This window comes from Curtobacterium sp. PhB78 (assembly GCF_003751685.1).
Lineage (GTDB): Bacteria > Actinomycetota > Actinomycetes > Actinomycetales > Microbacteriaceae > Curtobacterium.
In genome coordinates this window covers 57,672-114,250 of the sequence record NZ_RKIA01000009.1, presented here as the reverse complement: position 1 = coordinate 114,250, position 56,579 = coordinate 57,672, and the positions used below count along the sequence as shown (strand labels likewise).

At 70.9% G+C, this 56,579-nt stretch carries 56 protein-coding genes and 2 tRNA genes (2 of these 58 cut by a window edge); 46 read left to right on the top strand and 12 right to left on the bottom strand.

Annotated elements, in window-relative coordinates:
- From EDF53_RS18085 to EDF53_RS19475, 3 genes are all read right to left on the bottom strand, one after another.
- Window positions 1-556: the 5' end (the start) of a lipopolysaccharide biosynthesis protein gene (locus EDF53_RS18085; protein WP_123294825.1), read on the bottom strand. It extends 989 nt beyond the left edge of the window; the window shows 556 of its 1,545 coding nt (coding positions 1-556); its start codon is at window positions 554-556; its stop codon lies off the left edge, out of view.
- Window positions 553-1,467 carry a beta-1,6-N-acetylglucosaminyltransferase gene (locus tag EDF53_RS18080; RefSeq protein WP_111086034.1) on the bottom strand — a complete coding sequence of 305 codons (915 nt, stop codon included), beginning with the start codon at window positions 1,465-1,467 and terminating at the stop codon, window positions 553-555. The genes EDF53_RS18085 and EDF53_RS18080 overlap by 4 nt, the downstream gene beginning before the upstream one ends.
- Before the next feature lie 142 nt (window positions 1,468-1,609).
- Window positions 1,610-1,834 (bottom strand): hypothetical protein, encoded by a 225-nt coding sequence (locus EDF53_RS19475; RefSeq protein ID WP_133937168.1) that lies wholly within the window; start codon window positions 1,832-1,834, stop codon window positions 1,610-1,612.
- A gap of 182 nt (window positions 1,835-2,016) precedes the next feature.
- Here EDF53_RS19475 and EDF53_RS18075 point away from each other — a divergent pair, with 182 nt between their 5' ends.
- On the top strand, window positions 2,017-3,309 hold the full coding sequence (locus EDF53_RS18075) for a glycosyltransferase family 2 protein (protein WP_123294823.1): 1,293 nt from the start codon (window positions 2,017-2,019) through the stop codon (window positions 3,307-3,309).
- 161 nt (window positions 3,310-3,470) lie between these two features.
- Here the strand turns inward: EDF53_RS18075 and EDF53_RS18070 are convergent, their stop codons facing one another.
- Entirely contained in the window at window positions 3,471-4,790 is a 1,320-nt protein-coding gene (locus tag EDF53_RS18070; protein WP_123294822.1) for a glycosyltransferase, read from the bottom strand.
- 295 nt (window positions 4,791-5,085) lie between these two features.
- Here EDF53_RS18070 and EDF53_RS18065 point away from each other — a divergent pair, with 295 nt between their 5' ends.
- The 12 genes from EDF53_RS18065 (at window position 5,086) to EDF53_RS18010 (ending at window position 13,352) form a co-directional block, all read left to right on the top strand.
- Window positions 5,086-6,369, top strand: coding sequence for an ABC transporter substrate-binding protein (locus EDF53_RS18065; RefSeq protein WP_123294821.1), 1,284 nt, complete (start codon window positions 5,086-5,088; stop codon window positions 6,367-6,369).
- Window positions 6,370-6,525: 156 nt separating this feature from the next.
- Window positions 6,526-7,503: a carbohydrate ABC transporter permease gene (locus EDF53_RS18060; RefSeq protein ID WP_123294820.1), complete on the top strand. Its 978-nt coding sequence runs from the start codon at window positions 6,526-6,528 to the stop codon at window positions 7,501-7,503.
- 95 nt (window positions 7,504-7,598) lie between these two features.
- Window positions 7,599-8,411, top strand: a complete 813-nt coding sequence (locus tag EDF53_RS18055) for a carbohydrate ABC transporter permease (protein WP_248705126.1) — start codon at window positions 7,599-7,601, stop codon at window positions 8,409-8,411.
- A 5-nt stretch (window positions 8,412-8,416) separates the two neighbouring features.
- Complete coding sequence (locus tag EDF53_RS19470) at window positions 8,417-8,887, top strand: hypothetical protein (protein ID WP_185021104.1); 471 nt, start codon at window positions 8,417-8,419, stop codon at window positions 8,885-8,887.
- Between the two features lie 21 nt (window positions 8,888-8,908).
- Window positions 8,909-9,937: a LacI family DNA-binding transcriptional regulator gene (locus EDF53_RS18045; RefSeq protein WP_123294818.1), complete on the top strand. Its 1,029-nt coding sequence runs from the start codon at window positions 8,909-8,911 to the stop codon at window positions 9,935-9,937.
- Window positions 9,938-10,066: 129 nt separating this feature from the next.
- The gene (locus tag EDF53_RS18040; protein WP_123294817.1) at window positions 10,067-10,702 is read left to right on the top strand and encodes an MBL fold metallo-hydrolase; all 636 of its coding nucleotides are present in this window, start codon (window positions 10,067-10,069) and stop codon (window positions 10,700-10,702) included.
- Between the two features lie 422 nt (window positions 10,703-11,124).
- Window positions 11,125-11,200, top strand: a tRNA-Glu gene (locus EDF53_RS18035).
- A 33-nt stretch (window positions 11,201-11,233) separates the two neighbouring features.
- Window positions 11,234-11,309: transfer RNA gene (locus EDF53_RS18030), tRNA-Glu, on the top strand.
- Window positions 11,310-11,376: 67 nt separating this feature from the next.
- The gene (locus tag EDF53_RS18025) at window positions 11,377-11,784 is read left to right on the top strand and encodes a RidA family protein (protein ID WP_123294816.1); all 408 of its coding nucleotides are present in this window, start codon (window positions 11,377-11,379) and stop codon (window positions 11,782-11,784) included.
- A 136-nt stretch (window positions 11,785-11,920) separates the two neighbouring features.
- Entirely contained in the window at window positions 11,921-12,364 is a 444-nt protein-coding gene (locus EDF53_RS18020) for a CrcB family protein (protein ID WP_123294815.1), read from the top strand.
- Window positions 12,361-12,750, top strand: a complete 390-nt coding sequence (gene crcB, locus EDF53_RS18015) for a fluoride efflux transporter CrcB (RefSeq protein ID WP_123294814.1) — start codon at window positions 12,361-12,363, stop codon at window positions 12,748-12,750. Before EDF53_RS18020 ends, crcB begins: the two co-directional genes overlap by 4 nt.
- Entirely contained in the window at window positions 12,747-13,352 is a 606-nt protein-coding gene (locus EDF53_RS18010; protein WP_123294813.1) for a histidine phosphatase family protein, read from the top strand. Before crcB ends, EDF53_RS18010 begins: the two co-directional genes overlap by 4 nt.
- Window positions 13,353-13,537: 185 nt before the next feature.
- Here the strand turns inward: EDF53_RS18010 and EDF53_RS18005 are convergent, their stop codons facing one another.
- Window positions 13,538-14,605, bottom strand: coding sequence for an FUSC family protein (locus EDF53_RS18005; RefSeq protein WP_123294812.1), 1,068 nt, complete (start codon window positions 14,603-14,605; stop codon window positions 13,538-13,540).
- 167 nt (window positions 14,606-14,772) lie between these two features.
- Between EDF53_RS18005 and leuC the strand changes: the two genes are divergently transcribed.
- The 6 genes from leuC to EDF53_RS17975 all read left to right on the top strand — a co-directional run bounded on the left by leuC (window position 14,773) and on the right by EDF53_RS17975 (window position 21,303).
- The gene (gene leuC, locus EDF53_RS18000) at window positions 14,773-16,233 is read left to right on the top strand and encodes a 3-isopropylmalate dehydratase large subunit (protein ID WP_111086048.1); all 1,461 of its coding nucleotides are present in this window, start codon (window positions 14,773-14,775) and stop codon (window positions 16,231-16,233) included.
- The gene (gene leuD / locus EDF53_RS17995; protein WP_111086049.1) at window positions 16,233-16,829 is read left to right on the top strand and encodes a 3-isopropylmalate dehydratase small subunit; all 597 of its coding nucleotides are present in this window, start codon (window positions 16,233-16,235) and stop codon (window positions 16,827-16,829) included. The genes leuC and leuD overlap by 1 nt, the downstream gene beginning before the upstream one ends.
- Complete coding sequence (murA, locus tag EDF53_RS17990; protein WP_123294811.1) at window positions 16,829-18,196, top strand: UDP-N-acetylglucosamine 1-carboxyvinyltransferase; 1,368 nt, start codon at window positions 16,829-16,831, stop codon at window positions 18,194-18,196. The genes leuD and murA overlap by 1 nt, the downstream gene beginning before the upstream one ends.
- 5 nt (window positions 18,197-18,201) lie before the next feature.
- Window positions 18,202-19,068 (top strand): 1-acyl-sn-glycerol-3-phosphate acyltransferase, encoded by an 867-nt coding sequence (locus EDF53_RS17985; protein WP_260216086.1) that lies wholly within the window; start codon window positions 18,202-18,204, stop codon window positions 19,066-19,068.
- A gap of 79 nt (window positions 19,069-19,147) precedes the next feature.
- Window positions 19,148-20,161 (top strand): NAD(P)H-dependent glycerol-3-phosphate dehydrogenase, encoded by a 1,014-nt coding sequence (locus tag EDF53_RS17980; protein ID WP_111086095.1) that lies wholly within the window; start codon window positions 19,148-19,150, stop codon window positions 20,159-20,161.
- A gap of 32 nt (window positions 20,162-20,193) precedes the next feature.
- On the top strand, window positions 20,194-21,303 hold the full coding sequence (locus tag EDF53_RS17975; RefSeq protein ID WP_311316845.1) for a D-alanine--D-alanine ligase family protein: 1,110 nt from the start codon (window positions 20,194-20,196) through the stop codon (window positions 21,301-21,303).
- Window positions 21,304-21,325: 22 nt separating this feature from the next.
- Here EDF53_RS17975 and EDF53_RS17970 read toward each other — a convergent pair whose 3' ends face one another.
- Window positions 21,326-21,811, bottom strand: a complete 486-nt coding sequence (locus tag EDF53_RS17970) for a DUF3515 family protein (protein ID WP_123294810.1) — start codon at window positions 21,809-21,811, stop codon at window positions 21,326-21,328.
- Window positions 21,812-21,844: 33 nt separating this feature from the next.
- Here EDF53_RS17970 and thiL point away from each other — a divergent pair, with 33 nt between their 5' ends.
- A complete protein-coding gene (thiL, locus tag EDF53_RS17965) occupies window positions 21,845-22,831 on the top strand; it encodes a thiamine-phosphate kinase (protein WP_123294846.1) in 987 nt (328 codons plus the stop codon).
- A 217-nt stretch (window positions 22,832-23,048) separates the two neighbouring features.
- On the opposite strand, the gene EDF53_RS17960 is transcribed toward thiL, so the two are convergent.
- Window positions 23,049-23,612: an RsmD family RNA methyltransferase gene (locus EDF53_RS17960; RefSeq protein ID WP_123294845.1), complete on the bottom strand. Its 564-nt coding sequence runs from the start codon at window positions 23,610-23,612 to the stop codon at window positions 23,049-23,051.
- 86 nt (window positions 23,613-23,698) lie between these two features.
- Here EDF53_RS17960 and EDF53_RS17955 point away from each other — a divergent pair, with 86 nt between their 5' ends.
- The 7 genes from EDF53_RS17955 (at window position 23,699) to EDF53_RS17925 (ending at window position 33,071) form a co-directional block, all read left to right on the top strand.
- Complete coding sequence (locus EDF53_RS17955) at window positions 23,699-25,927, top strand: ATP-dependent DNA helicase RecG (protein ID WP_123294844.1); 2,229 nt, start codon at window positions 23,699-23,701, stop codon at window positions 25,925-25,927.
- A gap of 43 nt (window positions 25,928-25,970) precedes the next feature.
- Entirely contained in the window at window positions 25,971-26,456 is a 486-nt protein-coding gene (coaD, locus tag EDF53_RS17950) for a pantetheine-phosphate adenylyltransferase (protein WP_111086053.1), read from the top strand.
- A gap of 130 nt (window positions 26,457-26,586) precedes the next feature.
- The gene (locus tag EDF53_RS17945) at window positions 26,587-27,168 is read left to right on the top strand and encodes a DUF177 domain-containing protein (RefSeq protein ID WP_123294809.1); all 582 of its coding nucleotides are present in this window, start codon (window positions 26,587-26,589) and stop codon (window positions 27,166-27,168) included.
- 55 nt (window positions 27,169-27,223) lie between these two features.
- Window positions 27,224-27,427, top strand: a complete 204-nt coding sequence (gene rpmF / locus EDF53_RS17940) for a 50S ribosomal protein L32 (RefSeq protein ID WP_017888273.1) — start codon at window positions 27,224-27,226, stop codon at window positions 27,425-27,427.
- Window positions 27,428-27,440: 13 nt separating this feature from the next.
- Complete coding sequence (gene rnc, locus EDF53_RS17935) at window positions 27,441-28,166, top strand: ribonuclease III (protein ID WP_228506018.1); 726 nt, start codon at window positions 27,441-27,443, stop codon at window positions 28,164-28,166.
- Window positions 28,167-28,170: 4 nt separating this feature from the next.
- Window positions 28,171-29,142 (top strand): bifunctional DNA-formamidopyrimidine glycosylase/DNA-(apurinic or apyrimidinic site) lyase, encoded by a 972-nt coding sequence (gene mutM / locus EDF53_RS17930; RefSeq protein WP_123294808.1) that lies wholly within the window; start codon window positions 28,171-28,173, stop codon window positions 29,140-29,142.
- A gap of 68 nt (window positions 29,143-29,210) precedes the next feature.
- Window positions 29,211-33,071 carry an AAA family ATPase gene (locus EDF53_RS17925; protein ID WP_123294807.1) on the top strand — a complete coding sequence of 1,287 codons (3,861 nt, stop codon included), beginning with the start codon at window positions 29,211-29,213 and terminating at the stop codon, window positions 33,069-33,071.
- Between the two features lie 215 nt (window positions 33,072-33,286).
- Here the strand turns inward: EDF53_RS17925 and EDF53_RS17920 are convergent, their stop codons facing one another.
- A complete protein-coding gene (locus EDF53_RS17920) occupies window positions 33,287-34,315 on the bottom strand; it encodes a TerC family protein (protein WP_111086101.1) in 1,029 nt (342 codons plus the stop codon).
- A gap of 217 nt (window positions 34,316-34,532) precedes the next feature.
- On the opposite strand from EDF53_RS17920, the gene ftsY reads away from it, so the two are divergent.
- Together ftsY and EDF53_RS19080 are read left to right on the top strand one after the other, a co-directional pair.
- Window positions 34,533-35,402: a signal recognition particle-docking protein FtsY gene (gene ftsY / locus EDF53_RS17915; protein ID WP_111086057.1), complete on the top strand. Its 870-nt coding sequence runs from the start codon at window positions 34,533-34,535 to the stop codon at window positions 35,400-35,402.
- A 59-nt stretch (window positions 35,403-35,461) separates the two neighbouring features.
- A complete protein-coding gene (locus EDF53_RS19080) occupies window positions 35,462-35,620 on the top strand; it encodes a DUF4175 domain-containing protein (protein ID WP_139199230.1) in 159 nt (52 codons plus the stop codon).
- Between the two features lie 162 nt (window positions 35,621-35,782).
- Here the strand turns inward: EDF53_RS19080 and lipA are convergent, their stop codons facing one another.
- Window positions 35,783-36,766 (bottom strand): lipoyl synthase, encoded by a 984-nt coding sequence (gene lipA, locus EDF53_RS17910; protein ID WP_111086058.1) that lies wholly within the window; start codon window positions 36,764-36,766, stop codon window positions 35,783-35,785.
- Window positions 36,763-37,509, bottom strand: coding sequence for a lipoyl(octanoyl) transferase LipB (gene lipB, locus EDF53_RS17905; protein WP_123294806.1), 747 nt, complete (start codon window positions 37,507-37,509; stop codon window positions 36,763-36,765). The genes lipA and lipB overlap by 4 nt, the downstream gene beginning before the upstream one ends.
- Before the next feature lie 89 nt (window positions 37,510-37,598).
- On the opposite strand from lipB, the gene EDF53_RS17900 reads away from it, so the two are divergent.
- The gene (locus tag EDF53_RS17900; RefSeq protein WP_148058386.1) at window positions 37,599-38,282 is read left to right on the top strand and encodes a hypothetical protein; all 684 of its coding nucleotides are present in this window, start codon (window positions 37,599-37,601) and stop codon (window positions 38,280-38,282) included.
- Between the two features lie 43 nt (window positions 38,283-38,325).
- Window positions 38,326-39,879 (top strand): signal recognition particle protein, encoded by a 1,554-nt coding sequence (gene ffh / locus EDF53_RS17895; RefSeq protein ID WP_123294804.1) that lies wholly within the window; start codon window positions 38,326-38,328, stop codon window positions 39,877-39,879.
- 472 nt (window positions 39,880-40,351) lie between these two features.
- On the opposite strand, the gene EDF53_RS17890 is transcribed toward ffh, so the two are convergent.
- Window positions 40,352-41,491, bottom strand: a complete 1,140-nt coding sequence (locus tag EDF53_RS17890; RefSeq protein ID WP_185021103.1) for a glutamate--cysteine ligase — start codon at window positions 41,489-41,491, stop codon at window positions 40,352-40,354.
- A gap of 119 nt (window positions 41,492-41,610) precedes the next feature.
- Here EDF53_RS17890 and aroA point away from each other — a divergent pair, with 119 nt between their 5' ends.
- From aroA to trmD, 8 genes are all read left to right on the top strand, one after another.
- Entirely contained in the window at window positions 41,611-44,904 is a 3,294-nt protein-coding gene (gene aroA / locus EDF53_RS17885; RefSeq protein ID WP_123294802.1) for a 3-phosphoshikimate 1-carboxyvinyltransferase, read from the top strand.
- Window positions 44,901-46,070, top strand: a complete 1,170-nt coding sequence (locus EDF53_RS17880; RefSeq protein WP_123294801.1) for an acyl-CoA dehydrogenase family protein — start codon at window positions 44,901-44,903, stop codon at window positions 46,068-46,070. The genes aroA and EDF53_RS17880 overlap by 4 nt, the downstream gene beginning before the upstream one ends.
- An 82-nt stretch (window positions 46,071-46,152) precedes the next feature.
- A complete protein-coding gene (locus EDF53_RS17875) occupies window positions 46,153-46,998 on the top strand; it encodes an SDR family oxidoreductase (protein ID WP_123294800.1) in 846 nt (281 codons plus the stop codon).
- Between the two features lie 4 nt (window positions 46,999-47,002).
- Window positions 47,003-49,123, top strand: coding sequence for an FAD-dependent oxidoreductase (locus tag EDF53_RS17870; protein WP_221181235.1), 2,121 nt, complete (start codon window positions 47,003-47,005; stop codon window positions 49,121-49,123).
- Between the two features lie 164 nt (window positions 49,124-49,287).
- Window positions 49,288-49,701 carry a 30S ribosomal protein S16 gene (gene rpsP / locus EDF53_RS17865; protein ID WP_111086066.1) on the top strand — a complete coding sequence of 138 codons (414 nt, stop codon included), beginning with the start codon at window positions 49,288-49,290 and terminating at the stop codon, window positions 49,699-49,701.
- Window positions 49,702-49,704: 3 nt separating this feature from the next.
- Entirely contained in the window at window positions 49,705-49,941 is a 237-nt protein-coding gene (locus EDF53_RS17860) for an RNA-binding protein (RefSeq protein ID WP_111086067.1), read from the top strand.
- Window positions 49,942-49,960: 19 nt separating this feature from the next.
- Window positions 49,961-50,506, top strand: coding sequence for a ribosome maturation factor RimM (gene rimM / locus EDF53_RS17855; protein ID WP_123294799.1), 546 nt, complete (start codon window positions 49,961-49,963; stop codon window positions 50,504-50,506).
- A gap of 5 nt (window positions 50,507-50,511) precedes the next feature.
- Window positions 50,512-51,204, top strand: coding sequence for a tRNA (guanosine(37)-N1)-methyltransferase TrmD (trmD, locus tag EDF53_RS17850; RefSeq protein ID WP_123294798.1), 693 nt, complete (start codon window positions 50,512-50,514; stop codon window positions 51,202-51,204).
- Between the two features lie 258 nt (window positions 51,205-51,462).
- Here trmD and map read toward each other — a convergent pair whose 3' ends face one another.
- The gene (map, locus tag EDF53_RS17845; RefSeq protein WP_123294797.1) at window positions 51,463-52,254 is read right to left on the bottom strand and encodes a type I methionyl aminopeptidase; all 792 of its coding nucleotides are present in this window, start codon (window positions 52,252-52,254) and stop codon (window positions 51,463-51,465) included.
- A 167-nt stretch (window positions 52,255-52,421) separates the two neighbouring features.
- Between map and rplS the strand changes: the two genes are divergently transcribed.
- From rplS to EDF53_RS17810, 7 genes are all read left to right on the top strand, one after another.
- Window positions 52,422-52,778 carry a 50S ribosomal protein L19 gene (gene rplS / locus EDF53_RS17840; protein WP_123294796.1) on the top strand — a complete coding sequence of 119 codons (357 nt, stop codon included), beginning with the start codon at window positions 52,422-52,424 and terminating at the stop codon, window positions 52,776-52,778.
- Between the two features lie 133 nt (window positions 52,779-52,911).
- Window positions 52,912-53,655: a signal peptidase I gene (lepB, locus tag EDF53_RS17835; protein WP_123294795.1), complete on the top strand. Its 744-nt coding sequence runs from the start codon at window positions 52,912-52,914 to the stop codon at window positions 53,653-53,655.
- Window positions 53,652-54,350, top strand: coding sequence for a ribonuclease HII (locus tag EDF53_RS17830; RefSeq protein ID WP_123294794.1), 699 nt, complete (start codon window positions 53,652-53,654; stop codon window positions 54,348-54,350). Before lepB ends, EDF53_RS17830 begins: the two co-directional genes overlap by 4 nt.
- A 262-nt stretch (window positions 54,351-54,612) precedes the next feature.
- Complete coding sequence (locus EDF53_RS17825; protein ID WP_111086072.1) at window positions 54,613-54,936, top strand: DUF2469 family protein; 324 nt, start codon at window positions 54,613-54,615, stop codon at window positions 54,934-54,936.
- A 105-nt stretch (window positions 54,937-55,041) separates the two neighbouring features.
- Complete coding sequence (locus EDF53_RS17820) at window positions 55,042-55,389, top strand: Lsr2 family protein (RefSeq protein WP_111086073.1); 348 nt, start codon at window positions 55,042-55,044, stop codon at window positions 55,387-55,389.
- Between the two features lie 152 nt (window positions 55,390-55,541).
- Window positions 55,542-55,931, top strand: a complete 390-nt coding sequence (locus EDF53_RS17815; protein ID WP_123294793.1) for a YraN family protein — start codon at window positions 55,542-55,544, stop codon at window positions 55,929-55,931.
- Window positions 55,928-56,579, top strand: the start of a protein-coding gene (locus EDF53_RS17810) for a YifB family Mg chelatase-like AAA ATPase (protein ID WP_123294792.1). It continues 872 nt past the right edge of the window; only the first 652 of its 1,524 coding nucleotides appear in the window; it begins with the start codon at window positions 55,928-55,930; the stop codon falls past the right edge of the window. Before EDF53_RS17815 ends, EDF53_RS17810 begins: the two co-directional genes overlap by 4 nt.

Below are 56,579 nucleotides of genomic sequence, written 5' to 3'. Positions count from 1 at the left end.
CGAGCAACGCGAGGGACAGCTGCACGATCGCGGCGGGCCCGGTCCAGAGCACGGCGACCAGCAGCAGGGGGTGCTGGTCGACGAAGCCCGCGGCGTCGCCCCAGAGCGGGATCGACACCAGGGCGAACACGGTGACGGTGACCGCGGTGACCATGCCGACGAACATCAGGCCGCGGGCACGCCGGTCGTCGCCGTCCTCGGCGCGCTGCAGCACCGACGCCTGGTCGATGCCGCAGACGGCCACGACCACCAGGGCCTGGTACAGCGCGATCGCCGACGCCAGGACGCCGAACTCGGCCGGTGGCATCAGGTGCGCGAGCACGGGGGAGATCAGCGAGCTCACGACGAGCTGCATCGACCAGACGACCACGTACAGCAGGCCCCGGCCGAACAGGACGGACGAGCCGCGTGCGACGGCGATCGAGTCCGTGTCGGTGGACAGCGCGCCGGGGGCCGCAGGCTGCACGGACGCCTCGAGCTCGTCGTCGTCGGGCTGTGCCGCCAGCGCAGCCGCCTCGGCCGCACGCGCCTCGCGTCGGGTCTGGGGGACGGTCACTGTGCCACCACCACCGGCTGGTCGTCGGCGGACGTGCGGAGCCCGAAGGTCGCGTCGACCACGTCGAGCAGGTCGGTGCTCCGGGACGTCGAGAACTTCCGGGCGAACACGTACGGGGTCGACTGGTCAGCCGCGGTACGACGCTCCAGCACCCGGCCGGCGTCCTCGATCCCGAGCCACGGCGGGCTCTTCTGCTTCGTGCCGTCCCACCCGATCCACCAGAGCGGCTGCACCGCGTGGGCGTCCGCGAAGTCCGGGGTGAACGCCGGGGTCAGCAGGACCGACGGCACGAAGGTCTCGTCGCCGATCCACACCCGCTCCCAGAACGCCACCAGGTCGGGGCGCCCGTCGAACACGTCGACGACCCCCTGCGCGTGGTGGCGGGCCAGGACCTTGAGCTGCGAGCCACCGCCGAACACGACGTCCCGCGGGACCCGACGGGGGACCGGCAGACGCAGCATGTGCTTCCGCCACGCCCAGTGCCGGAACCGCACGCGCGACCGACCGCCGTCGCGACCCCACGCGGGGTGCGGGAGCGGCTTCGCCTCGACGAACGACCGCCCGGGGTTCGCGGTCAGGAGCGCCGAGATCTCGTCGGCGTCGGCCAGCGGGTAGTCGCTGCCGGTCAGCAGCGCCACGTGCGTGGCGTCCGTCTGCGCCAGGGCAGCACGGTAGCCGGCGACCTCGGCCGCGACGTTCTCCCACTTCGCCCACCCGGTGCGCATCCGCGGCAGCACGTGCACCCGTTCGGGCAGGCCGGCGGTCATCGCCTCGAAGACGTCGTCGTCGGTGCTCGCGTCGCAGTGCAGGAACACCGGGAACGGGTCGAGCGCCGCCACGAGCCGACGGACGTGCGTCGGGTCCTCGTGGGCGAGGACGATGCACGCGAGTGGCGTGGGAGTGATGGCCATGTCCGCGACGCTAAGCGGGCCCGGCAGCACCGACAAGGGAGGTCGGGACCACCTGCGGGGGAACGGCGGTTTCCCGCAGGCGCCCCCTGATCGAGGGGGTCGCGAGGGGGATCGCGCGAGGGGGATCTCGTCGGGGAACGCCTCAGCGGGCGCGGCGGAACTTCGGGCAGTCGCAGAGCGCGCAGTCCGTGCCCGGACGGTAGTGCTCGTGTGCCGCCTGGGCGTGCCCGCACGTGCCGCACGCGGCGTCGTCGGCATCGAGGTGCACCACGACGAGGTCGGACGCTTCGGGGTCAGGAACCAGGTGCAACGTCGGGCGTGGACGCCTGGTCAGGCCGAGCCGGTCCATCGTTCGGGCCAGCGGCATGCGTCCTCCTCGTGTCCGGCGGGGACCGGGGTCGCACCGGCGGGTCGACCGGCGTCTCCCGCGAGTCTAGTGGCGGCAAACCGCAGCCTCCCCGCATCCTCCGAGCATCGCGGTTGACCCCCTGTCGACGCGCGCGGAGCATTGCCACGTCCACCCGACCAGACCGGCCCGACGGGACGAAGATGACCGACCACACCACCACCGCGGAACGAGCCCTCACGCTCGACCCCGCGATGCCCTCGCCCGACGCCCCCACCTGGGTCGGAGCTGCCTGGGTCGGCGCCGTCGACCGGTCCGCAGCGCTCGCCGCCGACACCGTGCACCTCGCCGGCGCCGACGGCTTCCGCCGCGCCCGCCTCATGGTGCGCGACGGCCGCGACGTCGCCGGGTTCGTCGACGTGCGCGTCGACGACCGCGGGGCGGTGGACCCGGCCGAGCTGGGACCGGCCGTGCGTCGGTTGCCGGCCCCGGGCCTCCCGGTCGACGCCCCCGCGGACGGCGCGCGCGTCTCCGTCGTCATCGGTACCCGCGAACGCCCCGTGGCGCTCGCCCGCGCCGTGCGCTCCGTCCTCGACTCCGCGTACGACGACTTCGAGCTGTTCGTCGTCGACAACGCCCCCGTCACCAGCGGCACCCGCGACGTCGTGGCCGCCGTCGACGACCCGCGCGTGCACTACGTCCTCGAGGCACGTGCCGGCGTCTCCCGGGCCCGCAACGCCGGACTCGCCCGCGCCACCGGCGGCATCGTCGCGTTCATCGACGACGACGTCGTCGTCGACCGCCACTGGATGGCCGCCATCGCCGCCGCCTACGAGCGCGACGCCGACGTCTGGTGCGTCACCGGACTCGTCCCCAGCGGCGAGCTCCGCACCCCCACACAGCGCTTCTTCGACGAGCGGGTGACCTGGGCGCGGAACCTCGAGCGCCGGGTGTACCGCACGTCCGCCCCGCCCGTCGACGAGCCCCTGTTCCCCTTCACCGTCGGCGCGTTCGGCACGGGCGCGAACATGTCCGTGCGCCGCGACGCCGTCCGCCAGCTCGGCGGCTTCGACGTCGCCCTCGGCCCCGGCACCCGCGCCCGAGCCGGTGAGGACCCCGACCTGTTCACCCGCGTCCTGCTCGCCGGTGGGGCGCTCGCCGTGGAGCCCTCGGCCGTCGTCTGGCACGAGCACCGCAAGGACCGCGCCGCGTTGCGCTCGCAGGCGATCGGCTACGGCACCGGGCTCGGCGCCTGGGTGACGAAGCTCGTGCTGCGGCCCTCGACGGCGTTCGCGGTGCTGCGGCGTGCGGCCGGCGCGCTCCGGCGGCTCGGTGCGCTCGGGCAGGGTGCCGACGAGCGCCCCGTCGACGCGAGCGGCGGCTGGCCCGTCGACGCCGATTTCACCGAGGCGACGCGCGGGCTCAAGCGCGCCGAGCTGACGGCCGCGCTGGGCGGGCCGTGGCGGTACGTGGCCGGGCGGCTGACCGCGCGCTGAGGCGCGGGCGCCGGGCGCGGCTGGCCGGCACGCCGGCACCGGCTTTGCGACAGAGCACGCGTCGATCGACGCGTGCTCTGTCGCGTTCCGCGTGCGCGGCAGGGCGGACGGGAGGCCCGTGGCGACACTGCCACGGGCCTCCCGTCCGTCATGCTGCGCGACTACGGCCGGAAGCGGCCGGCCTCGACGTCGCGCCAGCGGCGTCGGCTGCGGAACCAGGCGGCCGGGCCGGCGGGGAACCCGCGCAGCTCGTGGTACGCCAGGGTCTTCGGGATGCGCGTGGTCGAGGCGTCGTTGGTGACCTCGGTCGCGGCGTCCCGGCGTCCGGCCAGGCGGGAGAGCATCTGCTTCGACTTGACCTTCGCGGCGAGCGGCATCAGGCGGGCGAGGACGGCGACGTGCCGCTTGTCCTTCGCGGCGAGCGCGAACATCAGCGCGGTGAAGCCGACGCCGTTGCCGTGCAGCTGCTTGTGCAGGTCCTCGATGGTCTGGCGGTGCCGGTGGTGCACGACCGCGCGGGGCTCGAAGCCGATCTTCCCGCCGCGCCACAGCGTCTCGATGAACATCGCCAGGTCCTCGCCACCACGGGCGGGGGAGCCGGCGCCGAGGGTGTGGTCGAAGCCGCCGACGGCCTCGATCAGGGTGCGACGGTAGGCCATGTTCGCGCCGGCGCCGTACGCGCCGATGCCGTAGACGGCGAAGTGCTTGAGGACCTCGCCGGACGGGGTGACCGCCGAGACGCGGGCGTGCCGCATGGTGCCCTGCACGTCGTCCGGGACGATCGTCACGGGCGAGAAGGTGCGCTCGGCGCTGAACCCGCCGTAGTACGCCTCGTACCAGATCTGGGCGGGGGTGGTGAGCTCGCTCGGCAGGATGACGCCGGTGACGGCGTCCAGGCCGGGCTCGCTGACGAACCGGGACCCGATGGCGCGGAGCCACTGCGGGTCGACGCGCACGTCGTCGTCGGTGAAGGCGATGACGTCGCCGGTCGCGGCGGCGACACCGGCGTTCCGTCCGGCGGACAGACCGGGGCGGCGTTCCTCGACGAGGCGGACGTTCCGCCCGGCGAGCATCGCGGGCAGTGCGTCGCCGGCGGGGACGCGGACGCGGTTGTCGACGAGGATGACCTCGTGCCGCGGGTAGTCGAGGTGCTCGAGGACGTCGAGCAGCTTGCCGAGGTCCTCGACGCGGTCGACGATCGTGGACACGACGACCGAGATGGTCGGCAGGTCGTCGTCGGACACCGCAGGGACGTCGGCCAGGACGGTCTCCTGCAGCGCCTCGAGGGCGCGGGCCGCGTCTGCGGGGTCGTCGGTGAGCAGCACGTCGAGGGTGCCGGTGGGGTGGCCGCCGCGGTAGCCGATCACCATGGCGGACTCGCCGGTCTCGTCGGCGACGAGACGGGGGAGCGGGGCGTCGAGGTCGACGCCGATGACACGGCGCGGTGCGGGCACGGTGTCGGCGGTGTGGAGGGTGGCCATGTCGTGGACGCTACGTGGGGCCGTGGGTGCGGACAACGGCGCGGGACCCCAGTGGCGGTGTTCATGCGGAGTTCCGCAGTGGCGCGCAGGGGTCCCTCGAACGAGGGTGAGCGCTCACCCAGGAAGTCTCCGGGACTTCCAAGGTCACGCTCAGGTCACGGAACCGATGCAACCGGTTGCGGAACCCCTGCGGCGGGCGTAGCTTCCTCCACCAGCAGGCAGCGGCGCCTGCTCCAGGGCAGTGTCGTCGAACCCGATCGATGCCCCCTGGTGATCTCAATGAGGAGACAACGCTGTGAAGACAACACGCTCCAGGGTGCGGTTCGCATCCGTTGCCGGGGTCGCCGTCATCGGCCTCGTGCTCACCGGCTGCTCGAGCGGGAGCTCCGGCGCCGGTTCGGACGACGCCAAGAGCGGCCAGGACAGCCGCGGACCCATCACGTACGTGCAGGGCAAGGACAACTCGAACGTCGTCCGCCCGCTGATCGCGAAGTGGAACAAGGCCCACCCCGACGAGAAGGTCACCTTCAAGGAGCAGTCCGACCAGGCCGACCAGCAGCACGACGACCTCGTGCAGCACTTCCAGGCCAAGGACGCCAACTACGACGTCGTCGACGTGGACGTCGTCTGGACCGCCGAGTTCGCCGCGAAGAGCTGGCTGACGCCGCTGACCGGTGACATGAAGATCGACACTTCGAAGCTGCTGCCGGCCACGGTGAAGACCGCGACCTACAACGACACCCTCTACGCCGCCCCGCAGACCTCGGACGGCGCGCTGCTCTACTACCGCAAGGACCTCGTCAAGACTCCTCCGACCACGTGGAAGGAGATGATGGCCGACTGCCAGATCGCGAAGGACAAGGGCATCGGCTGCTACGCCGGGCAGTTCGCGAAGTACGAGGGCCTGACGGTGAACGCCTCCGAGGCGATCAACGGCTCCGGTGGTTCGGTGCTCAGCAAGAGCGGGGACCCGGACGTCGACACCTCGGACGCCAAGGCCGGCCTGCAGAACCTGGTCGACGCGTTCAAGGACGGGAACATCCCGGCCGAGGCGATCACGTACCAGGAGGAGCAGGGCCGCACGGCGTTCGAAGCCGGCAAGCTGCTGTTCCTGCGCAACTGGCCGTACGTCTACAACCTGGCGAAGACCGACGGTTCGAGCAAGGTCAAGGACACGTTCGGCATCGCGCCCATCCCGGGTGCGGACGGCACCGGCGCCTCGACGCTCGGCGGCCACAACGCCGCGATCAGCGTGTACTCGAAGCACAAGGCAACGGCGCACGACTTCCTCGAGTTCCTCATCTCGAACGACACGCAGAAGTTCTTCGCGACGCAGGGGTCGCTCGCCCCGGTCGTCGGTGACCTCTACACCGACTCCGAGCTGACGGCGAAGCTGCCGTACCTGCCGACGCTGCTCAAGTCGATCGAGTCGGCCGAGCCGCGCCCGGTCACGCCGTTCTACCCGGCGGTGACGAAGGCGATCCAGGACAACACCTACGCGGCGCTCAAGGGATCGAAGTCGGTCGACGAAGCCATGAAGGACATGCAGGACGCCCTCAAGGCGGCGACCAGCAGCTAGCGACACGCGGCTCACGCCGCATCGGACTGGAGGCACGGTGCCATCCCGGCACGTGCCTCCAGTCCGCCCCTACTTGCGTTCCGACACCCCCGGCAAGGAGGCCGACACGTGTCAGCAGCAACCGAGATCCCCGCAGCCATCCCCAACCCGACGGGCATGGAACCGAAGCGCCAACGGCGCAAGGGCGGACTCAACGCCGAGCACGGCCGGTGGGCCGTGTACCTCATCGGCCCGACGATCCTGCTCCTCGCGATCGTCATCGGCTACCCGGTCGTCAGCGCGATCATCCAGTCGTTCCAGCTCGACCAGGGCCTCGACAAGGCCACCGGCCTGTTCGTGCAGGGCGGCTTCGCCGGCGTCACGAACTACGTGCACTGGCTCGGGCAACGATGCGGGAACACCGCGTGCCCTCCGGGCAGCCTCGGGTCCCAGTTCTGGGTGGCCTTCGGCAACACGTTCTTCTTCACCGCGGTGACCGTCGTCCTCGAGACCGTCATCGGGCTCTGGATGGCGATCATCATGAACCGCAACTTCAAGGGCCGCGCGCTCGTCCGTGCCGCGATCCTGGTGCCGTGGGCGATCCCCACCGCCGTCACCGCGAAGCTCTGGTACTTCATCTTCGACGCGAACGGCGTCCTGAACCACGTCATCGGCCACCAGGTCCTCTGGTTCTCCGACGAGTGGGCATCGCGGTTCGCGATCATCATCGCGGACACCTGGAAGACCACGCCGTTCATGGCACTGCTCATCCTGGCGGGGCTGCAGTTGATCCCCGAGGACGTCTACGAGGCCGGCAAGATGGACGGCGCCTCGACGTTCCAACGCTTCGTGCTCATCACGCTGCCGCTCGTGCGGCCCGCCCTGATGGTCGCCGTGCTGTTCCGCGTGCTCGACGCGCTCCGCATCTACGACCTGATCGCGATCATGACCGGTGGCGGCGGTGGTTCCGGCAACGCCACGGTCTCGTTGTCGGTGCTCGTCGTCGACCAGATCCGGCAAGGGTTCAACGCCGCATCGGCACTCTCCACCATCACCTTCCTCATCGTGTTCATCGTGGCGTTCGTCTTCGTCCGGTTCCTCGGAGCCAACGTCGTCCAGACGCAGGCCGCCCAGCAGAAGGGTGAACTCAAGTGACCCTCGCAGCAGACCGCCCCCGGTCAGTGCCAGTCCCCGGCGAACGTGCTAGCGCACGCGCCGAAGTCCGGGTCCGCCGCGACACCGGCCCCCGGATCCGCACGGCCGTGCAGGCGATCGTCATCGCCGTGTGGTGCCTCCTGCCGTTCTACTGGATGGTCGTCACGAGCTTCCGCGACGTCGGGTTCACCTTCGACCCGACGCCGTGGTTCACGCACGTGACGCTCGACAACTACGCGACGGCGTTCTCCACGTCGCTCGGCAACCACCTCGGCCGGGCGCTGCTGAACAGCGTCTTCATCGGTGTGGCCGTGACGATCATCGCCCTGCTCGTCGGCACCACGGCGGCGTACGCCCTCGCCCGCCTCGAGTTCGGCGGCAAGTCGCTCATCGCCGGCGCGATCCTGGCGGCGTCGATGTTCCCGGGGGTCGCGCTCATCTCCCCGCTGTTCCAGCTCTTCACGGACATCGGGTGGATGGGGACCTACCAGGCGCTCATCCTGCCGAGCATCTCGTTCGTGCTGCCGCTGACGGTCTACACGCTCGCGTCGTTCTTCCGCGAGATGCCGTGGGACCTCGAGGAAGCAGCGCGCATCGACGGCTGCACCCGCGTGCAGGCGTTCCGGCGGATCATCCTGCCGCTCGCCGCCCCCGCGGTGTTCACGACAGCGATCCTGGCGTTCATCTCCAGCTGGAACGAGTACCTGATCTCCTCGCAGCTCTCGAGCGACGCGACGCAGCCGGTGACCGTGGCGATCGCCTCGTTCGCCGGGTCGCAGCCGCACCAGGAGCCGTACACGGCGGTCATGGCCGCGGGCACGATCGTCACGATCCCGCTCGTCATCCTGGTCCTCATCTTCCAGCGACGCATCGTGGCCGGCCTCACCGCCGGTGGCGTGAAGGGTTGACGACCATGGCACAGCGCGGACCCACCCGGCCCACGGCCCGGATCGAAGAGGCGATCGGCTTCGTCGGCATGTTCGGCATCCTGTTCCTCGGCGCCACGGTGTTCTGCGAGGTCACCGGTCGACCGGCACTCGGCTGGGCACTCACCCTGCTGGTGTGCGTGCTCGGGGTCGTGGCGCTCGACCGGTGGCGGGTGCGGGTACTCCGCCGCCACGCGGTCGTCGACGGGGCCACCGACGGCATCGGTGCCGCTCCTGCCGTCGCCCCCGTCCGCACCGCTCGCGGCGACGACACCCGTCGTCAGCCACGGCCCTCGGCGGACGGGCGGGTGCACCAGCACAGCGGGTGGGACGAGCTCGCACCAGCGGGTCGTCGTGCACCGCACCGAGCGCACCGGACCGCAGCGGCCGTCGCGCAAGCAGTCCCCGGCACTGCAGCCGACCGTCCGGCGGGCGTGACACACGGTACGGACGGCTGACGGGCCTCCCGGGTCGCATCGATGGGGATCCAGGAGATCGCGACCGTCACGGGACTGTCGAAGTCCACGGTGTCGCGAGCGCTGCGCGGCATGGAGAACGTGGCGGAGACCACGATCGACGAGGTCCGACGGGTCGCCGACGAGCTCGGGTACGTCCCGAGCTCGGCGGCGGCCGGCCTCGCCACCGGGCGGCAGCGCGCCGTCGGCGTCGTCGTCCCGGTGATCGACCGGTGGTTCTACGTCAAGGCGCTCGGCGGCGTCGACGCAGAACTCCGGCGGGCCGGGTACGACCTCGTGCTCTACAACCTGGGCGGGCCGGGCGGCGACCGCGACCGGGCGTTCCGGCGTTCGATGCTGCGGCACCGTGTGGACGCTCTGGTCCTGCTGTCCCTGGTGCTGGACGCGACCGAGCGTGCCGAGCTCGAACTCACCCGGCACCCGATGATCGTCATCGGCGGACCCGCACCGGGCCTGCGGAACATCGGGGTCGACGACCGAGCCGTCACCCGGATCGCGGTCGACCACCTGTGCGGACTCGGACACCGACGGGTCGCCTACGTCGGCGGGCAGGACGAGGCCGGCATGAACGTGGCGGTGCCGCACCTGCGGCGGGACGGGTTCGTCGACGCGATGCGGGCCGCCGGACACGCGGTGCCGGACCGGTGGCTGCTCGACGGACGGTTCTCGTTCGCCGGTGGGCTGGCGGCGGGGAGCGCGCTGTTCGGCGGGGGTGCCGGTGCCGGTGCTGGGGCCGGGCCCGATCGCCCGACTGCCGTCTTGTGCGCATCGGACGAGATGGCGCTCGGGGTGCTCCTCGCCGCTGGGCAGGCCGGGCTGTCGGTGCCGGGGGACGTCTCCGTCATCGGGATCGACGGCCACGAGTACGGCGCCACCGTGGGCCTGACGACCGTGGCGCAGGACCCGGAGGCGCAGGGGCGGGCAGCGGCGCGGGCAGTGCTGGCCGAGGTCGACGGCGGCGCTGCCGGAGCGATCGTCGCGGCGCCGGCGCACCTGGTGGTGCGCGGGACGACGGGGCCGCCGCCGGGGTGAGGATGTGGGGTGGTGCGTGGGCGGGATCGACTCGGAACGACGATCCCGATGTCGCACGACAACAGGAACGTCGTTCCGAGTCGGCCCCCGCCCGAGCCCGCCCGGCCCGCCGCGGGTAGCGTCGCCCGCATGGAGGTCACGAAGCTCGAACACGCCTGCCAGATCCTGTCGGACGGCGACGCACGCCTGGTGCTCGACCCGGGCGACTTCACCCGCCCCGTCGACGCGACCGGGGTCGTCGCGGTCGTCGTCACCCACGAACACCCCGACCACGTCACGCCCGAGCAACTGCACCGGATCCTCGCCACCAACCCCGACGCCGTCGTGCTCGGACCCGAGGGCGTCCGCGCGGCGCTCGCCGACTCCGGCATCGCGGTCGAGGTCGTCACCGACGGCGACCACCGCACCGTCGGCCCGTTCGAACTCGACTTCCACGGCACGCGGCACCAGCTCATCCACTCCTCGGTGCCGATCGTCGACAACACCGGCGTGCTCGTGAACCGCACGCTCTTCCACCCCGGCGACTCGTACACCGACCCGGGCGTGCCCGTCGAGGTCCTCGCCGCACCCGTCGGTGCCCCGTGGCTCAAGGTCGCCGAGATGATGGACTACGTCGCCGCGCTCGCCCCGGCCCGTGCCTACCCGATCCACGAGGCCACGCTCTCCGACATCGGCTACGGCATGCACACCGGTCGGCTCCGCGAGGCGCTCGCGCCGAGCGGCGTGCTCGAGATCCTGCGGCCGGGGGAGTCGCTCACGGTCTGACCGCGCCGGACCGCGCCGTGGTCGCTTCGTGAGCAGAAATGGTCGGGTGGGACCGACCGACGCGACCATTCCTGCTCACGAAGTGCGGCTCCGGACGTGCGCGCGGTCGGACGGGAGGCCCGTGGCGGGCCCGCCACGGGCCTCCCGTCCGATGGGCGGTCGCGTCCACGGCCGCGCGACCGATGCGCGTGCATGTTGCGACAGAACGCGCGTCGTTCAACGGGTGTTTCGTCGCTCGATGCGCACGCAACGGATGCGTGTGCATGTTGCGACAGAGCGCGCGTCGTTCGACCGGTGTTCTGTCGGAATCTGCACGTGCAACGAGCGCCGTATGCCGGGCGCGGCATGGCGGCACACCCGGGCGACACGCCTCGTTTTGGCGCGATGCGCGGCTTGTGCAATACTTGTCGAGTTGTCGGAACGGCCCCATCGTATAGCGGCCTAGTACGCTGCCCTCTCACGGCGGTAACGCGGGTTCGAATCCCGCTGGGGTCACCACAGGTGACATGCTCCGAGTCCGACAACAGCCGCGGCCCCATCGTATAGCGGCCTAGTACGCTGCCCTCTCACGGCGGTAACGCGGGTTCGAATCCCGCTGGGGTCACCAGCACCACGAAACCCCCGACGAGCTCCGACTCGCCGGGGGTTTCATCGTCGTGTGCCAGGCTGCTTCCGTGTCCAGTGCCGTCCAGCTCATCCGGTCCACAGCGCTCAGCGACGTCGCGGAGTACGCCTACGCGTCCACCGTGGCGGCCGGGACACGGCTCGTGTTCCTCGCGGGGGCGTGTCCGCTCGACGAGCACGGCGCGACGGTCGCCGTCGGTGACGTGGCCGGGCAGGCCGCACAGTGCGTCGCGAACCTGCGGACGGCGCTCGCAGCCGCCGGCGCGGGGGTCGACGACCTCGTCCAGACGCGGGTGCTCGTCGCGACGACCGAGCAGCAGGACCTCGTCGCCGCCTGGGACGTCGTCCGCGCCGCGATGGGAGACCGCGACGTGCCGAGCACGCTGCTCGGCGTGACCGTCCTCGGCTACGACGACCAGCTCGTCGAGGTCGAGGCGATCGCCGCCGTCGCCGACTGAGCAGTACGCTGGACGGGTCGTCAGACCCGGCAGTGGGGCCTGCCGGACCCAACCGCGCACGAAGCGCCAACGGTCCCTGTCCCGAGAACACCGCACGCGCGGAGACGATCAGGCGTGCTCGGCGATAGGAGTACCGATGACCGATGCGCGACCGCCGCACCTCCGCTGGCGCTTCCTCGCCCTCGTCGCACTCGGCGGCGCGATCGGGACCGCGATGCGCGCACTGCTCGCCGAGGCGTTCCCCGGCCACGACGGCATCAGCTGGGTGATCCTCGCGATCAACGTCGTCGGAGCCTTCTGTCTCGGGCTCCTGCTCGAGGCGCTCGCGCTGCGTGGCCCCGACGTCGGAGGCCGCCGCACGCTGCGGCTGCTCGTCGGCACCGGCGTGCTCGGCGGCTTCACGACGTACAGCACGCTCGCCGACGACACCGCGCAGTTGCTCGACGTCGGCCGGTGGGGTGCGGGCAGCGGGTACGCGCTGCTGTCCGTCGTCCTCGGGCTCGGCGCCGTCGTGCTCGGGGTGTTGCTCGCCGGGCGGCTCCGGCCGCGTCCGACCGGCCCGGACGGAGGCGCGTCGTGAACCCGCTCGAACTGCTGCTCGTCGCCGTCGGCGGGGGAGTCGGAGCCGCGCTCCGGTTCCTGCTCGACGGCCTCGTCAAGACGCGCACGTCCCGCTCGCGGACTGCCGGGTTCCCGCTCGGGACCGTGCTGATCAACGTGTCCGGATCGTTCGTCCTCGGCCTGCTCACCGGCCTCGGGCAGGCCGGGACGATCCCGCTCCCGGCGGTCGCGGTGCTCGGGACGGGCATGATGGGTGGGTACACGACGTTCTCGACGGCGAGCGTCGAGACCGTCCAGCTCCTCCGATCCGGCAAGCCCCGGCTCGCCGTCCTGCACGGCCTCGGGATGCTCGTCGTCTCGGTCGGCGCAGCTGCGCTCGGCCTCTGGATCGGAAGGAACTCATGACCTCGGAACGCCCCGGCGAACTCGTCCTCGTCCGTCACGGAGAGACGGAGTGGTCGAAGAGCGGGCTGCACACCGGCCGCACCGACATCCCGCTGACGGACAACGGTGTCGAGCAGGCGAAGCGCGCCGGCCGGTACCTGGCCGACCGCTCGTTCGCGTTGGCCCTGTCGAGTCCGCTGCAGCGTGCCCGCGACACCGCGCACCTGATCGGCGTCGACCCGGAGCTCGACGAGGACCTGTACGAGTGGGACTACGGCGCGTACGAAGGGCTCACCACCCCGCAGATCAAGGTGCTGCGCCACGGGCCGTGGGACCTCTGGACCGACGGGGTGCCCGCCGGTGACACACCTGGCGAGAACGCCGCCGAGGTCCGGGTCCGCGTCGAGCGCATCCTGAACCGCGCTCGTCCGGTGCTCGCCGAGGGACAGGACGCCGTGTTCATCGCCCACGGCCACGTGCTGCGTGCCCTCGGCGCCGCGTGGATCCGGCTCGCGCCGCAGGACGGTGCCGTGCTGAAGCTCGGTACCGCATCGGTCAGCGTCCTCGGCTACGAGCACGGCCGCCCGGTCATCGACGCCTGGAACATCCAGCCCCGCGACTGACGCGCCGGCCGCGGTCCGTGGGTGCGGTCTGCGAGAGCGACAGTTCCGCGCCCCCTCAGCTGGTCAGTCCCGCGAGAGCGACAGAGTTGCGCGAACAGTTCGCGGACATCTGTCGCTTTCGCGACCGGGTCGCGCCCACGACCGGACAGGAGGCCCGTGGCGACGCCGCCACGGGCCTCCTGGCGTCAGACCGTACGGATCGCGCTCGTGGCACCCAGGGCTCGCCCGCGCCGCCGCTCGATCGCGCGCCCCACGAACAACAGCCCAACGCTGACGAGCGCACCGAGGGTGGTCTGCGCGACCCGGTCGAGCGCGAGGAGCTCCGGGGCCTCGGGCAGGCTCAGCCACGACACTGCGAGGGCGAGCGGCGTCAGGAACAGCAGGCAGACGGCGTAGTTCCGGGCGACGAAGATCTCCGCGAAGAACTGCCCCACGACGGCGATGACGACGATCCACCACGCCGACGGCTCGAGCAGCAGGATCCCGACGGCGATCACGGTGCCGCCGATCGTGCCGATGAAGCGCTGGAACGCCCGGATCACGGTGTGCCGCTGGCGGAGGGCGGGCAGGGTCGACACCACCGCGATGACGGCCCAGTACGGGTGCCCGAGCCAGGGGATGGTCGACGCCACCGCGCCGGCGACGAGCGACCCCACGACGTTGAGCGCCACGGTCTCCCACAGCGCGGCCGTGCGGAGGATGCCGAAGCCGCGCTCCTTGAGCGGCGCCAGCGGCCGGAACCGGTGCGGGGCGCGCGGGTGCCACACGTGCCGGATGACGAACCCGGACATCGCGACGAGCCACGCCCAGACGACCGAGCAGACGATGATCGTCGCGACGAGCGGGACGTCCGCGGGCCTGAGCGGCAGGAGGGCGGAGACCACGAACGCGAACACGGGGAAGATCGGCTGCGCGGGGATCGTCCGCAGGGTCGACAGGGTGCAGACCGCGACGACGAGCACGACGACGAGTCCGGTCGCCTGCAGCCAGAGCGGGGAGCCGAGCAGGGCGACACCGATGCCCGCGAACATGCACAGGGTCTGCAGCGCACCCGCGACGCCCGTGGTGACGGCGCGCTGCCGGTACGGCTCGGTCGCCCCGAAGATCGCGGTGAATCCGGCGAACATCGCGAACGCGGCGTAGCCCGGCATCCCGAGGGCGATGAGCAGCGCCAGTGGTGCACCGCCCGCGATCGCTGCGCGTGCCGCGCCCTCGAGGTTGATCGTCCGGGTCGAGTGCGCAGGTGTCGTCATGTCCCGACCATCTTCCCACCGCGACGGGTGTCGTCGAGTCGCCACGGGCCTCCCGGTCGACCGCCGCACCGCGTGGAGAACGCGACGACGCGTTGGTATACCAATGGTAGAGTCGCCTGATCGTGCCGCGGTCGCGGCGCAACGACGAGAACGAGGGAGTCGAGCTCATGGGTAGGACGCTCGCCGAGAAGGTGTGGGACGACCACGTCGTGGTCAAGGGTGAGGACGGGAACCCGGACCTCCTCTACATCGACCTCCACCTCGTGCACGAGGTCACGAGCCCGCAGGCGTTCGACGGTCTGCGCCAGGCCGGGCGCCCGGTGCGCCGGCTCGACCTGACGATCGCGACCGAGGACCACAACACCCCGACGCTCGCCATCGACCGCCCCATCGCGGACCCGACGAGCCGCATCCAGATCGAGACCCTGCGCCGCAACTGCGAGGAGTTCGGGGTCCGCCTGCACTCCCTCGGCGACAAGGAGCAGGGGATCGTGCACGTCGTCGGCCCGCAGCTCGGCCTGACGATGCCCGGCATCACCGTCGTCTGCGGCGACTCGCACACCAGCACCCACGGGGCGTTCGGCGCGATGGCGTTCGGCATCGGCACCTCCGAGGTCGAGCACGTCCTGGCGACGCAGACCCTGCCGCTGAAGCCCTTCAAGACGATGGCGATCACGGTCGAGGGCACGCTGCGTCCGGGCGTGACCGCGAAGGACATCATCCTGGCGGTCATCGCGAAGATCGGCACCGGCGGCGGACAGGGCTACGTGCTCGAGTACCGCGGTTCCGCGATCCGTGCGCTCTCGATGGAGGGCCGGATGACGATCTGCAACATGTCGATCGAGGCCGGTGCCCGCGCCGGCATGGTCGCCCCCGACCAGATCACCTACGACTACGTGCAGGGCCGCGACCACGCCCCGACCGGTTCCGACTGGGACGACGCCGTCGCGTACTGGGACACCCTGGCGACCGACGACGACGCCGTGTTCGACGCCGAGGTCTTCATCGACGCCGACGACCTCGAGCCCTTCGTCACCTGGGGCACCAACCCCGGCCAGGGCGTCTCGCTGTCGGAGAACGTGCCTTCGCCTCTCGACTTCGAAGACCCGAACGACCAGGCCGCTGCGCAGCGGGCCCTCGACTACATGGACATCGCCGCCGGCACCCCGATGAAGGACATCGCCGTCGACGCGGTCTTCATGGGCTCGTGCACGAACTCGCGCATCGAGGACCTGCGGGCCTTCGCGTCGATCATCCAAGGCCGCAAGAAGGCCGACGGCGTCCGGGTCATGGTCGTGCCGGGGTCCGCCCGGGTGCGGCTCGAGGCCGAGGCCGAGGGGCTCGACGTCGTCATCAAGGAGTTCGGCGCCGAGTGGCGGTTCGCCGGGTGCTCGATGTGCCTCGGCATGAACCCCGACCAGCTCGCACCGGGGGAGCGCTGCGCGAGCACGTCGAACCGCAACTTCGAGGGGCGCCAGGGCAAGGGCGGGCGCACCCACCTGGTGTCGCCGCTCGTCGCCGCCGCCACCGCGATCCGCGGCACGCTGTCCAGCCCGTGGGACCTGGCGACCGACGACGCACTGGCGAACGTGACCGACACAGCGAACACCACCGAGGGGACCTTCTGATGGACAAGATCACCACCGTCACCGGCATCGCCGCCCCGCTCAAGCGGTCGAACGTCGACACCGACCAGATCATCCCCGCGGTCTACCTCAAGCGCGTCACGAAGACCGGCTTCGAGGACGCCCTGTTCTCCGGTTGGCGCCAGGACCCCGACTTCGTGCTGAACCAACCCGAGTACCAGGGCGCGAAGGTCCTGGTGGCCGGCCCGGACTTCGGCACCGGCTCGTCCCGCGAGCACGCGGTCTGGGCACTGCGTGACTTCGGCTTCGCGGTCGTCATCTCGCCCCGGTTCGCCGACATCTTCAAGGGCAACGCGGGCAAGCAGGGCCTCGTCACCGCGATCGTGACCGAATCGGAAGTCGAGCGGCTCTGGGCCGAGATCGAGCGGAACCCGGGGGTGTCGGCGACCGTGGACCTGGTGGCGCAGCGCGTGTCGCTCGGGGATGTGGACGTCCCCTTCGAGATCGACGCTTACACTCGTTGGCGGTTGATGGAAGGGCTCGACGACATCGGGCTCACCCTCCGTGACGAGACCTCGATCACGGAGTTCGAATCCCGCCGCTCCAGTTGGCGGCCGAAGACATTGCCGGTGAAGTAGTGAACTCTCTCGTACAGGACGCAGCGGCCGCAGGGGCGCGCGTGGGCCTCAAGTCGGACGAGATCGTCATCCGCGGGGGCAAGCCGCTCGTGGGGCGCATCGAGGTCCGCGGGGCGAAGAACCTCGCGACCAAGGCCATGGTGGCGTCGCTGCTCGGTGACACCCCGTCGATCCTCAAGGACGTCCCGGACATCTCCGACGTCAAGGTCGTCCGTGGGCTGCTCGAGGTGCACGGCGTGCGCATCACCGATCCTGCACGAGGCGAGCTCATCCTCGACCCGGCCAACGTCGAGTCGGCGCACTTCGCCGAGATCGACGCCCACGCCGGCTCGAGCCGCATCCCGATCCTGTTCTGCGGCCCGCTGCTGCACAAGCTCGGCGAGGCGTTCATCCCCGACCTCGGCGGCTGCCGCATCGGCGACCGCCCGATCGACTTCCACCTCGACGCGCTCCGCGCCATGGGTGCGGTCGTCGACAAGCAGGTCAACGGCATCCACCTGACGGCCCCGAACGGGCTGAAGGGCGCGTCGATCGAGCTGCCGTACCCGAGCGTCGGCGCGACCGAGCAGGTCCTGTTGTCGTCCGTCCTGGCGACCGGCGTCACGGAGCTGCGGAACGCGGCGATCGAGCCCGAGATCATGGACCTCATCGCGATCCTGCAGAAGATGGGCGCGATCGTGTCCGTCGAGCCGAACCGCGTGATCTTCATCGAAGGCGTCGAGTCGCTGCGCGGCTACACGCACCGTGCGATCAACGACCGCAACGAGGCCGCCAGCTGGGCCTCCGCCGCGCTCGCCACCGACGGCGACATCTTCGTCGAGGGGGCGAACCAGCAGGAGCTCATGACGTTCCTCAACGTCTTCCGCAAGGTCGGCGGCGGTTTCGACGTGCAAGAGGACGGCATCCGGTTCTACCGCGAGCGCGACACCCTCAAGCCCGTCGTCATCGAGACCGACGTGCACCCCGGCTTCATGACCGACTGGCAGCAGCCGCTCGTCGTGGCGCTGACCCAGGCCGAAGGGCAGAGCATCGTGCACGAGACCGTGTACGAGAACCGCTTCGGCTTCACCGACGCGCTGAACGAGATGGGCGCCGACATCGTCGTCCACAAGGAGGGGCTGCCCGGGCACGACCGCCGTGTCGCCCGCCGTCCGTTCGAGCAGGCCGCGGTCATCACCGGTCCGACGACGCTGCACGCGGCGAACGTCCGGGTCCCCGACCTCCGCGGTGGCTTCAGCCACCTCATCGCGGCGCTGACCGCCGACGGCGAGTCCCACATCACCAACGTCGGCATCATCAGCCGCGGCTACGAGCACTTCATCCCGAAGCTGCGGAAGCTGGGCGCCGACTTCGACTTCGCGGGTTAGTCGCGGTGTCGGTTCCGCAGCCGGGTGACGGTCCGTCGCGTCCGGGTGACGGCCCGTCGGGCCAGGGCGATGGCCGGGAGGCCCGTGGTGCGTCCGCCGTGCAGGTCGCGACCGGCCTGCCGGTGCGTGGACGGCGTTGGAAGCGTGGGGAGCTCAACCCCGCGTTCCGCATCGTGGCGTCGATCGTCATCCCGACGTTCCGGTTCTCGTCGAACTACCACTGGTACGGCCCGAACCGCCTGCCGGCGGACGGTGCCTTCGTGCTCGCCCCGAACCACTTCACGAACATCGACCCGCTGGTCGTCGGCACCGCCGTCTACATCAGTCGGCGGGCCCCGCGGTTCCTGGCCAAGGCCTCGCTGTTCAAGGTGCCCGTCTTCGGCAAGCTCATGTCCGGCATGGGGCAGATCCCGGTCGAGCGCTCCGGCCGCACCCGGTTGAGCGACCCGCTCGGCGGCGGGCGGTCGCTCATCGAGCAGGGTGGGGCGATCATCGTCTACCCCGAGGGCACGCTCACCCGCGACCCCGACCTGTGGCCGATGCGCGGCAAGACCGGTGCCGTCCGCATCGCACTCGAGAACGACGTGCCGCTGATCCCGATGGCCCACTGGGGCACGCAGGGCATCATGGCGCGCTACTCCAACAAGCTCCGCCTGTTCCCGCGGTCGCGCGTGGACGTCATCGTCGGCGACCCGGTCGACCTGTCCGCCTACCGTGGCCGGCCGATCGACCAGCAGATGCTGACCGAGGCCACCGAGCTGCTCATGCAGCGCATCACGGAGCTGCTCGAGCAGCTCCGTGGCGAGCAGGCCCCGAAGACCCGCTGGGACCCGGCGGCGAACAACCAGAAGGAGACCGGCCGGTTTGAGTGACCTCCGCCCGCACGACGATCGTCCCGACCCCGTCGCAGCAGCGCCGGGTGCCTTCGACACCGCCGCGATCCGGGTGGTGATGCAGTCGACCGACAAGCCCCGCGTGGCGGTCATCGGTGCCGGCAGCTGGGGCACCACGTTCGCGAAGGTACTCGCCGAGGGCGGTGCCTCCACGGTCGTGTGGGCCCGGCGTCCCGAGGTCGCCCGCGAGATCACCGAGACGAAGCGGAACTCCGACTACCTGCCCGGCATCAACCTGCCCCGCACCCTCACGGCGTCGACGTCGCTCGAGCAGGTACTCGACGGCGCCACCCAGGTGTACGTGTCGGTGCCGTCGCAGACCCTGCGGTCGAACCTCGACGCGATCCGCGAGCTCCTGCCCGCCGGTGTCCCCGTCGTCAGCCTGATGAAGGGCGTCGAGAAGAGCACCGGCCTGCGGATGAGCGAGGTCCTGCTCCAGGGACTCGGCATCGACCAGGACCGCATCGCCGTCGCGAGCGGACCGAACCTGGCGCTCGAGATCGCCCGCCGGCAGCCGACCGCCGCCGTGGTGTCGTCGTCGAGCGTCGAGACCGCGACCGCTGTCGCCGCCGTCGCGACGAACCCGTACTTCCGGTCGTTCATCAACACCGACGTCATCGGCACCGAGTTCGGCGGCGTGCTGAAGAACCTCATCGCCGTGGCGATCGGCATCGTCGACGGCGTCGGCTACGGCGAGAACACCAAGGCGTCGATCATCACCCGTGGGCTCGCCGAGATGACCGAGTTCGCGGTGTCGCTCGGCGCGCAGCCGTCGACCCTGTCGGGCCTCGCGGGCCTCGGTGACCTCATCGCCACCTGCCAGTCGCCGCTGTCCCGGAACAACACCGCCGGGCGCCTGCTCGGGCAGGGGTACCGGTTCGACGAGGTCGTGCGGCAGATGAACCAGACCGCCGAGGGCCTGGCGTCCGTCGCACCGATCCTCGAGCTCGCCGCCGCGAACGGCGTCGACATGCCCATCGTCAGCCAGGTCGGCGAGGTCCTCGCCGGTAGGCTCGATCCGCGCAACATCGCGCCGCACCTCACCGAGACCGACGAGCCCCAGGGCGAGTGACCGGTCCCGCACCGAGTCACGAAGGGACTCCCGTGCCCACGATCCCCGAGGGAACCGACGTTCCCACGACCACCGTCGCCGTCCTGTTCGGCGGGCGCTCGAGCGAGCACGAGATCAGCTGCGTGACCGCCGGCGGCATCATGGACGTCGTCGACCGCACCGAGTACCAGATCGTCCCGATCGGCATCACGAAGGACGGCGCGTTCACGCTGCAGTCCGACGACCCGTCGCAGTGGGCGATCCGCGACGGCTCCCTGCCGACCGTGCCCGACAACGGCACGCGCGTGGCGTTCCCGACCTCGCCGGCGACGAACGAACTCGTCGTCTCGCACCCGGACGGCTCGGTCACGTCCGTCGCCGTCGACGTGGTGTTCCCGATCCTGCACGGTCCGTTCGGCGAGGACGGCACGATCCAGGGCCTGCTCGAGATCGCTGGTCTGCCGTACGTCGGCGACGGCGTACTCGCCAGCGCCCTGGCGATGGACAAGCACGTCGCGAAGGCCGTCCTCGAGCACGCCGGCCTGCGGGTCGCGCCGTGGACGACCGTGCTCCGCCGCGAGTGGGCGGCCGCCCCCGTCGAGGTCGCCGAGACCATCGCGGCGCACGGCTGGCCGCTGTTCGTGAAGCCGGCACGCGCCGGGTCGAGCATGGGCGTCTCGCGCGTCGACGGGCCCGACGAGCTCGGCGCCGCGATGGACCTGGCGTTCGAGCACGACTCCAAGGTGATCGTCGAACCCCGCGTCGTCGGCCGCGAGGTCGAGGTCGCCGTGCTCGAGGGCCGTGACGGTGCGCCGCGCACGAGCCTGCCCGGCGAGATCGTCGTGGCCGAGGACGGCTTCTACGACTTCGCGTCGAAGTACCTCGGTGGCGATGAGTCCCTGCTGTGCCCGGCGCCGCTCACCGAGGCACAGACCGACGAGATCCGGTCGATCGGTGCTCGTGCGTTCGAGGCCATCGGTGGTTCCGGGCTCGCCCGCGTCGACTGCTTCCTGACCGACGACGGCTTCGTCGTGAACGAGGTCAACACGATGCCCGGGTTCACCCCGCTGTCGATGTACCCGCGCTGCTGGGCGGCATCCGGTGTGTCCTACGGCGAGCTGGTCACCGAGCTGATCGAACTGGGGCGCGCCGCCGTCCGCTGACGCTCGGCGGGGTCGGGGTGTGTCAGCCCTGCACGTCGGAGGGGTCCAGGCACTTGTGCCCGTCCTCCGGCAGCGTCGACACCGCCGTCGCGATGTCCTGCAGCACCGCGCTGCCGGTCTTCGACGTGTCGACGACGACCTGCACTGCCGGGGACCGTCCGAACGTCGTGTAGACGATCTGCTTCCCGCGGTCGTCGCGGATCCAGTCGACCGACCCGAGCGTGACGCACGGCAGGTCGGACACGGTCGGCACGGCCACGCCGCAGTGGTACAGCGCGGCCTCGGGGTCGCCCCAGGCCGCGGTGGACTGTGCGTTGGTGTTCCGCAGGTCGTACGTCGAGTCGACGGTCGCGGGCAACCGCACTTGTGCGGCCGCGCACGCCGCTGCGTTCGCGGAGGGTGCCGCACTCATGCCGACGGAGTTCGTGCACCCGGTCAGCCCTGCCGCGAGGGCGATCACGACCCCCGCGATCGCGAGGGTGCGAGGGGTGCGGCGCGCGGTGTCCATCGCGGTCCAGGCTACCGTTCTCGTGTGGACGCGATGTACGACGCCTGGGCCGGACCGACCGTGGGGGAGCTCGGTGAGCTGGTCGTCCTCGACCGGATCACGAGCCGGCTGCCGACGGGCTCGCCGCTCGTGGGGCCCGGGGACGACTGCGCCGTCGTCGCCGCTCCCGACGGCCGGTTCGTCGTGACGACGGACATGATGGTGCACGGCCCGGACTTCCGGTGGGCGTGGTCCTCGCCCGAGGACGTCGGCTGGAAGGCCGCCGCGACGAACCTGTCGGACGTCGCGGCGATGGGCGCGGTGCCGAGTGGCCTCGTCATCGCCCTCGCTGCACCGCAGGACACCCCCGTGGCGGTGCTCGAGGGCATCGCGGACGGGTTCCGCCTCGCTGTCGACGCCCTCGCGCCCGGCTGCGGTGTGGTCGGCGGCGACCTCTCCACCTCGGCGACCTTCACGGTGGCGGTGACGGCGTTCGGCGACCTCGGTGGTCGCGCCCCGGTGCTCCGGTCAGGCGCTCGTGTGGGCGACGTCGTGGCGGTCTCCGGCGAACTCGGTCGTGCTGCCCGCGGGCTCGCACGGCTCTTCCGTGACGGCGTGGACGCGCAGGGCGAGCCGGACCGTGCAGCGACGGTGGCGAGCGGTGCGGACGCCGATCCCGACGTCGACCGCCAGCGCCGACCCGTGCCCCCGATCAGCGACGGGCCCCTCGCTGCTGCGGCCGGGGCGACGGCGATGCTCGACCTGTCCGACGGCCTGGCGATCGACGCCGGGCGGCTGGCCCGTGCGAGCCGGGTGACGCTCGACCTCGATGCCGACGCCCCGCTCGACGAGGTCGCGCTGCACGGTGGCGAAGACCACGGCCTGCTCGCGACCTTCCCCGCCGAGGCCCTGCTGCCGGGTGGCTTCCGCCGCATCGGTGTCGTGCGCGACCGCGGCGACGCGGACCTGCTGCGCGCCGGTTCCCCGGTGCCGACGACCGGCTGGGACCCCTACGCCGACTGGGACGGCGCCGCCGGCTGACCCGCCCTGCCCGACGTCGGACGGCGGCAACGTGGCGGAGCCGAGCCGGGCCTCCCGGTCAGTGCGCGCGCATCTGTCGACGGAACACGCGTCGATCACCTGGCGTCCTGTCGGAAGATGCGCACGCATCCGATGCATGCGCATCTTGCGACACGGCACGCGTCGATCGACTGGTGGATCGTCGCGAAACGCGCCCACCCAGCGACGCCCACGCAGCTCAGCCCGCGGCGGCCACGGCCTCCCACGCCACGGTCTCGCCGTAGCTGCGCTTGCTGAACGGCTCGAGCCCCGCGGGCCACGTCGGTTCGGCGGAGCGCTTGCTCCGCTCGACGACCACCACGGCACCGGCGGTCAACCGCGGCACGAGCGTCTCGAGCACCTCGGCGATCTCGTGCTCGGTCACGTCGTACGGCGGATCGATGAAGACCAGGTCGAACGTGCGCACCGTCCCGCGCAGGTACCCGAGCACCGGCTGCGGCTGCACGTCGATCCGCACCCCGGGGATCCGCTGCTGCACGGCCTTCGCGTTCGCCCGGCACGCCTGCGCCGCGGCCGACGCGCGGTCGACCAGCACGACCTCGACCGCACCGCGCGACGCCGCTTCGAGCCCGAGGGCGCCGGTGCCGGCGTAGAGGTCCGCGACGGAGGTGTCGTCGACGAGCCCACGGGCCTCGAGCGACGAGAACAGCGCCTCGCGCACCCGGTCGCTCGTCGGCCGGGTGCCGGACTTCGGCACACGGAGCGTCGTGTTGCCGGCGGCGCCGGCGATGATGCGGGTCATGCAGCCACCGTATCGGCCGGCGGCGTCGTCCACAGGCCGGACGGGAGGCACGTGGCACGTCGGTCGTGCCCGGTACCGTGGTGTCCGTGGTCACCACCGGAACCCCCGCTGCGCCGGCCGCGCCCGACCTCGGTCCGGCGCCCCTCGACGCGCGGCTCGCGAACGTGCTCGGTGGTCGGACCGCGTCCGCGATCCAGAAGGCGTTCGGCCACCGCACGGTGGGGGAGTTCCTCGAGCACGCACCCCGGCGCTACGCCGAGCGCGGGGCCCTGACGGCGCTCGACTCCCTGGCGATCGGCGAACCGGTCACCATCGTGGCCGAGGTGGTCGACGTCCGCGAGCGCACGATGCGCGCCCGTCGCGGATCGATCCTCGAAGCCAAGATCGGCGACGGCAAGGGGCTGCTCACCCTGACGTTCTTCAACCAGGGCTGGCGCACCAAGGACCTGGTGCCCGGTGCCCGCGGCATCTTCTCCGGCAAGGTCAGCGACTACCGCGGTGCCCGCCAGCTCGCCCACCCGGACTACGAGCTCTTCGACCCCGACGACCCCCGCGCCACGGCCGAACCGGGTTCGGACGAAGCGATCCGGTGGTCGCGGCAGCCGATCCCGATCTACCCGGCGACGGCCTCGCTCACCTCGTGGCAGATCGCGAAGTCGATGAGCATCGTGCTCGACACCCTGCCGGACCTGCCCGACCCGGTACCGGCCTCGGCGCGTAGCCGGCTCGACCTCGTCCCGTTCCGTCGGGCACTCGAGCTCCTCCACCGCCCCGAGAAGGTCGCGGACTTCAAGCGCGCACAGGACGCCCTGCGCTACCGCGAGGCGTTCGTGCTGCAGACCGCCCTGGTGCAGCGCCGGATCCGCGCCCGACGCACCGCGGCGACCCCGCGGGTGGCGGCTCCCGGTGGCATCCTCGAGCGCTTCGACGCCACCCTGCCGTTCACCCTGACCGACGACCAGCGTGCCGTCGGTGCCGAGATCGACACCGACATCGCCCGCACCTGGCCGATGCACCGGCTGGTGCAGGGCGAGGTCGGCTCGGGCAAGACCCTCGTGGCCATCCGCGCCATGCTCACGGTGGCCGAGTCCGGTGGGCAGTCCGCCCTCATCGCCCCGACCGAGGTGCTGGCCGCGCAGCACCTGCGGTCCATCGTGAAGTTCCTCGGACCGGACCTCGCGGCCGAGCTCCGACCGGTGATCCTGACCGGGTCGCAGTCCACCGACGAACGCCGGCGGGCCCTGCTCGCCGCGGCGTCGGGCAGCTCGCGGCTCGTGGTCGGCACCCACGCCCTGCTCGGCGACCGCGTCGACTTCGCCGAGCTCGGGCTCGTGGTCGTCGACGAACAGCACCGCTTCGGCGTCGAGCAGCGTGAAGCGCTCCGGACGAAGGGCGCAACCCCGCCGCACGTCCTGGTGCTCACCGCCACCCCGATCCCACGCACCGTCGCGATGACGGTGTTCGGTGACCTCGACGTCTCGACGATCACCGGGCTGCCCTCCGGTCGTGCGGGCGTCGAGACCTTCACGGTCCCGCTGGCGGAGCACCCCGGGTGGGAGTCCCGCATCTGGTCCCGGATGGCGGAGGAGCTCGACAAGGGGCGTCAGGCCTTCGTGGTCTGCCCCGCGATCGACGACGCCCACGCCGAGGACGACGGCGAACCCGCGCCCGCCGAGTCCGAGGACGACGCCCCCAAGCGCGCCCCGGCGACCGTGCTCGCCACCGCCGAGCGGATGCGCACGATGCCCGTGCTCGACGGCCGGCGGATCGCGGTGCTGCACGGCCGGATGACGGCGGACGAGAAGGACCGCGTGATGACGTCCTTCGCCGCCGGCGACCTGGACGTCCTCGTCGCGACGACCGTGATCGAGGTCGGTGTCGACGTGCCGAACGCCGCGATGATGGCCGTGCTCGACGCCGATCGCTTCGGCGTCTCCCAGCTGCACCAGCTGCGCGGCCGCATCGGCCGTGGGCAGTGGGCGGGCGTCTGCCTGCTCGTCACCACCGCCGAGCTCGAGACCACCTCGCGCGAGCGCGTCGACGCGGTGTCCGCCTCGGACGACGGCTTCGAGCTCGCCCGGGTCGACCTCGAGCTCCGGCGCGAGGGGGACGTGCTCGGCGAGCGGCAGTCGGGCGGCCGGTCGTCGCTCAACCTGCTGCGCGTGGTCGAGCACGCCGACCTCATCGTGGACGCCCGTGGCGAAGCCGAGCGGGTCCTCGAACCCGATCCCGAGCTCGACGGGTCCCCGGCCCTGCGCGAGGCACTGGCACGCCGCCTCGACGAGTCCGACGCGGCGTTCCTCGGCAAGAACTGACCCCGAGCCGGACGCCCCGGCACGGACCGGTATCGTCGCTGCCATGGCGCAGATCGCGGTGGTCCCCGGTTCCTTCGACCCCGTCACGCTCGGGCACCTCGACGTCATCGGTCGAGCTGCCGGGCTGTTCGACGAGGTGCACGTGCTCGTGGTGCACAACCCGGACAAGAAGCCCGCGATGTTCGAGGCGGTCGACCGCGTCCGGCTCATCGAGGAGTCCCTGGCCGAGGTCGGCACGCCGGGAACGGTCCGGGTCGGGGAGTGGACCTCCGGGCTCCTCGTCGACTACTGCCGGCAGGTCGGGGCGAAGGTGCTCGTCAAGGGCGTGCGATCGGGCGAGGACGTCGCGTACGAGACCCCGATGGCGATCATGAACCGGCACCTCGCCGACGTCGAGACCGTGTTCCTGCTGCCCGACGCCTCGCGCTCCCACGTGTCGAGCTCGCTCATCCGCCAGGTGTCGACGCTCGGCGGCGACGTCACCCCCTACGTGCCGAAGGCCGTGGCGGCAGCCCTCGCCGCACGCTGAGCCGGACGCCGAGCCGCACGCCGAGCCGCGCGCCGAGCCGGAGGCCCGGCCGGCCGACGCGCGGACACACCCCCGCCTGCCTCGACTCTCGGCTGCGTTCACGCTAGGGTTGACGATCGTGTCTTCCCACGTGAACAGCCCCTACGCCCTGCGCGTGCGCGACCTGGCGCACCGTCCGGGCGAGATGCGCGAGCACTCGCTCGACATCGTGGTGCCGGACGCGCTGGGAGCCGGTGTGATCGCGGTGCGCGAAGGTGCTCCGCTGCGCATCGACCTGCGGCTCGAGGGCCTGCACGAGGGTGTCCTCGTGTCCGGTCACGCCTCGGCCGACGCGACGGGGGAGTGCTCGCGCTGCCTCATCGACATCAGCGAACCCGTCGAGGTCGATTTCGCCGAGCTGTTCGCGTATGATACCTCGGAGGATTTCGACTTCTTCGTTCGCGATGACCACGTGGACTGCGAACAGGTCGTTCGAGATGCGGTGGTGCTGGCGCTGCCGTTCCAGCCGGTCTGCCGACCGGACTGCCCAGGCCTCGACCCGGTGACGGGCGAGCGACTGGCCGACCTCGATGAGCAGCCCGTTCACGAGACCCTGGACCCGCGCTGGGCAGCCCTGACCGGCATCCAGCTCGAAGCAGCCGAGCGTGCCGCCCACGGCGACACCACCGACACGAAGACCACCGAGGGCGAGGAGCGGGCCGAGGCCGAGTAGGCCCCGACACCGCCAGCCCCCGTACCGACCACCGACCAACCGAAAGAGATTCACCATGGCCGTTCCCAAGCGCAAGCAGTCCCGTGCGAACACGCACGCCCGTCGTTCGCAGTGGAAGGCCACGCCGATCCAGCTCGTCAAGACGATCGAGAACGGTCAGGTCACCTACAGCCTCCCGCACCGCGCGAAGGTCGTCGAGGACTCGGCCGGCACCCCCCTGTACATGGAGTACAAGGGCCGCAAGGTCGCTGACGTCTGATCGGACCGAACGCATGACGACGACGTCCGGCGCCACGGGGTCCCGCCCCGTGGGGCCGGACGTCGTTCGTCTGCAGGGCCAGCTCGGGGTCGACATCGACCTCGAGCTGCTCCAGCTCGCCCTGACACACCGCTCCTACGCCTACGAGCACGGGGGCATCAAGCACAACGAGCGCCTCGAGTTCCTCGGCGACTCGATCCTCGGCCAGGCCGTGACCGTGAAGCTCTACCGGTCCTTCCCCGACCTCGACGAGGGTGACCTCGCGAAGCGTCGCGCCAGCCTGGTGTCGACGGTCGCCCTGGCCGAGATCGCCCGGATGATCGGGCTCGGCCAGTACCTGCGCCTCGGCAAGGGCGAGGAACAGACCGGCGGCCGCGACAAGTCGTCGATCCTCGCCGACACCGTCGAAGCCGTCATCGGTGCCACCTACTTGTCCGCGGGCCCCGACCCGGCGACCGACCTGGTGCTCCGCCTGGTCGAGCCGCTGATGATCGACCCCGACCGCTTCGGCGCCGCGATGGACCCGAAGACGAGCCTGCAGGAGCTCGCGGCGAGCCTGTCGCTCGGCAACCCGGCCTACCGCGTCACCGAGACCGGCCCGGACCACGACAAGACCTTCAGCGCGACCGTCGTCCTGCAGGGCGAGGACATCGCCGTCGGCACCGGCTCGAGCAAGAAGGCGGCCGAGATGTCCGCGGCGCTCGACGCCTGGACCCGGCTGTCCGGCCGAGCGGCCTGACCGCGTGCCCGAACTCCCCGAGGTCGAGGTCGTCCGCGCCGGCCTCGAACCCGCGGTCAGCGGCGCTCGGGTGCTGCACGTCGACGTCGTGGACGAGCGCGCGCTCACCCGGCACGACGGCCCGGCCGAGGACTTCGCCGACCGCCTGACCGGTCGCACGATCGCCGCAGCGGTCCGTCGGGGCAAGTTCCTCTGGATGCCGTTGCAGCCCGAGCACGAGGGCGACCGGCCCGAAGCGCTCGTCGCCCACCTCGGCATGAGCGGCCAGATCCTGCTCGGCCGCGATCGACCGGCGGCGAAGCACCGCCGCATCCTCATCGACGTGCAACCCGTCGGCACCGACCGCGACGGCATCGCCGAACCCGCGGTCGAGCTCGAGTTCGTCGACCAGCGCACCTTCGGCTCGATGGCGATCGACGCGATGGTGCCGACGGTGGACGGCGCCCCCGCCGGGTTCGCCGGGCACGTCGACGCATCGGACCCCGACGCCGCGTGGCGCCGGAGCGTGCCGCAGCAGGTGTCGCACATCGCCCGCGACCCGCTCGACCCCGCGTTCGACGACGACCGCTTCACCGCCATCGCCCGGAAGCGTTCGAGCGGCATCAAGCGGATCCTGCTCGACCAGGGCGTCGTGAGCGGCATCGGCAACATCTACGCCGACGAGTCCCTCTGGGCTGCGAAGCTGCACTACGACCGCCCGGCCGAGCGGCTGACCCGTGCCGACCTCGCACGCCTGCTGCACGAGGTGCGCAGTGTCCTCCGGCGTGCGCTCGAGGACGGCGGGACGAGCTTCGACGCCCAGTACGTCAACGTCAACGGGCAGTCCGGGTACTTCTCGCAGCGGCTGAACGTCTACGGACAGCAGGGGAAGCCCTGTCCCCGCTGCGGCACGACGATCGTGCGCGAGGCCTTCATGAACCGGTCGAGCCACATCTGCCCCGTGTGCCAACCGCGTCCCCGCGCCCGCACGCGTTAGCCTGACGCCCAGCAGCACAGCCCAGCAGCGGCCCCGCCGCAGCACGCGTGAGCACACTCGGAGACCGCATGTACTTGAAGAGCCTGACCATCAAGGGGTTCAAGTCCTTCGCGCAGCCGACGACGTTCGCGTTCGAGCCGGGCGTCACGTGCATCGTCGGCCCGAACGGCTCGGGCAAGTCCAACGTCGTCGACGCCCTGGCCTGGGTGATGGGGGAGCAGGGGGCGAAGACCCTGCGCGGCGGCAAGATGGAGGACGTCATCTTCGCAGGCACCTCGACCCGCGGGCCGCTCGGCCGCGCCCAGGTGCTGCTGACGATCGACAACACCGACGGGCTGCTGCCGATCGACTACTCCGAGGTGACGATCGCGCGCACGCTGTTCCGCAACGGCGGCAGCGAGTACGCCATCAACGGCGAGAACTGCCGGCTGCTCGACGTGCAGGAGCTCCTGAGTGACACCGGCCTCGGCCGCGAGATGCACGTCATCGTCGGGCAGGGGCAGCTCGACAAGGTCCTGCACGCCACCCCGGAGGACCGCCGCGGCTTCATCGAGGAAGCCGCCGGCATCCTGAAGCACCGTCGCCGCAAGGAGAAGACCCTCCGGAAACTCGACGCGATGCAGACGAACCTGACCCGCCTGTCCGACCTGGCGGGCGAGATCCGGCGCCAGCTGAAGCCGCTCGGCCGCCAGGCCGAGGTCGCGCGCAAGGCCCAGTCCGTCGCCGCCGTCGCGCGGGACGCCAAGGCCCGCATCCTCGCCGACGACGTCGTCCGGCTGCGCCGCGAACTGCACGACCACCAAGAGGTCGAGGCGGGCCGCAAGTCGGAGCGAATCGTCCTGACCGAGCGACTCGACCAGACCCGGGTCCGCCAGCAGCACGTCGAGCAGAGCATGGTCGGCGACGACGTCGATCGCGCCCGGACCGTGGTGCACCGCCTGGAGAGCGTGCAGGAGCGCCTGCGCGGGCTGTCCAGCCTGGCGAACCAGCGGCTGATGTTCCTGGCGCAGCAGGCCGACGCCCCGCAGCAGGGCCCCTCGATCACCCCGGAGCGGGTGGCCGGTGTCCGTGCCGAGGCCGATCGGCTCGCCGCCCGCGCCGACGAGATGCAGGGCGGCTCCGCGGAGACCGCCCGTGCGGTGCAGGCCGCCCGTGACGCGCTCGACGCCCTCGACGAACGCATCGCCGCGCAGGCCGCCCGCGTCTCGCAGCACGACCTCGAGACGCAGCGGCTGGCGAACGCCGTCGACGTGGCCCGGTCGAAGCGCGGGTCCACGGTGGCGGACCGTGAGCGTCGCCAGCGGGCCCTCGCCGAGGCGGGCGAACGCGCCGAGCGTGCGACGGCGGCCCTCGCCGAACTCGGCACCGATCCGTCCGAGGGCGTCGACGACGAAGCCCTCGCCACCACGCTCCAGGCGGCTCGTGCGCAGCTGGAGACCGCGCAGGCCGCCCGCGACGAGCAGCGCGACCGGCTGCACGCCCTCGAGCGCGAGCGGGACGCCCTCGACGCGCGGGTCGCGGCGCTCGGCATGTCGATCGACGTCCGCGACGGTTCGCAGGCGCTCATCGACGCCGGACGCGCGGGCATCGTCGGGCGTCTGGCCGACGCGCTCACGGTGGCGCCCGGGTTCGAGGGCGCCGTCGCCGTCGCGCTCGACGGGCTCGCGGACGCTGTCCTCGCCGACGACCGGTCGGTCGCGCTCGATGCCGTCGACCACGCCCGCTCCGCGGACATCGGACGCATCGACGTCGTCGTCGCGGACGCCGAGGGTCTCCCCACGGACCTGCCGGACACGCTGCCGGCCGGCGTCCGCCGGGCCCTCGACCTGGTGCAGGGCCCGCCGGCGATCGCCGCGATCCTGCGGAACACCCTGATCGCGGACGTCCCGGAGAGCGAGGGCGGGCACGCGGACGGGCACGCGGACGCGCACTCCGGCACGCTCGACCTGGAGGCCGTGCTCGCCGCCGCCCCGCACGCGACGGTCGTCACCCGGTCCGGTGACCTCGTGCGCGCCGTCCGCGTCACCGGCGGCGGGGAACGCGTGACCTCGCGGATCGAGCTCGTCGCGGAGCGCGACGACGCCGTGACGCGACGCGACGCCATCAGGGCGGACGCCGAGGACGCAGCCACGGGCCTCCAGGCAGCACGCACCGCCGTCGAGGACGCACGCCGCCGTGCGGACGAAGCCGACACAGCATCCCGCGCGCACGCGAAGGCGACGGCCGAGTACGACCGGGCCAGCGCCTCGACGCGGGCGAAGGCCGAGAACGCAGCGGCCGAGGTGGAGCGCCTGCGTGCCGCCCTCGCCGAGACCGACGGCGCCGTCGAGGTCGTCGACGCCGCCCTGGCAGAGGCCGAGACGGCACACCGCGCGTTCACCGAGCAGGAGCGACCCGTCGTCGACGCCTCCGAGCGTCCGGGCCTGCAGGACGCACTCGAGGCCGCACGCGCCGCCGAGGTCGAGCAGCGCATCCAGGTGCAGACCGTGCGCGAGCGTGTCCGCGCCGAACGGCACCGCGCCGACCAGCTCGAACGCCAGCTCGAGGCCGAGCGCGCGGCGGCAGAGGAAGCAGCGCGCCGTGCGGTGATCCGCCGCGGGCAGATCGAGACCGCCGAAGCCGTCCTCGCCGACCTGCCGGGCGTGCTGGGCGCCGTCGACCGGTCGCTGGCCGAGGCACGCGTGCAGCTCGCGACCGAGGAGTCCGAACGGTCGAAGCGCAACACCGAACTGCAGGCGATCCGGAACGAGGAGCGCGAGCTCCGCGACCGGCTGCAGACGATCACCGACGGCGTCCACTCGCTCGAGATGGAGATCTACGAGAAGAAACTGCACGTGTCGGGCGTGCTCGACCGGGCGCTGAGCGATCTCGGGCTGACCGAGGCCGTGCTCGTCACCGAGTACGGGCCGACCGTGCCGGTGCCGGTCGACGTGCTGGTGGACCCGCGGGTGCTGGCGCGGAAGCACCGCGACGCCGAGCGCGCTGCTGCGGCGGCGGCTGCAGCCGCGTCCGACGCGTCCGACACGGCGCCGGTCGACAGCGACACGGCGCCGGTCGACGGCGACACGGTGCCGGTCGGCGATGCCGACACCGACATCGCCCCCGACGACGGCACGGCGGACCTCGACACCAGCCCCGGCGACGACACGGTGGCGCTCGTCGACGCCGAATCGACCCTGCCCGGCGGCCCCGCCCTGCCCGAGTTCGACGTCACCGACGAGGTCGACCCCGCCGACGTCGAGACCGTGCCGTACGTCCGCGCCGAGCAGGAACGCCGCCTGCAGGCCGCCGAACGCGACCTCGGCCGGCTCGGCAAGGTGAACCCGCTCGCGCTCGAGGAGTTCCAGGCGCTCGAGCAGCGGCACGCGTTCCTCGCCGAGCAGCTCGAGGACCTGCAGAAGACCCGCACCGACCTGATGACGATCATCGACGAGCTCGACACGAAGATGCAGACGATCTTCGAGTCCGCGTTCAACGACACGAAGGACGCCTTCGACGTCATCTTCCCGATCCTGTTCCCGGGCGGCTCCGGCTCGATCAACCTCACCGACCCGACCGACCTGCTCGGCACCGGGATCGACGTGCAGGTGAAGCCCGCCGGCAAGAAGATCGACCGCCTGACGCTGCTGTCCGGTGGCGAGCGGTCCCTGGCCGCAGTGGCGCTGCTCGTCGCGATCTTCACCGCCAGGCCGTCGCCGTTCTACATCATGGACGAGGTCGAGGCCGCCCTCGACGACGCCAACCTCGGTCGCCTGCTGACGGTGTTCGAGCGGCTCCGCGAGTCCTCGCAGCTCATCGTCATCACCCACCAGAAGCGCACGATGGAGATCGCCGACGCCCTGTACGGGGTGTCGATGCGGCAGGACGGCGTGTCCGCCGTCGTCGGGCAGCGGGTGCAGAAGCGCGAGCCCGCCGACGCGGTCGCGTAGCCGGCTGGCTGGCTGGCTGCGGTCGCGCGCCGCGAAAGCGACAGATCTCCGCCAACAGTTCGCGGCAATCTGTCGCTTTCATGGAGAGGATCGTGGGCCCGCGACGAGATCTGTCGCTTTCGTAGCTCTGGTCGCGACCACGGACAGACGGGAGGCACGGTGCCAGCTGGCACCGTGCCTCCCGTCCGTGTTGCCGCCCGTCCAGGGCGTGACGCTTACTCCGCGTCGGCCGCGACCGACTCCTTCGGCTCGCCCGTCGGGGTGAGCCCGCGCTCCTGGCGCTTCTTCGAGACGACCAGCGAGGCGGTCGTCGCGACCGCGATGGTCAGCAGGATGAAGCCCAGCGAGAACCAGATCGGGATCTCCGGCGCCCACTCGATGTGCTCGCCACCGTTGATGAACGGCAGCTCGTTGACGTGCATGGCGTGGAAGACGAGCTTCACACCGATGAAGCCGAGGATGACCGCGAGGCCCTGGCCGAGGTAGATCAGGCGCTCGAGCAGTCCGGCGATCAGGAAGTACAGCTGCCGCAGCCCGAGCAGCGAGAACGCGTTCGCGGTGAACACGATGAAGGCGTCCTGCGTGAGCCCGAAGATCGCGGGGATCGAGTCGAGCGCGAACAGCACGTCGGTGAGACCGATCGCGACCATGACGAGCAGCATCGGGGTGAACAGGCGCTTGCCGTCGACCTTGGTGGTCAGGCGGTCGCCGTCGTAGTGGTCCGAGGTCGGGATGATGCGCTTCAGGATGCGGATCAGGCGGGAGTCGCCCTCGTCGCCACCGTGGTCGTTGCCGCTGCGGGCCTGCGACCACGCGAGCCAGAACAGCAGCGCACCGAACAGGTAGAACACCCACGAGAAGTTCTCGATGATCGTGACGCCGAGGGCGATGAAGATGCCTCGGGCGACGAGGGCGATCGCGACGCCGACGAGCAGGACCTTCTGCTGGAACTCCTTCGGCACGGCGAAGCTCGTCATGATGATGAGGAAGACGAACAGGTTGTCGACCGACAGCGCCTTCTCGGTGAGCCACCCGGCGAAGTACTCCCCGCCGGCCTGTCCGCCGCCGAAGACCAGGATGCCGAAGCCGAACAGGATCGCGAGTCCGATGTAGAACACGGACCAGAACGCGGATTCGCGGATGTGTGGCACGTGCGGGGTGCGCACGTGCGAGTAGAAGTCGAACACCAGCAGGGCGAGGATGCCTGCGATGGTGAGGAGCCAGACGAAGAGTGGGACGTCCACGGTTTCCTTCAGGTAGGGCGCGCCGCTGATGTGCGGGTACGCCGAGGCCTGAAGGTCTCTTCCGCCGTGTCGCACCGGAACCGGTGCTGCACGACCGGCGCCCCGGGTCCGGATCGTTCCGGGCCGTACTGACGGGGTCACCGAGAGGGAATACTCCCCTTCGTGAGACCGAGCATACCGGGCACAGCGGACATGCGCCGCGCTCTAAGCTGGGAGCATGGCGAGTTCCTGGTCACTGTCCTCACGGCTGCGCGGCCTCTTCCAGCGCAAGACGATCGACGAGACCACGTGGGAGGACCTCGAGACCGCGCTGATCGGCGCCGACTTCGGTCCGGACATCTCCGAGGCGATCATCGAGGACCTGCACGCGCGCGTCGACCGCTACGGCACGACCGACCCGGCCGACCTGCAGCGCATGCTGCGTGAGGTGCTCGAGGAACGGCTGTCGAAGCTCGACACCACGCTCAAGCTCAGCGCGCGGCCCGCCGTCGTGCTCGTCGTCGGGGTGAACGGCGTCGGCAAGACCACGACGATCGGCAAGTTCGCGAAGTTCCTGAAGACCTACGACCGCACGGTCCTCGTCGGTGCGGCCGACACCTTCCGTGCTGCCGCGGTCGAGCAGGTCGCGACCTGGGCCGAGCGCGCCGGCGTCGACGTCGTCCGCCCGTCGCAGCCCGGGCAGGACCCCGCCTCGGTGGCGTACCAGACCGTCGAGAAGGCGATCCGCGACAACACCGAGATCGTCGTCATCGACACCGCCGGCCGCCTGCACACCAAGGCAGGCCTGATGGACGAGCTGACGAAGATCAAGCGCGTCGTCGAGAAGCAGACCGAGATCAGCGAGGTGCTGCTCGTCCTCGACGCCACCACCGGGCAGAACGGCCTGGCCCAGGCGCAGGCGTTCATCGAGGGCGCCGGGGTCACCGGCCTCGTCATCACCAAGCTCGACGGCTCCGCGAAGGCCGGGTTCGTGCTCAGCGTGCAGGAGAAGACGGGCATCCCGATCAAGCTCATCGGGCAGGGCGAGGGCATCAACGACCTGACCGGTTTCACCCCGCACGTGTTCGTGCAGAACCTCGTCGGCTGATTCCGGGTACTGTCTCCGCAGTACAGGGATCGTCCAGGTACACCGGAAGGAGCCCTTCAATGCCAGCACTCCTGATCATCGCGATCATCGTCGGCCTCGTCCTGCTCTTCAGCGGCATCTTCGTCGGTGCGCTGAAGTTCCTGCTGTGGGTCGGGATCGTCCTCATCATCCTGGCCGTCATCGGCTGGCTCCTCAGGAGCATCCGCGGTCGCGCATAGCGCTCGCGTCGCCCTGAACGGGCGGATGGACGAACGGGAGGCACGGTGCCAGCTGGCACCGTGCCTCCCGTCTGTCCGTGGTCGCGACCAGTGCCGCGAAAGCGACAGACTGCCGCGAACTGTCGGCGGAGATCTGTCGCTTTCGCGGACCGGTGGCCGGCTTCAGACGGCCTGGCGACCCGGCGCCGCGTCGAGCAGGTGCGACAGGTGCTCGGGAACCGAGCCGCCGCGCGCGACCGTGGCGCGTGCCCACAGGCGTCCGGCGCGGTACGACGACCGGACGAGCGGGCCGGCGAGGACCCCGGCGAAGCCCATCTCCTCGGCGACCTCACGCAGCGCGACGAACTCCTCCGGCTTGACCCAGCGCGCCACCGGCAGGTGCCGCGGCGACGGGCGGAGGTACTGCGTCAACGTGATGATGTCCGTGCCGGCGTCGAACAGGCGTTGCAGGGCGTCCTCGATCTCGATGCGCTCCTCGCCCATGCCGAGGATCAGGTTCGACTTCGTGACGAGCCCGGCGTCGCGGCCCTGCGTGATGACGTCGAGGGAGCGCTCGAACGTGAACGCCGGTCGGATCCGCTTGAAGATCCGCGGCACGGTCTCGACGTTGTGGGCGAAGACCTCGGGGCGGGCGTCGAACACCTGGCCGAGCTGGTCCGGGCGGCCGTTGAAGTCCGGCACCAGGATCTCGACGCCGGTGCCGGGGGAGTGCTCGTGGATCTGGCGGATGGTCTCGGCGTAGAGCCAGGACCCGCCGTCGGGCAGGTCGTCGCGGGCGACGCCGGTCACCGTGGCGTACTTGAGTCCCATGGACACGACCGAGTCGGCGACCCGGCGGGGCTCGTCGCGGTCGAGCGGCTCGGGCTTGCCGGTGTCGATCTGGCAGAAGTCGCACCGGCGGGTGCACTGGGAGCCGCCGATCAGGAACGTGGCCTCGCGGTCCTCCCAGCACTCGAAGATGTTCGGGCAGCCGGCCTCCTGACAGACGGTGTGCAGCTGCTTGTCCTTGACCAGGGCGGACAGCTCGCGGAACTCCGGGCCCTGGGTGGCACGGGTCTTGATCCACCCGGGCTTCGTCTCGATCGGGGTCTCGGCGTTGCGGGCCTCGACGCGGAGCATCCGGCGGCCTTCGGGGGCGAGGGTCATACGAGGGTTTCCTGTCGTGCGGGCGCGGTGCTGGGGGACGTGGTGTCGGCGGTCGTGATGCGGGCCGTCGTGGTGCTCTGGGCGGCGCTGCCGATCCGGTGGCCGGTCCGCATGCCGTGTTCGGCAGCGCGGATGCGGTCGACCACGGTGTCGGCGAGGTCGTCGACGGTGACGGGCCGCCCGGCGGCGGCGCTCAGCGTCGTCACCCCGGCGTCGGCGATGCCACACGGCACGATCGCGGCGTAGGCGTCGAGTGCGTTGTCGCAGTTGATCGCGATGCCGTGGGTCGTCACGCCCTCGGCGACGTGCAGCCCGATGGCGCCGACCTTGGCGGGCGGCGTGCCGTCCGCTCCGCGGACCCACGCGCCGCTCCGGCCGTCGATGCGCCGCGCGTCCACCCCGACGGTCGCCGCCGCGTCGATGATGACCTGCTCGAGGTCACGCACCCACGCCACGACGTCGATCGGAACGGCCAGTCGGACGATCGGGTAGGCCACGAGCTGCCCGGGGCCGTGCCAGGTGATGCGCCCGCCGCGGTCGACCTCGACCACCGGCGCGCCGTTCGTCGGCAGGTCGGACGGCTCGGTGCGGCGGCCAGCGGTGTACACGGACGGGTGCTCGCACAGCACGAGAACCCCGGGGGAGCGGCCGGCGACGACGTCGGCGTGGAGGTCCCGCTGCAGCGCGAGTCCCTCGGCGTAGTCGAGCAGCCCGGCAGGCCGCACGATCTCGAGTTCCGGCATGCGAGCGAGCCTACGACGGTTTCTGGACGGAGTACAACAACACGGACGACCTTGACCTGAACCGTGGTTGAGGGCTTCGGATGGCGGACATGGACATCCGCCAGGCACAGCTCGCCACCCGCTCGCTCGACGACACGGCCCGGTTCTGGGAACGGCTCGGGTGCCCGGTCGACCGCGCCGACGGAGTGGTCGAGGTCGTGGTGGGGTCGACGCGGCTCCTGTTCCGGGAGCTGCCGGGGATGACCGGTGCGCTGCACCTCGCGATTACGATCCCGGCTGACACGTTCGCCACTGCTGCCGAGTGGATCGCCGAGATCGCGACGGTGCTGGTCGACGCCGACGGCCGTGACGAGTTCGAGGGCCCGCCGAACTGGAACTCGCGATCGGTGTACTTCGAGGGTCCGGACGAGCAGCTGCTCGAACTGATCGAGCGACGGGACCTCGCCGCGGCCGCACCCGCGTCCGGGCCCGCGTCCGCCGCGCCCGCGTTCGCGTCCGCCGTCCCGCTCCTGTCGGTCAGCGAGGTCGGCATCGCCGTGCCCGACGTCCTCGGCGCAGTCGAGAAACTGCGCCGCGCCGGACTCGAGCCCTACGCCAACCCAGCAGGCGAGGGCTTCGCCGCGGTCGGCGACGTCGACGGTCTCGTCATCCTGGTGTCGCCGGAGCGGCGGTGGTTCCCGACCGCTGACCGCCTGCCGTCGACCGCGCCGGTGGTCCTCGACGTCGGGCTGGACGCCCCGGTCGAGCTCACGCCTGGCGTGCTGCTGCGCTGACCGACCGGGACCCGCGCTCCGAGCCTTGTAGAATCGACGGATCATGGCGCAATTCGGTTCACTCTCCGATCGGCTGACCGAGACCTTCCGCAATCTGCGGAGCAAGGGTCGGCTGACTCCGTCCGACGTCGACGGCACCGTCCGCGAGATCCGGCGGGCGCTCCTCGACGCCGACGTCGCGCTCGAGGTCGTCAAGGCGTTCACCGCAGCAGTGCGCGAGCGTGCCCTCTCCGACGAGGTCAACCGCGCGCTGAACCCGGCGCAGCAGGTCGTCCAGATCGTCAACGAGGAACTCGTCGGCATCCTGGGCGGGCAGCAGCGTCGCCTCGAGTTCGCGAAGAAGCCGCCGACGGTCATCATGCTCGCGGGTCTGCAGGGTGCCGGTAAGACGACCCTCGCCGGCAAGCTCGGCAAGTGGCTCAAGAAGGACGGCCACACCCCGATGCTCGTCGCGGCGGACCTCCAGCGTCCGAACGCCGTGCAGCAGCTGCAGGTCGTCGGCGAGCAGGCCGGCGTCCACGTCTTCGCTCCGGAGCCCGGCAACGGCGTCGGTGACCCGGTCAAGGTCGCCAAGAACGCCATCAAGGCCGCGGTCGACCAGCAGTACGACACCGTCATCGTGGACACCGCCGGTCGTCTCGGTGTCGATGCCGAGCTGATGAAGCAGGCCGCGAACATCCGCAAGGCCGTCGACCCCGACGAGGTCCTGTTCGTCATCGACGCGATGATCGGTCAGGACGCCGTCGTCACGGCCCGCGCGTTCCAGGAAGGCGTCGACTTCACCGGTGTCGTGCTGTCGAAGCTCGACGGCGACGCCCGTGGTGGTGCGGCACTTTCGGTGGCCAGCGTCACCGGTCGCCCGATCATGTTCGCCTCCACGGGTGAGGGCCTCGACGACTTCGAGCCGTTCCACCCGGACCGCATGGCGAGCCGCATCCTCGACCTTGGCGACATCATGTCGCTCATCGAGCAGGCCCAGTCGGCCTTCGACGAGGACGAAGCCCGCGCGGTCGCCGAGAAGATCGCGTCCGACTCGTTCACGCTGAACGACTTCCTGCAGCAGATGCAGCAGCTCCGCAAGGCCGGCTCGATCAAGGGCATGCTCGGCATGCTCCCGGGCGCCAAGGGCATGCGCGAGGCGCTCGACAACTTCGACGAGCGCGAGATCGTGCGCACCGAGGCGATCATCCAGTCGATGACGCCGAAGGAGCGCGAACTCCCGAAGCTCCTGAACGGATCGCGCCGACTCCGCATCGCCAAGGGTGCCGGCTCCACGGTCACCGAGGTCAACGCCCTCGTGAACCGGTTCGAGCAGGCCGCGAAGATGATGAAGACCGTCGCCCGCGGTGGCGTGCCGCAGATGCCGGGCATGGGTCCGATCCCGGGCATGCACGGCGGCAAGAAGCAGCAGCAGGGCGGCAAGAAGAAGTCGAAGGTCGGCAACCCGGCCAAGCGTGCGGCGATCGCCGCCGGTACGGCTGCCGCTCCGCAGCAGGCACCGAAGGGCTCCGGCCTCGGCCTCGGCGGTGCCGCCAAGGGCGGCAAGGCGCCGACCGAGGAAGAGCTCGCGAGCCTGCAGAAGTTCCTGGGGCGCTAGTCGCGACCCCCTGACGGACGGGAGGCCCGGTGCCAGCTGGCACCGGGCCTCCCGTCCGTCTGCGCGCACGTCGCGACGTTCTTTCCCAGAACGGGCGCGATGGAACGCGGAATCGGGCGTACCTGGTCGAAAGAAACGACCAGGTATGCCCGGATCGACCAGGTGTGCCCGGAGCGACCAGGTCGGTGGGCGCGGACGGGAGGCGCGGGGCGGGCTCGTGACGTTCCTTCCCAGAACGGTCGCGATGGAAAGCCGAATCGGGCGTACCTGGTCGAAAGAAACGACCTGGTGCGCCCGGATCGACCAGGTGTGCCCGGAGCGACCAGGTCGGTGGGCGCGGACGGGAGGCGCGGGGCGGGCTCGCGCCGCTCTTTCCCAGAACGGGCGCGATGGAAAGCGGAATCGGGCGTACCTGGTCGGAAAAAACGACCCGGTACGCCCGATTCGACCAGCTACGCGGAACGGCCCGGGGTCACAGGGACTCGCGGAACTCCGTCACCAGGTGGCGGACGACCTCGCGCAGGTCGCCGCCGTGCTCCTGCGCAACCCGGAGCTGCCGCTGGTACGACGCCCCGTTCGCGATCATCGTGTCGAGGTGGTGCAACTCCTGCTGGCAGCCGAGCCGCTCGGCCACCGGGTCGAGCCGCTGCACCAGGTCGTGCACCTCGTCGGTCACGAGCCGCTCGTCGCCGGCGGCGTTCGTGATGATCTCGGCCTCCATGCCGTAGCGGGCGGCGCGCCACTTGTTCTCGCGGATGAACCACGGCTGCATCGTCGGCAGGTTCTCGCCGGCGTCGAGTCGGTCGGACATCGCGGTGACCAGGCACTGCACGAGCGCGGTCACGGCGCCGACCTCGTGCAGGGTCGAGATGCCGTCGGAGACCCGGTTCTCGAGCGTCCCCCACTTCGGCGACGGGCGGATGTCCCAGCGCAGGTCCTTCACGCTGTCGATGACGCCCGTGCGCGTGAGGTCGCTCACCACCTCTTCGAAGTTCGCCCACGCACCGAGTGCCGGCGGCAGTCCACCGGTGGGGAGTTGCTGGAACATCAGCGCGCGGTTCGAGGCGTACCCGGTGTCGATGCCGGCCCAGAACGGGCTCGATGCGGTGAAGGCCTGCAGGTGCGGGACGTACGCGAGCATCGCGCCGAGGATCGGCAGGGCCTTGTCGCGGTCGTCGATGCCGACGTGCACGTGGACGCCCCAGATGAGCATCTGCCGGCCCCACCAGCGCGTCCGGTCGATCAGGGTCGTGTAGTGCTCGCTGTCCGGGGTGATCTCCTGCTGGTCCCAGACGGCGAACGGATGCGTGCCGGAGCACATGACCTGGGCGTCGAGCGGTTCGGCGGCGTCGATGACCTCGCCGATGATGCCGGACAGCTCGCTCGTGGCGTCGCGGACCCGTGAGTGCACGCTGGAGACGACCTCGACGGTGTTGGTCAGGAGTTCCTCGGTCACCCGCTCGCGATCGCCGAGTCGTTCGTGCACGGCCGCGATGACGGCAGGGGCACGGGGCGCGAGGTCGCCGGTCGACAGATCGACCAGCGGGAGCTCCCACTCGACGCCGATGGTCGACGGAGGGGACTCGGTGAAGCGGATGTCCATGCTGTACATCCTGCCCGGAAGGTTGTCGGACACGCACAACGACGGCGGCTTCTGGTCGTGCGGATCCGATTCACAGTAGTTCCACACCGGGCGTACCGTTGATATGTACAGAGCAGGAAGAGGTACGCATGCAGTTGGTCGTGCGCGGCACGTCCGCACCCCTCGTCGGGGAACTCGACGTCCCCGTCTCGAAGTACCACGCGCACCGCGCGCTGGTGCTCGCGTCGCTGGCGAAGGGGACGAGCATCGTCTCCGGCATCAGCGCCACCCGCCAGGTCGAGTGGACCGTCGGCACGCTCCGCGCCCTCGGCGTCGACGTGAAGCGTCGCGGGGACGAGTACCACGTCACCGGGCTCGGCGGCCGGTACGAGGCCACCGACGTCGTCGACCACGGGTCCCGTGGCGCCGACGGCATCCTGAACATGGGGTCCTCCGGAACCACGCTCTACTTCATGACGGGTCTGGCGTCGCTCGCCGACAAGCCGATGACGCTCGTGGGCATGAAGTACTTCCAGCGCCGGCCCATCAAGGCACTGCTGACCTCGCTGACCCAGATGGGCATCGAGCTCGAGGCGACGAACGACTGCCCGCCCGTCACCGTCCAGCCGAAGCGCCCCCGCGGCGGCGACGTCACGATCGCCGGCACCCTGTCGCAGTGGGTCTCCGGCCTGCTCCTCGTGGCCCCGTTCGCCGAGCAGGAGACCCGGATCCACATCACCGGCGACCGGCTCAACGAGCAGCCCTACGTCGAGCTGACCGTCCGGATGATGCGAGAGTTCGGCCTGACGGTCGAGGTCTCCGACGACTGGCTCGAGTACCGGATCCCGGCGAACCAGCAGGCCACCCCGCACGACTACGTCATCCCGCCGGACATCGGGTCCGCCGCGTTCGGCATCGCCGCGGCCGGCATCCGCGAGTCGAACCTGCTCCTGCGCGGCATGACGGCCTTCACCACCGCCGAGACCGACCACCCGGAGAGCGAGTTCCTCGACCTCGCGACGGCGATGGGCGTCCCGATGCGGATCGACGAGGAGACCGGGTTCGTGCGCATCGAACACGACGGTTCCCCGCTGCGACCGCTCGACATCGACTGCCAGCCGATCCCCGACCTGCTGCCGGTCCTGTCGACCATGGCCACCTTCGCCGAGGGCACCACCCGGCTCTGGAACGTCGCCCACATCCGGTTGAAGGAGTCCGACCGCGTCGCGGCGATGCTGCAGCTCAACCGCATGGGTGGCCGGGCCGAGCAGGGTGCCGACGAACTCCGCGTCACCGGGGTCGGGGCCGAGGGACTCCACGGCGCGCAGATGTCGTCGTTCAACGACCACCGGGTCCTGATGTCACTCGCCGTCGCCGCCTCGAAGGCGCGCGGTACCTCGGGGCTGACCTACCCGCGGGCCTACCGGATCTCGTACCCGACGTTCCTCGAGGCGATGAACTCCGTCGGCCTCGAAATGGAGGTCGGCGACGCCCTCGCCGCGCAGATCGCCCGCGACGACCGGGCCGACGCGGCCGAGGCCGCCGCGATCGCAGACGAGCGCACCGACCTCGGCGAGCGCACCGATGGCGAGCGCGCCGATGGCGAGCGCACCAATGGCGAGCGCACCGACGGTGAGCCCGCCGACGGTGAGCGCGCCGGCGGCGAGCGCGCCGACCTCGACGAGCAGCACCCGGTCGCTCCCACGACCCCGGAGCCGCTCGCGCTCGCCGGTGTCGACGCGGACCCCCTCGTGCTGAGCGAGAAGGTCCGCGCGCTCGCGACCACCGATCCCGACGGCCTCGCGGTCATCGAGGTCGGCGGCGCAGCACCCGTGAACACCACGTGGCGGGAACTGCAGGACGAGGCCGACAAGGTCTCCGCGCTCCTGCTCGAGCTCGGGGTCCGCACGGGCGAGTCGGTCGCCATGCAGTTGCCGAACTGGCGCGAGTTCGTCTCCATCACCCTCGGCGCGATCCAGATCGGAGCGGTCGCGACGCCGATCATGCCGGTGTTCGGACCGCGCGAGACGACGATGACGCTCGCCCGGTCCCGCGCCCGTGTGGTGTTCCTGCCGAACGTGTTCCGCAAGCGCCGGCCCGCTCTCGAGCTCCTCGACGTCATCGACGAGGCGAAGGCCCAGCAGCGCCGGCTGTCGGTCGAGCACGTGATCGTGCTCCGGTCCGAGGCGCGCGGCCAGGTCGACGCCCCGACGAACCAGCCGCCGCTGCCGGCCGACGCCCTGGACCGGGTGGCCACGAGCGACTGGCACTGGCGCTACTTCGACAACGCCCTCGACGCCGTGCACGTGGACGTCGACGAGATCACCTCGCGCGCGCCGGGCCCGGACGACGTCTGCCAGCTGCTGTTCACGAGCGGCACGACGGGGGAGCCGAAGGGCGTTCAGCACCCGCACCGCACCCTCGGGCTGGCCACGGCCATGCACGTCGCGCAGTCGGGCTTGACGAGCGCGGACCGGATCTACATCCCGTCGCCGCTCGCGCACCAGACCGGGTTCCTGTACGGCATGCTGCTGGCGTTCCGGCTCGGTGCGCCGCAGGTCATCCAGCCGGTGTGGGACGGCACCGTCGCGCTCGAGCAGGCGTTCGGCGTCGCGCAGGCGTCGTTCGTGCAGTGCGCGACCCCGTTCCTGACCGACCTCGTCGACCTCGTCGAAGCCGGTGCCGCCCAGCCCGAGTCGCTGCGGATCTTCGTGCCGACCGGTGCCGCCGTGCCGCGGGCCCTCGCCCAGCGGGCCGCGACGGTGCTCGGCACGGCCATCCTCGGCGCCTTCGGCACGAGCGAGACCTGCCTCGGCGCCCTGTCCAGCCCGATCGACGACCCGGCGGCAGCGTACGGGCACGACGGTCGTGCGCTGCCGGGCATCCGGATCCGGATCGTCGACGACGAGGGCCACGAGCTCCCCGCCGACACCGAGGGCAACTTCGAGCTGCACTCGCCGACGATGTTCGACGGGTACCTCGACCGCCAGGACCTGACCGACGACGTCTTCACCGAGGACGGCTGGTACAAGACCGGCGACCTGGCGAAGGTCGACGTGAACGGCTTCCTGTCGATCACCGGCCGGATCAAGGACGTCATCAACCGCGGTGGCGAGAAGATCCCGGTCGTCGAGATCGAGAACCTGCTCTACCAGCACCCCCTGGTCACCGACGTGGCGATCGTCGCGATGCCGGACCCCCGACTCGGTGAGCGTGCGTGCGCGTTCGTCGTGCCGGCTGCCGGTGCCGAGCGGCTCGACTTCGCGGCGATGCAGCAGGCGCTCGACAAGGCGGGCGTGAGCAAGTACTACTGGCCAGAGCGGCTCGAGTCCATCGACGAACTGCCGCGCAACGCCGTCGGCAAGGTCCAGAAGAACGTCCTGCGTGAGCAGGCAGCCGCGCTCGTCGCCGCGAGCACCACGAAGGAGAACGAGACACGATGACGCTGGTCATGGAAACCGCCACCGAAGCCGCCTTCCAGCAGCTCAAGGCCGAGGTCACCGAGTGGGTCCGCGGCCGCGGTGAGGAGTGGGCGGACGAGATCGAGCGCACCGGCCGGGTCGCCCCGGAGCTGTTCCAGGAGCTCAAGGACAAGGGGTGGCTCAGCCTCGCCGCCCCGACCGAGCTCGGCGGACGGGCCATCCCGTTCTCGCGCTACCTCGAGATCATGGAGATCGTCTCGCGTTCGCACGCGTCGATCCGGATGCTCGTGCACGTCGTCAACGGCACCTGGCGCGCGATGGCCCCCTACGCGACGCCGGAGCAGATCGAGCAGGTCGTCAAGCCGAGCGTCGCGGGTGACAAGCTCGTCGCGTTCACCCTGACCGAGGCCACGGCCGGCACCGGCGCGGACATCCGCACCACCGTCCGCCGCGAGGGCGACACCTACGTCATGAACGGTGAGAAGCACCTCATCACGTTCGGCGTGCAGGCCGACTACTGGCTCATCGCCGCCCGCCTCGAGGGCACCAGCGGCCAGGACGGCACGGTCGCGTTCCTCATGCCGAACAGCGGGCTGCCGGGCGCCGAGGTGATCGACGACTCCGACACCATGGGCATCCGGGGCACCGACCACGCGATCCTGCGCTTCACCGACGTGCCCGTGCCGGCCAGTGCGCTGCTCGGCGCCGAGGGCCAGGGGCTCGAGGTCGCGCTCGGCGGCTTCCTGCTGCCGAGTCGCGTGTCCGTCGCGATGAGCGCCGTCGGCCTCGCCGAGCGTGCGAACGAGCTCGCCGTCGAGTACGCGAACAAGCGCGAGACGTTCGGCAAGCAGCTGTCCAGCCGCCAGGCGATCCAGTTCTACCTGGCCGAGAACTACGCCGACATCGCCGCCGCCCGCGCCCTGGTGCTCGAGGCCGCCCGCGCCTACGAGGAGGACCGCCCCGACGCGGGCACGTTGTCCAGCGCCTCGAAGATGGTCGCGGTCGACATGCTCGCCCGCGTCACCGACAAGGCCCTGCAGGTGCACGGCGGCCAGGGCTACTGGAAGCGCAACGCGATCGAGCGTGTCTACCGCGACGCGCGCGCGCAGCGCTTCGAAGAGGGCACCAACGAGATCCAGAAGCTGGTCGTCGGCCGCGCCGTCGTCACCGGCAAGGCCGGGTTCTAGACAGCAACCACCCACCGGACGGGAGGCCCGTGGCGGGGCCCGCCACGCGCCTCCCGTCCCTCCCCACACGTAGAGGACCGCAGTGACCGACAACACCAACGCACCCATCGCACTGATCACGGGCGCTTCGCGCGGCATCGGCCGCCTGCTCGCGCAGAAGCTCGGCCAGCGCGGCGTGACCGTCGTGGTCACGTACAAGGGCAACGCCGACCTGGCCGAGGAGTCGCTCGCCGACGTCAAGGCCGCCGGCGGCGACGGGATCACCGCGCAGGTCGACATCGAGCAGCCGGAGTCGATCGACGCCCTGTTCGACCTGGTACGGGACACCTACGGTCGCCTCGACCACTTCGTCGCGAACGCCGCTGCCAGCGCGTTCAAGCCGCTCAAGGAACTGAAGCTGCACCACCTGGACCGCAGCTACGCCACCAACGCCCGCTCGTTCGTGCTCGGGGCGCAGCGTGCGGCCGAGCTGATGGACCGCGGTGGGCGCATCGTCGTCGTGACCTCGTACGGATCGCTCCGCGCGTTCCCGACCTACGCCGCGCTCGGCGCGGCGAAGGCCATGAGCGAGTCGTACATGAAGTACATGGCGGTCGAGTTCGGTCCGCGCCAGATCACGGTGAACGCGGTCAACGGTGGCCTGATCGACACCGACTCGCTCGAGTACTTCTACACGAAGGTCCCCGGCCAGGCGCCGATCGACTCGGTGTTCGAGAAGCTCCCGCTGCAGCGCCCCGGCACCGCCGACGACATGGCCGACGCGGTGGACTTCCTGCTGTCCGACAAGGCCGGGTACATCACCGGGCAGGTGCTGTCGGTCGACGGCGGCCTGACCGTGATCGCCCCGCCGTTCTGGGCGGACACGACGTCGCCGCTGCGCGACGCGGTGCTCCCTGCTGACGACGCGGCTGTCGACGCGGCAGAGTAGGGGCATGAGCACCGTCGCCATGCCCGAGCTCGCCGTCGTCTCCTCGCCGTGGACACTCGGCCCCCTGACCCTGCCGAACCGGGTGGTCATGGGGTCGATGCACACCGGACTCGAGGTGCACGACGACGGTGGGGCCGGCATGGCGGCGTTCTACCGCGAACGTGCCGCCGGCGGCGCCGCCTGCATCATCACCGGCGGCATCGCGGTGAACGACGAGGCCCGTGGTGGCCCCGACTTCGCCGTGTTCGGTGTCGGGGGAGCGGACGAGCGGTTCCGCGCCGCGGTCGACGCCGTGCACGAGGAGGGCTCCACGATCCTCGCGCAGCTGTTCCACGCCGGGCGGTACGCGCTCGCCGCGGGGATGGTCGACCGGCACGGGGACCCCCAGCGCGTGGTGGCACCGTCGGCCCTGCCCTGGGCGGCCGCCCGTGGCGTGGTGCCGACCGAGCTGACGCCGGCCGAGATCGAGCGCACCATCGAGGACTTCGCCGCCGCGGCCCGGTCCGCGCGCGACATCGGGTTCGACGGCGTCGAGATCATGGCGTCCGAGGGCTACCTCATCAACCAGTTCCAGTCGCCGCTGACGAACCTGCGTGACGACGAGTGGGGCGGTTCGCCGGAGCGTCGACGGCGCTTCACTGTGGCGGTCGTCGAGGCCGTCCGTGCGGCGGTGCCCGACCTGGCCGTGACGATCCGGCTCTCCGGCGCTGACCTGATGCCCGGTTCGTCGACCGAGGACGACGTCGACGCCCTGGTGCACGACCTGCTGCCGCTCGGGCTCGACGGCATCTCGGTGGGGATCGGCTGGCACGAGTCCCGCACCCCGACCGTGCAGGCCGCCGTGCCGCACGGCGCCTGGCTCGCCTACGCCGCGCGCATCGCCGGAGTCGTGCGCGCCTCGTCGTACCCCGACGTCCGGGTGATCGCGTCGAACCGGATGACCGACCTGCGCGACGGTGAGACCGTCCTCGCCGACGGGATCATCGACGCCGTCGCGCTCGCCCGACCGTTCCTCGCCGACCCTGCGCTCGTGAACCGGTCGCTCGCGGGCCGGTTCGCGCTGGTGAACACCTGCATCGGCTGCAACCAGGCGTGCCTCGACCGCTCGATCATCGGTGCGCCGGTGTCCTGCCTGGTGAACCCGCGCGCCGCCCGCGAGGTCGCCTTCCCCGCGCGTCCGACCACCGACCCCAAGCGCGTCGACGTCGTCGGCGGGGGACCGGCCGGTCTCGCCGCTGCCGTCGACGCGGCCCGACGCGGCCACCGCGTCACCGTGTGGGAAGCCGCTGACCGGCTCGGCGGCCAGTTCGGCCTCGCTGCGCTCGTGCCCGGCAAGGAGGACTACGCCGCGACCGTGCGGGCTGCCCGCGCCGAGCTCGACGAGCGAGGAGCCACGGTGCACCTCGGCCGCCCGGCCACGCGCGCGGACCTGGCCGACAGTGACGCCGTGGTGCTCGCCGCCGGGGTGGTCCCGCGCGACGTCGACGTCCCCGGTGCACACCTGCCGCACGTCCTGTCGTACGAGCGGGCTCTGCGCGAGGGCGTGCCCGCCGGCACCGTCGCGATCATCGGCGGCGGCGGCATCGGCGTCGACACCGCAGCGTTCCTGACCGAGTCGCCGGACGAGTCGGTCCGCGCCACCGAGTTCGCGGCGCGCTGGGACCTCGACGTCTCCGAGGAGCTCGTCGGCGACGTCCCCCAGCGGCTGCCCGCTGCGTCGCGCACGATCCGGCCGGGCTCCGACGTCACCGTGCTCCGCCGATCGGGCAAGTTCGGGCAGGGAGTCGGGATCACCTCGCGCTGGGTCGCCATCGGTCGCCTCCGTGACGCGGGGGTGCGCATGGTCGGTGGCGTGCAGGAGTACCTGCGCATCGAGCCCGGTGCCCTCTGGATCCGCGACGAGCACGGCGAGGAGCGTGCGATCCCGGCGGACAACGTCGTGGTCTGCGCCGGGCAGGAACGCGCGATCGACACCGAGGGTGACGTGCGTGACGGACTCGTGTCGGGCCTCCAGGCCGCCGGTGTGCCGTTCGCCGTCGTCGGCGGCGCACGCGACGCACGGAGCGTGGACGCGGTCCGCGCGACGTCCGAGGCCCTCGAAGCGGTCCGGCGACTCGCGCCGTAGCGCGTCGGCTCGCATCACGGCCCGGAATCTGTAAGAATGAACGGTCGAATCGCCGCAGCTCGACCCTCTATCCAGCTGTGAGCGATCTCTCTCGAGCTTTCACCGTGTGTGCCCCCACGCCCGCGGTTCCAGTTCAACCACAACGTAAGCAAACAGGAGCAATTGTGGCTGTCAAGATCCGTCTGAAGCGTCTCGGTAAGATCCGTGCGCCCTACTACCGCATCGTCGTCGCCGACTCGCGCACCAAGCGCGATGGTCGTGTCCTCGAGGAGATCGGTCAGTACCACCCGACCGAGGAGCCCTCGGTCATCAAGATCGAGTCCGAGCGTGCGCTCTACTGGCTCGGCGTCGGCGCGCAGCCGACCGAGCAGGTCGCTGCCCTCCTCAAGCTGACCGGCGACTGGGCCAAGTTCAAGGGCGAGAAGGACACCGCGTCCAAGGTCAAGGTCGCCGAGCCGAAGCAGGCCTTCCAGGTCGACTCCTCGAAGAAGGCCGTCCTCAAGCCGAAGTCGGAGAAGACGGCTCCCGCCGCCAAGACCGACGACGCCGAGACCGCCGACGAGACGACCGAGGCGTAGTCCTTGCTCGAATCCGCGCTGACGCACCTCGTCAAGGGGATCGTCGATCACCCTGACGACGTGCGCGTCGCCAGCTCCACCTCCCCGCGGGGCGAGGTCCTCGAGGTGCGCGTGCACCCCGAGGACCTCGGCCGCGTGATCGGTCGTGCCGGGCGGACCGCCAAGGCACTCCGCACCCTCGTCTCGGCCCTGGCCGACGGCAAGCGGGTGCGGGTCGACGTGGTCGACACCGATTCCTAGGGAGACGACCCAGCTCCGGGTGGGTCGAATCACGAAGGCACACGGGCTCAAGGGCGGCATCAAGCTCGAGCTCTACACCGACGACCCGGATCGTCGGTTCACCCCCGGTGCCACGTTCACGCTCCAGGTCCCCGACGACTCACCGTGGTCGGGCAAGACCCTCGAGCTGGACGAGCTCCGCTGGTACAACGGTCACCCCGTCGCGTTCTTCGCGGGGATCGACGACCGCACCGGCGCCGAGTCGCTCGCCCGGATCATCCTCTGGGTCGAGCAGGACGCCGACGCCGAGACCGGCGAGGACGACGCCTGGTACGACCACCAGCTGGTCGGGCTGAAGGTGCTGCGCGACGGCGTCGAGGTCGGCACCGTCGCCCGGGTCGACCACATGCCGGCGCAGGACCTGCTCGCGATCGACACCCCGTCGCGTGGCGAGGTCCTCGTGCCGTTCGTCGCGGCGATCGTGCCCGCGGTCGACATCGCGTCCGGCACCGTCACGGTCACGCCGCCGCAGGGTCTGTTCGAGGACCCCGAGGACACCTCCCGGCCCGAGACGGTCACGGACTAGCTGCCGTGCGGATCGACATCGTCACGATCTTCCCGGAGTTCTTCTCCGTGCTGGACGTGTCCCTGCTCGGCAAGGCCCGCTCCGGTGGGCTGCTCGACCTGCACGTGCACGACCTGCGCTCCTGGACGACCGACCGGCACCGCACCGTCGACGACACCCCGTACGGCGGTGGCGCCGGCATGGTGATGAAGCCGGAACCGTGGGCGCAGGCGCTGGACGCCCTGCTGCGGCCGGACGGCTCGTCGACCCTCGTGGTCCCGACGCCCGCCGGAACGCCGTTCAAGCAGTCCATCGCGCGCTCGCTCGCGTCGACGTCCGACCACCTCGTGTTCGCCTGCGGGCGGTACGAGGGCATCGACGCCCGCGTCTTCGAGTGGGCGGCGTCACGCTGCTCGGTCGTCGAGCTCTCGCTCGGCGACTACGTGCTGAACGGCGGCGAGGTCGCTGCGATGGCCATGATCGAGGCCGTCGGGCGACTCGTCCCCGGCGTCGTCGGCAACCCCGAGTCCCTGGTCGAGGAGTCCCACGAGGACGGCCTGCTCGAGTACCCCTCGTACACGAAGCCCGCCGTGTGGCGTGACCACGCCGTGCCCGAGGTGCTGCTCAGCGGCCACCACGGCAAGGTCGCTGCGTGGCGGCACGAGCAGCAGGTGGAGCGGACGCGGCGCGTCCGGCCGGATCTGCTGCCGCCTGCGTGACGGGCTGCCGGTTGACGCCTGCCGCCTGTTTTGTCGCTTTCGCGAAAGCGACAGTCTGCCGCGGAACATCCGCGGGCAACTGTCGCTGTCGCGCACATGACGGCGGCCACAGCCGAGATCTGTCGCTTTGGGGCACTGGTCGCGACCCGTGTCGGACGGGAGGCGCGGGGCGGGACCGCACCGTCCTCCCTCGCAGGCTCGGTCGGCGCGGCCCGCGTGACGCTGGCGCGTCACCGCTGAGCGGGCCGCGCCAGTCCGTCAGGCGCTCGGGTCGGCGCGCTGGGCGCGACGCAGGGTCAGGACCTCGGGTCCGGCCTCGGTGACCGCCACCGTGTGCTCGACGTGCGCAGCACGTGAGCCGTCGACGCTCCGGAGCGTCCAGCCGTCGTCGTCCTGGTACAGCTCGTCGGTGCCCTGCATGAGCCACGGCTCGATCGCGACCACCAGGCCCGGCCGGAGCTTCAGACCGCGACCGGGTCGCCCGTCGTTCGGCACGTGCGGGTCGCCGTGCATCGTGTGACCGACACCGTGCCCGCCGAACTGCAGGTTGACGCCGTAGCCTGCCTCCTTCGCCACGTGTCCGATCGCGTGCGACACGTCGCCGAGCTTGTTGCCCGGAGCAGCCTGCGCGATGCCGGCTGCGAGGGCGCGCTCGACGGTCGAGATGAGCGTCTGGTCCTCGTCGCGGGGCGTCCCGACCTGCACCGACACGGCGGAGTCCGCCACCCAGCCGTCGACGCTCGCGGCGAAGTCGAGGCTGACGAGGTCGCCGTCCTGCAGCACGTGGTCGAACGGCAGACCGTGCAGCGCCGCGTCGTTCACCGAGGTGCACAGGTTCTTGCCGAACGGCGACTTGCCGAACGAGGGGTGGTAGTCGACGTAGCAGCTCTCGGCGCCCCGGTCGGCGATCATCCGCGCGGCGACGCGGTCGAGCTCGAGAAGGTTCACGCCGACGTCGACCGTGGCGAGCAGTTCGTCGAGGACGTCGGCCACGAACCGACCGGCGACGCGCAGTCCGTCGAGTTCCGTGGGGGTGCGCAGTTCGATCATGGGTCCATCCTCGCTGTTTTGCCCCCGGCGTTCTGTGTGGCAGTATGGATCGCTGTGCCCTGGCTGGACTCTGCCACGGGGGAGTCGCCGACACCGGGCACGCACCACCACTTCATCAGACATCGATCCGCGGCGACCCGTGTGCGTCCGCAGAGAGTAGAACAGCCATGAGCCAGCTCCTCGACAACGTCGACGCAGCATCGCTGCGGACCGACGTCCCGGACTTCCGCGCCGGTGACACCATCAAGGTGCACGTGAACATCATCGAAGGCACGCGCTCGCGTATCCAGGTCTTCCAGGGTGTCGTCATCGGCCGCCAGGGCCACGGCATCGGCGAGACCTTCAAGGTCCGCAAGGTGAGCTTCCAGGTCGGCGTCGAGCGCTGGTTCCCGGTGCACTCGCCGATCATCGACCACATCGAGATCGTCACCAAGGGTGACGTCCGTCGCGCGAAGCTCTACTACCTGCGCGAACTGCGCGGCAAGGCAGCCCGCCGCAAGATCAAGGAGAAGCGCGACGCCTGATCGCCTTCACAGTGAGCGCCCGCGAGCCGGACGCCGCTGCTGGCCCCTCGCCGATGTACGGTTGTGCATCGACGGGGGGCTTTCCCTTTGCGCCCACTGAACCCGGGCGGGCACGGTGTGAACGAGAGCGGAAATGACGGACACGACTGAGGAATCCGGGCGCAGGCCCCGGCCCGAGAAGCAGCGCAACGGGATCCTCACATTCCTCCGCGACCTCGTCATCATCTTCATCGCGGCGCTGCTCGTGTCGTTCTTGGTCAAGACGTTCCTGATCCGCTCGTTCTACATCCCGTCGGCGTCGATGGAGAACACGCTGCAGATCAACGACCGCGTGATCGTCAACGAACTCGTCCCGGGTGTCGTGGCACTGAAACGCGGCGACGTCGTCGTGTTCAAGGACCCGGGTGGATGGCTCGCCGGGTCCGAGGTGCCGAGCGTCACGCCGGACACCCAGCCCGCGAAGGCGATCGACTGGGTCCTCACGCAGATCGGCCTCGGGACGGGCGACAGCGACGACCACCTCATCAAGCGCGTGATCGGTCTGCCGGGGGACAAGGTCTCCTGCTGCAACGACCTCGGGCAGATGTCGGTGAACGGCGTCCCGATCAAGGAGCCGTACCTCAAGCTGCCGGCCGGCGCCCCTGCCTCAGCGAGCGACTTCTCCGTCACCGTGCCGAAGGGCACCATCTGGGTGATGGGCGACAACCGCAACGACTCCAAGGACTCCCGCTACAACGGGGACACGCCGTCGAAGGGGTTCGTGCCGTTGTCCGACGTGACCGGCCGCGCCTTCGTCATCTCCTGGCCGACGAGCCGTTGGACGTGGCTCGACGACCACCCCGAGGTGTTCGCCGGGGTGGAGGAGCGCGACCAGTGACGCCCGTCCGCCCCTCCCTCCGCGTCGAGAAGCGGCTGCTGGCCGAAGGCCGTGTCACGGTCATCGGGATGGACGAGGTCGGACGCGGTGCGATCGCCGGTCCCGTCGGCGTGGGCGTCGCGGCCGTGACGATCGACGTCGGGCGGGTCCCGCAGGGTCTGGCCGACTCGAAGCTGCTGTCCGCCACCCGCCGGACGGACCTGGTCCCCGTCGTCACCCGGTGGGCGCGCACCGCCGTCGGCATGGCGTCCGCCGAGTACGTCGACCGGCAGGGGATCGTCCCGGCGCTCGGAGCCGCAGGGGCGCAGGCGCTCGAGTCGCTGGTCGCCGGTGGCCTGTCGCTCGACGGCGCCGTCGTCGTGCTGGACGGGTCCTTCGACTGGCTGTCCCGTGCCGTCCCCGCTTCGCTCCGTCCGACGACGGACCCGCTCGAGGTCGTCGTGCAGGTCAAGGCCGACCGGGACTGCGCCTCGGTCGCGGCGGCGTCGATCGTGGCGAAGGTCGCGCGGGATGCCCTGATGATCGCGGCCCACGACGAGGCACCGCACTACGCCTGGGCGTCGAACAAGGGCTACGGCTCGACCGCGCACTACGACGCCATCCGCGCGGTCGGGGCGCACGCACTCCACCGCAAGTCATGGCTGCACCAGGCGTCGAGCGTGTCACTCGAGGGCTTCGACGCGCTCGTCAGCTGACGCGCTGCGGTCGCCCGCCTGCCGTGGCTGCGGCCCGCTAGCCCTGCCCCGGCGGCGGCTCGTGAGGTTCCGAAATCTCGGCATCTCGGCGCATGCACGGTGCCGCAGCGGAACCTCGGCGGAGCGCACACGGCGTGTTGTGGAACCTCGGTGGGCTCGGATCGGGAGCGGACGCCGAGCTTGCTCGCACTTCCGTCTTCGGGTGCATCCCTCGAGCTGCTGTCGCGCACTGGTGCGGCTGCCGCCGTAGACTGTGGGCGCAATGGATGAGGACGAATTCGACGACTACGACCGCGAGGTCGAGCTGGCCCTGTACCGCGAGTACCGCGACGTCGTGTCGCAGTTCCGCTACGTGGTCGAGACCGAGCGGCGTTTCTACCTGGCGAACGAGGTCGAACTCGTGCGCCGGGACACCGAACACGATTTCTACTTCGAACTGACGATGAACGACGTCTGGGTGTGGGACGTCTACCGTTCCGACCGGTTCGTCAAGGGCGTCCGCGTCCTCACGTTCAAGGACGTGAATGTCGAAGAACTGACATCGCGAGAACTCGAACTGCCGAAGGAACTCGCACTCGACGAGTGATCGTCAATTCCGGTGCATTCGGTGAATCGCCGGTGATCGGTGACGTGCCGGAATTCCACGCGCTATTCTGGTCGGGATTTCCCGTCCAATGAACAGGAGCCGCGCATGGCACAGAAGGTCACCGTCCAGCTCGTCGACGACCTCGACGATTCCCCCATCACCACCGGTGAAGGTCGCACGGTCGAATTCGGTTTCGACGGCTCGTCGTACGAGATCGACCTGACGAACGACAATGTCGACAAGTTCCGCGAAGCGATCTCCGACTACATCGCCGCAGCGCGCAAGGTCTCCGGTCGTCGCACCGGCAGCACGGCCCCGAAGTCGGCCCCGAAGCGTGGCAACTCCGAAGAGCTCGGCAAGATCCGCGAGTGGGCGAAGGAGAACGGCTACGAGGTCTCGACCCGTGGTCGTATCTCGACCCAGGTGCAGGAAGCGTACGCAGCCGCACACTGAGCCGCTGTCGACGAAGGGCCCGGATGATCGCGATCACCCGGGTCCTTCGTCATTCCTCCCCAAGGGCGATCGTCGTCGTCTGATTCCACAGAGTCTCCATCGGCGGCCATCCGCGCTGCCGTTCCCGCGATCGTTGCCGTGGAGGCAATGACATGGAACAGAAGCTGCACGATCGCCCCGGACGAACACTCCGGAACGGCCGCCTGGGGCGGTTCGGCGAGGACCAGGCCGTGGCGTGGTTGCACGAACGGGGTTTCCGGGTCCTCGAGCGGAATTGGCGGTGCGCCCGGGGCGAGATCGACATCGTCGCGTGGGATTCCTGCACACTCGCGTTCATCGAGGTGAAGACGCGATCCGGTACGACGACGGGGCATCCGTTCGAGGCGATCACGGCGACGAAGCTCACCCGGATGCGACGACTCGTGGCCGAGTGGTTCGACGCCCATCCGGAGGTGTCGGCACGCGCGATCCGCATCGACGTGGTCGCGGTCCACGTCGACGGTCCCCGGACGGCCGTCCAACACGTGGCTGGTGTGCTGTGACGGGCATAGGCCGTGCTGCGGCCGTTGCGCTGCTCGGCGTGACCGGGCGCCGGATCGAGGTCGAGGCCCACCTGACCAGCCAGCTGCCCGCCTTCAGCATCATCGGACTGCCGGACACCTCGCTCGGCGAGGCGCGCGAGCGAGTCCGTGCCGCCGCTGCGAACGCCGGGTGTCCGTTGCCGGCTCGCCGGATCACGGTGAACCTCACGCCCGCGGCGATCCCGAAACGGGGTTCCGGGTTCGACCTGGCGATCGCGATGGCCGTGCTCGCCGGCGCCGGACTCGCACCCGACGTCAGTGAGCGGATCGTCTACATCGGGGAGCTCGGTCTGGACGGTCGGGTCCGACCGGTCGCCGGCGTCATCCCGATGCTGCTCGCCGCCCGCGACGCCGGGGCCGACCGGGTCGTGCTGCCGATCGGCAACCTGCCCGAGGCCCGCGTGGTCGACGGCGTGCGCACCACCGGGGTCGACTCACTCCGTGCGGCTGCGATCGACGCCGGCGCGCTCCTACCGCCGGTCGAGGTCGACGCGGTGCTGCCGGTGCCGGCGCCCTCGGTCCAACGCCCGGTGGCAGAACTGTCGGACGTCGTCGGGAACCCGATCGGGGTGCGCGCCGTCGTCGCCGCGGCGGCCGGAGGACACCACG

What these genes read in the sequence shown, in the direction of transcription:
- EDF53_RS18080 (WP_111086034.1), bottom strand. Translation starts at nt 1,467, where the DNA reads ATGGCCATCACTCCCACGCCACTCGCGTGCATCGTCCTCGCCCACGAG.
- EDF53_RS19475 (WP_133937168.1), bottom strand. Translation starts at nt 1,834, where the DNA reads ATGCCGCTGGCCCGAACGATGGACCGGCTCGGCCTGACCAGGCGTCCA.
- EDF53_RS18075 (WP_123294823.1), top strand. Translation starts at nt 2,017, where the DNA reads ATGACCGACCACACCACCACCGCGGAACGAGCCCTCACGCTCGACCCC.
- EDF53_RS18070 (WP_123294822.1), bottom strand. Translation starts at nt 4,790, where the DNA reads ATGGCCACCCTCCACACCGCCGACACCGTGCCCGCACCGCGCCGTGTC.
- EDF53_RS18060 (WP_123294820.1), top strand. Translation starts at nt 6,526, where the DNA reads ATGGAACCGAAGCGCCAACGGCGCAAGGGCGGACTCAACGCCGAGCAC.
- EDF53_RS19470 (WP_185021104.1), top strand. Translation starts at nt 8,417, where the DNA reads ATGGCACAGCGCGGACCCACCCGGCCCACGGCCCGGATCGAAGAGGCG.
- EDF53_RS18045 (WP_123294818.1), top strand. Translation starts at nt 8,909, where the DNA reads ATGGGGATCCAGGAGATCGCGACCGTCACGGGACTGTCGAAGTCCACG.
- EDF53_RS18040 (WP_123294817.1), top strand. Translation starts at nt 10,067, where the DNA reads ATGGAGGTCACGAAGCTCGAACACGCCTGCCAGATCCTGTCGGACGGC.
- EDF53_RS18020 (WP_123294815.1), top strand. Translation starts at nt 11,921, where the DNA reads ATGACCGATGCGCGACCGCCGCACCTCCGCTGGCGCTTCCTCGCCCTC.
- EDF53_RS18010 (WP_123294813.1), top strand. Translation starts at nt 12,747, where the DNA reads ATGACCTCGGAACGCCCCGGCGAACTCGTCCTCGTCCGTCACGGAGAG.
- EDF53_RS18005 (WP_123294812.1), bottom strand. Translation starts at nt 14,605, where the DNA reads ATGACGACACCTGCGCACTCGACCCGGACGATCAACCTCGAGGGCGCG.
- leuC (WP_111086048.1), top strand. Translation starts at nt 14,773, where the DNA reads ATGGGTAGGACGCTCGCCGAGAAGGTGTGGGACGACCACGTCGTGGTC.
- leuD (WP_111086049.1), top strand. Translation starts at nt 16,233, where the DNA reads ATGGACAAGATCACCACCGTCACCGGCATCGCCGCCCCGCTCAAGCGG.
- EDF53_RS17980 (WP_111086095.1), top strand. Translation starts at nt 19,148, where the DNA reads ATGCAGTCGACCGACAAGCCCCGCGTGGCGGTCATCGGTGCCGGCAGC.
- EDF53_RS17970 (WP_123294810.1), bottom strand. Translation starts at nt 21,811, where the DNA reads ATGGACACCGCGCGCCGCACCCCTCGCACCCTCGCGATCGCGGGGGTC.
- thiL (WP_123294846.1), top strand. Translation starts at nt 21,845, where the DNA reads ATGTACGACGCCTGGGCCGGACCGACCGTGGGGGAGCTCGGTGAGCTG.
- EDF53_RS17960 (WP_123294845.1), bottom strand. Translation starts at nt 23,612, where the DNA reads ATGACCCGCATCATCGCCGGCGCCGCCGGCAACACGACGCTCCGTGTG.
- coaD (WP_111086053.1), top strand. Translation starts at nt 25,971, where the DNA reads ATGGCGCAGATCGCGGTGGTCCCCGGTTCCTTCGACCCCGTCACGCTC.
- rpmF (WP_017888273.1), top strand. Translation starts at nt 27,224, where the DNA reads ATGGCCGTTCCCAAGCGCAAGCAGTCCCGTGCGAACACGCACGCCCGT.
- rnc (WP_228506018.1), top strand. Translation starts at nt 27,441, where the DNA reads ATGACGACGACGTCCGGCGCCACGGGGTCCCGCCCCGTGGGGCCGGAC.
- EDF53_RS17925 (WP_123294807.1), top strand. Translation starts at nt 29,211, where the DNA reads ATGTACTTGAAGAGCCTGACCATCAAGGGGTTCAAGTCCTTCGCGCAG.
- ftsY (WP_111086057.1), top strand. Translation starts at nt 34,533, where the DNA reads ATGGCGAGTTCCTGGTCACTGTCCTCACGGCTGCGCGGCCTCTTCCAG.
- EDF53_RS19080 (WP_139199230.1), top strand. Translation starts at nt 35,462, where the DNA reads ATGCCAGCACTCCTGATCATCGCGATCATCGTCGGCCTCGTCCTGCTC.
- lipA (WP_111086058.1), bottom strand. Translation starts at nt 36,766, where the DNA reads ATGACCCTCGCCCCCGAAGGCCGCCGGATGCTCCGCGTCGAGGCCCGC.
- lipB (WP_123294806.1), bottom strand. Translation starts at nt 37,509, where the DNA reads ATGCCGGAACTCGAGATCGTGCGGCCTGCCGGGCTGCTCGACTACGCC.
- EDF53_RS17900 (WP_148058386.1), top strand. Translation starts at nt 37,599, where the DNA reads ATGGACATCCGCCAGGCACAGCTCGCCACCCGCTCGCTCGACGACACG.
- ffh (WP_123294804.1), top strand. Translation starts at nt 38,326, where the DNA reads ATGGCGCAATTCGGTTCACTCTCCGATCGGCTGACCGAGACCTTCCGC.
- EDF53_RS17890 (WP_185021103.1), bottom strand. Translation starts at nt 41,491, where the DNA reads ATGTACAGCATGGACATCCGCTTCACCGAGTCCCCTCCGTCGACCATC.
- aroA (WP_123294802.1), top strand. Translation starts at nt 41,611, where the DNA reads ATGCAGTTGGTCGTGCGCGGCACGTCCGCACCCCTCGTCGGGGAACTC.
- EDF53_RS17880 (WP_123294801.1), top strand. Translation starts at nt 44,901, where the DNA reads ATGACGCTGGTCATGGAAACCGCCACCGAAGCCGCCTTCCAGCAGCTC.
- EDF53_RS17870 (WP_221181235.1), top strand. Translation starts at nt 47,003, where the DNA reads ATGAGCACCGTCGCCATGCCCGAGCTCGCCGTCGTCTCCTCGCCGTGG.
- map (WP_123294797.1), bottom strand. Translation starts at nt 52,254, where the DNA reads ATGATCGAACTGCGCACCCCCACGGAACTCGACGGACTGCGCGTCGCC.
- rplS (WP_123294796.1), top strand. Translation starts at nt 52,422, where the DNA reads ATGAGCCAGCTCCTCGACAACGTCGACGCAGCATCGCTGCGGACCGAC.
- lepB (WP_123294795.1), top strand. Translation starts at nt 52,912, where the DNA reads ATGACGGACACGACTGAGGAATCCGGGCGCAGGCCCCGGCCCGAGAAG.
- EDF53_RS17825 (WP_111086072.1), top strand. Translation starts at nt 54,613, where the DNA reads ATGGATGAGGACGAATTCGACGACTACGACCGCGAGGTCGAGCTGGCC.
- EDF53_RS17820 (WP_111086073.1), top strand. Translation starts at nt 55,042, where the DNA reads ATGGCACAGAAGGTCACCGTCCAGCTCGTCGACGACCTCGACGATTCC.
- EDF53_RS17815 (WP_123294793.1), top strand. Translation starts at nt 55,542, where the DNA reads ATGGAACAGAAGCTGCACGATCGCCCCGGACGAACACTCCGGAACGGC.